The following is a 57,671-nucleotide window of genomic DNA, read 5'->3' as shown; positions in this document are numbered from 1 at the left end:
AACATTGAGTTTGTCTTAATTTCCGGTATAAAAGTATTTATCAAATCTATAATTATTTTAATTTTGTCAATATTACTTCCATTTGGGTTGGTTTGATATAAATGCACAGCTAAATTTAAAGACTTTCTGAGTAATTCAATTTTTGTATTAAACCCATCTTTTATATGGCTAAGTATATTAGATATTATTCCTGTTGGAATGGATAATAAACCTATTCCTTTATGGACAAACCCGATAATATCAAAAAGCACAGATGCTGCATTTAAAGATACTATTGCAATTTGGTATTTGCTTGCAATTTCTTCAGCTTCTAAAAGTTCGTCATATAATTTACTTGATTCTTGATTTGTTTTTTGAAATTGTTCAAATAATTGATTAAGAACTTTTGAAGTGCCTGGGTCTTCATTTATATATGTATTATAAGAAGTTAAAAGTTGTTTTGGAGTTTTATTTTCTTTAGGTTTCTTGATAGCATTCTTTATAATACTACTTTTAGTATATTTTACAAGTTTTGAATTATATTTATTAAGTAAATCAATATCGCTAAAAAAAGATTTCAAATTTAAATCAGGGTTTTTTGCAGCAATATTATCAATAACTTTAGTTATAAAGTTTAATTTTAAATTATTTGTTTTTTCATTAATTTTTGTTGATAATAGATTTTTTACATTATTTTGACTTTGTGTAGTTTCAAAAATTATTCTCATGATATCTTTAAATATCTTTATTTGTTTTGGATCTTGATTTAGATCTAAATCATTAAAATGCTCTTTATTTGGCATAATATTAGAATGAGAAATAGATGCTACATTAGCTAATTGAACTACATCTAAATTAGAAATAAAAGCTTTTTTAAATTTCATAATTTCATTCCTTTCTATCATTAATTAAATTCCAAGGAAGAATATTTAAAAAGTAATTTCAATCTTCCTTTGTTTTGAAGATGCTTTTATCACAGGATTGATAATTAGTATTAAACCTTAGTTTTAATTTCTTGTTGCCTTGGTTCATTACTAGCTTTATATTTTTGTCTTTAAAGTCATTTGTGCAATGGTTATAAATTAAGCCAAATTCTCTATCTCCAGGCAATCTATCATTAACTTCTTTCCACAAGGTTATCAGTTCCTTATAATAATTAGATTCAATAAAAAACTTATTATCACTCATTTTAAGTTGAATAAAAGCATTTATTATTAAAATCCCAACAATGGTAAATATTGAAATTAACCTTACTATATAAAACTGAGTAGATATTTCTGTGAAAAAAAGTGCACTAAAACCAGTTAAAATTACTATACATAATATAATTAAAACACTTACAAAAGCAACTTTTTCTTTTTTCTCTAAATAAACTTCATTAATAAATTTATTATACTTAATTAGTACTAACTCAAGATTATCAAAATAGTTTTCATTAAGTTTAATTCTTTTTTGAACAAAAAATTGCATAGTGTTTTTGTTCAAAATATTAAAAATATGTGCAAATGGTAATTTACTTTTTTTAATAGAATAATATTTAATTAAAATAAGACTAATTACTAATATAATTATTACAGTTGTTACGCTGATAATGATTGTATCTGAATATTCATTAAATACTAATTCAAAGAAACTATTACTTTTATCACTGCTATCTCGTTCGTATGGGCCTTTAATTTTTAAAATTGGTGTGTCCAAACTTCCTCCATATTTTACTTATTAAATTATATACTTTAATATATAAAATACCGCTATTTATATATTTATAATATAGTTTAAGATTGCAGATAATGGTAATGGATAGAGTAGTGTAAAATGTTATAAACATAATTAAGAAATTAGAAGTAAAAATACTGCGACAAAGGGGCTTTAAATGAGAAACTAAAAAGATTTTGAAATTAATGAAACAAATTATTTAAAACAACATTTTGGTGATTTAAAAACGGACAGAAAGCTAACATTTTCATATTAACTTTTCTGTCCGATATTAATCGTTTCGAGTTTTTTTATAAATTATTAACCCTGTTTAGATTTATTCAATTTAATATAACTATGTACAAAAGTATGGTCAGAAATCCTGAATGACATTTGCCCGTCTGTTATACCTTGGGTGGTGCTTAAATTCTTGTCTGTTTTATAAAGTTCAAGATATTTTTGTCGATCTAAATGATTCTGGAAAGCTTTAAGTAAGTCAAATTTAAAATCTTGTTCACTAGCTTGTTTAAATTCATTCTTAGGATCATATGCAATAAACTTATCATATGGGTTAGCGTATGCCTTTTCAGTCATTGAACTATTTTGTCATTCAAATGGGCGAGAATTATCACTATAACCAGTTTTATAGCCTAAATTAACGTAATAATTATTACTATTTACAGTATTTTCTTTTTTAATATTAGTATCACCATTAAAGATAACTAGATCTTCTAATTGTTTACTTGGGTAAAAGTTTTTTAGACTTTCAAAGGCATTATGAATGTCTAAAAATTCATTTACTTCTTGCGAACCTTGTCCTGATCATTTAACTCCTTTAATTGTCGGCGATAGTTCTTCTTCAACTCCTTTAGCAGTAGATTTACCTGGAGCATCTAAATGACCATTAATAATTCAAAACCTTGTATCTATATTTTTTATCTTCCAATACGAATATCATAATGGCCTAGTATACTTAACATCCTTACCATAAAATGCATTATGACCTTTAGTGTCTAAAGGTTCATATAAATCTGGATTATATAAAATAGCATAAGATTCTTTTGAATTAGGCCTTTCAGTTGAATAAAGGCCTAATGGACTTTTAGCTAAAGATAAGGTTTTATTGTATTTTTCCTTTAGAACTTCAATAACTCTTTCAACTGCAACTCAATCTTCATAACCAACTTCTTGTACTGATAGAAAATCCACTTTTTCTTTTGCAATTAACTCTGCAACTGCTTGAACTCTAAATCCTAATTTATTTGATGATTTCCCAAAATTAGCTATATTTCAGGAAGTTAATTTTAATTCATCATTTAGTGTATTTACATTTGTAGTAGAGTTTGAATTGCTTGATCCTGATCCTGGGTTTTCCTGTGAACCACTTGGTGGTTTTTGTGGTTGTTCAGGTTTTTTATTATCTTTATTGATAAATTCGTTGTATAAAAAATATCCAGCAACTCCGATTGCTCCGACTATCGCTGTTGAACCATTTATAATCCACATTGATTTTTTATTATTTTTAAATCATGAGTTTTTTTTCTTTTTTGACATTTTATTATTCCTCCAAAATTTTATATATAAATTATTATAAAACATATTGTATATTTAATACCAAAAATTATATAAATCTTATTTTGGGTGCTAAATATTATAGTTAACCATATATCGCGATTTAATTTATGTTAAAATTAATTTATTATATATTAAAGGGAGCATTATGAACAAAATTGAAAAATTAATTAAAGAATTGTGTCCAGGTAGTGTTGAGTATAAAAAACTTAGCGATGTGGCTAAGTGTGTTAAAGGTAAACAACTTAACAAGGACAAATTAGTTACAAGTGGATATCCAGTTATTAATGGCGGTGTAAATCCTACTGGTTATTGACATGAATATAATTTTAATGAAAATAAAATCACTATAGCTCAAGGTGGATCAGCTGGGTTTGTCCAATGACAAAACTCAAAGTTTTGAGCAGGTGCACATTTATACGTAATCCAAGAATGTAGTGATATTCTTAATTATAAATATTTATATTATGTAATTAAGAATAATCAAGATAAGTTAATGGAAGCAAAATATGGAACAACTATTCCATCCTTATCGATGGAAGTTGTCAATAATCTTATTATTCCTATCCCTCCCCGAGCAATCCAGGATGAAATTGTTAAAATTCTTGATAATTTTACAGAACTTACAACAGAACTTACAACAGAACTTACAACAGAACTTAAGTACCGTAAGCAACAATATGAATATTACAGAGATAAATTATTAACTTTTGATGATTCAAAAGTTAAGGTTGAGTACAAAAGAATTGATCAATTATTTAAATTAAGTAGAGGAATCATTATCTCTAAGAATTATATTAGAGATAACCCAGGAGAGTATCCAGTATATTCATCAAAAACTGAAAATAACGGTGAACTTGGTAAGATAAATACTTATCAATACGATGGAGAGTATATTACCTGGACCACAGACGGTTATGCTGGAACAGTATTTTATCGCACTGGTAAATTTAGTATCACAAATATTTGTGGCTTACTAACTCCACTATCTCATAACAATAACCTAAAGTTTATAGCTTATGTACTTCAAATAATTACAAAGAAATACGTTAGAAAAGGAGTGAATGCAAATGCAAAGCTCATGACAAATGTTATGGCTGGTATTCAAATTCCCCTGCCACCCCTTCCAGTCCAAAACCGCATTGCAGAAGTCATAGACAACTTTGAGAAAATTTGTCATGATCTCAAAATTGGCTTACCTTCTGAAATATCTTTAAGACAAAAACAATATGAATATTATAGAGATCTCTTATTATCATTTAATATTAATGATATTGAGAGAGAGAGAGAGAGAGAAGATAATCCGGGATTAACCAAATTATTTGAATATGTCTTTGGTTTTGAACTCGTTAGTTTTGGGTATGGGGTCAAATACCAAAAACTTAGTGATGTGGCTAAGTGTGTTAAAGGTAAACAACTTAACAAGGACAAATTAGTTACAAGTGGATATCCAGTTATTAATGGCGGTGTAAATCCTACTGGTTATTGACATGAATATAATTTTAATGAAAATAAAATCACTATAGCTCAAGGTGGATCAGCTGGGTTTGTCCAATGACAAAACTCAAAGTTTTGAGCAGGTGCACATTTATACGTAATCCAAGAATGTAGTGATATTCTTAATTATAAATATTTATATTATGTAATTAAGAATAATCAAGATAAGTTAATGGAAGCAAAATATGGAACAACTATTCCATCCTTATCGATGGAAGTTGTCAATAATCTTATTATTCCTATCCCTCCACTTCAAATTCAAAACAAAATAGTTGAAATCCTAGATAATTTCTCTGACTTAACAAACGATTTAACTAAGGGCTTACCAGCTGAAATAGCTTTAAGACAAAAACAATATGAATATTATAGGGATAGGTTATTAAGTTTTAAAGAAGCAAAATAGCAACAAACTAATTGTTGTTGCTATTTTTTTTAGTTTTATATAATGTGTTTTATATAAGTGTCTTTGAGAAACATTACGACAAACCTAAACTATGATATATTTGCATATCTACAATTTATTAATAAATTAATATTCTTCAACTCTATAAATAAAATGTTGAAGAATCAAGTTTATACAAAGGAATAAAATTAAACTATGGCTTCAAAAATGAGAAAATTAATAAAGTCCCACAAATGTTTTTAGGATCTACGTCATTAATAATCCTTATACCCTTATATACATGATATAAAGTGGAATATAATTAATTACAAAAGATAATAAAATGGGGGTATGTCCTAATGAACTGAAACTAAAAAGCTTTGAATAAGAAATAGGTTTACCTACCCTTATTCGCAAAAGATCTAGAAAGATTATTAAATAACCAAAGCAAATATAATTATTATGAACCATATAAATATAGTAATAAGCATATTAAACTAAATAAAAATAATGAATCTGTTCCTTTAATATATTTATCTAAGAATGTTAAAAACACTACATATATTTTTAAAAAAAACAAAGATTCTATAAACTTGTTTAGGCGTATTAGGACTTAAAATCACTTGTTCCAAAATGAAGAATTAATACTTAAAAATTTTAATGATTTATTAAATAAAATTATTTTTAAACACAAGACCTAATTTTATTAAATAATTATATACAGTCCATTCATGCCTACCCAAGGTGATCGCCATAAGATAGTTTAGATATTAAAAGATTGCTCATACAATGAAACAACAAAAACCATCAAATGAAATATAATTGAATAAAATAAAGATATGAAAAAAGTAATGTGCATTTTTGCATATTACTTTTTACTTGTTTATTTGCGCCTCTGGATAATGCTTGATAAATTCATTACTGTATCAATCATTTAGCACAACCCTAAAATTTTCTTCAGCTTTACCCCCTACATCACTTTGGAAATATTTTTTTAATACAAGCTCAACATTTTTAGGAATTATAAATACTTCTCATGCATGTGAATCTAATATTCAGGCAGGATAGTCATGTTGCAAGCTATCTATTATATTTAAAGTTACTTTATTATTCTCATAAAATGGAATTATGTAAATGCCACTTCAGTCATGAGTTTTATATTCATTATATTTTGTAATAAAAATATCACTGGTTTTCAAAACTTCATTTAGATCTTGTTTATTTAAATATAATTTCTCAAATAACTTTGTTATTTGAGAGTCTTGATTAAAATCATCAAAATTATGCAATTCTTTAAATCTATTAATAATTATTTCATTAAATTCGCTTATATTAGATATTTTTATAAAATGACCATCAATAGTCGGCAAGTCATCTGAAAAGAAAAATTCATTAAATGGAACTGCCGACCCATCTGAATTTTTTTGCACTCTTTTATATTTAACATACCCATTATTAGGTTTTAATCATTCATCAGGTATAAATGTTTTTATGGTTGTAAATTTCTGATAATGAGGAAGTATTAAATTAAGTAATTCTCCGGCACTTTTACGTTGAGGTATCTTTCGTTTTGTATTACTAGTAGTAATATGGTTATCACTTTCATTAAGTTTTGTAAGTTCTTGTTTTTTATCTTGTTGTTGTTTTTTGGAAGTATCATCTTTTAAAGGTTCAAAATTTATATAATGAGGGGAACACGAAACAATTACGAAAGGACTAAAAACAGTTATTAAACTAGCCAATAATTTCTTATTTATCTGCATTTCTTACCACGTGTGTTACAGCAACAATATCATCTACAAAAGTATTAAGATTAATTTTAGTCATATTTCCCCTTTATAAATATTTTGTATACTAATATTATAGTATAATTTTTTTGAAATGAGTTTATGAGAAACTACAAAAAACTGTTAAAATTAAAAGACAATTATTTTGTTAACATCTCGCAAGTGACTTTTCCAAAAAACACAAACACAAAAAAATAAAAAAAATATTTTGACTTTTATTTTTTTGTGTTATACTATTATCAGTGGTTAAAGCAAGAGGGATCACCTGATACCATTCCGAACTCAGTAGTTAAGCCTCTTTACGCCGACGATAGCCTAAAGGTGAAAATAGGAAGCCGCTGTTTTTTATATTTTTTTGGTAAAATTCAAAATATAAAACTATTTAAATAAATATAATTGAATTAAATTTAACAAACAAAAAACATATTACTCACTGTTTATATTCTAACCCAAACAGCGAGTAATATGTTTTCTTATTTAGAAAGTTACAAGGCAATGGATTTTAATTGTATATTTAGTATAATTACTTTGGTAAAGCTTCAAATTAACTTTACCAAAAGGAGCTGAAATTATGAAAAAAAGTTTTAAAAAGGCTTTTGCTTTGTTATCTACTTCATTAGTAGCACTGCCTATTATTGGATTAAGTACTAATACAAATCAAAGTAATGATACTGCATATTTTGATAGAACTGTTACAGAAAATGGTAAAAAATACCATGTAGTAAATGTTAGTTTTGCATTAAAAGATAATGAAATAAATGACCTTAAATCAATGTATTCATTTATTAGTTTTACATTAGAGCACCCTAATATAAGTGGTGGAGATAATGTAATGTATTTAGGATACACAAATAAAGTTGAAGAAGTTACAACTAGTTTTAAAGCAACTGGAGCTAGGCTTGAAAATGGAAAATTTAATGAAACTACAAAGACATATTCACTAGATGTTAAATTTGCGGGCGATTATGCTTGAACAGCAGCAAACTTTAAATTCGAAATTGGTCTTGGTGGTAGAGAAATTACCATTAAACCAACAAGCCGCCATGTTGTAAAACAAACTGCTTTAGACAAAATGAGCCACGAAGAATTATTAAAATTAGCAGCAAGTGTAGAAACTTATAAACCAGAAGTTAAAAAACCTTTTGAATCTGTCGTAAAAGATTTTGCTTTTATCCCATTAGATGAGAAAAAAGTAAATACTAGAAATGCTTCATATAAAGTTAATGTTAATCCATCCACTGGAAAGCCATATTTGCATATTTATGCAACCAATGAATATACTGAAGTATATCCATATGATAATGAACTATGATTAGTTCCAATTTACCAAGTAGTAATTCCAAATAATCATAAATTTGGAAAAAATGGTAATATGAAAATGTACTTAAATATGACAATTCAACAAGAAGGTCAAAGCACCGGAAATGTTTCATATGTAGTAGATGCTAATAAAGCTGAAGTCATTTCTAACCTAGGTTCTAATAGGGCAGATCTTAGCATTGTTGCAAATACCTATAAAGCTGATGATGAATTAGGATATATAACATTTCAATTGCGTTTAGGAACAAGGTGGGATCCATCTAAATCTCGTATCGTTATGTCATTTAATGGTTATAAAAATGGATCATACTTCAGAGTCGCGGGCAAAGATAGACAGTCTAATGATGTACAATTAACAAAATGACAACAAAACGAAATTTGAAGAAGAGGAACTTGAAATAAATATGTTTCTTTTGATAGTAATATCTTAAATTCAAATGGAACAGGACGGTCTTTTACAAATAATGTTCTTAATGGTAAAGAAGTAACAATTGAATTATCACACCCTGATACTCCTAAAACAACTATGAAATACACTATACAAGGCAATAAGTTAGTACCTGTTAATGGTTCAAAAAATCAAGTTAAATTTAATGCTTATGTTAAAAATGGTTCAAAGTTAATAAATGGTAATAAATTTGGATTTTATGTTGAATTTAGCAGTTTATTTGATCCAACTAAGGCTATTATAAAAGTAACATATGACGGAAAAACTCAAGAAGTTAAAATGCCTAATTTTTGGGGTTGATTCTAGGAAAAATCATGTTATTTTGTAAATCAAAATATTCGGAGCAATCCGAATATTTTTCTTATATTCTTTTTTATTTTTTATTAGCAATAAAATATGTTTTGTGCTAAAATAGATATCATGAATAATAAAAGAGATTATTATGAAGTTTTAGGACTCAATAAAAATGCAACAGACCAAGAAATAAAAACATCCTACCGTTCACTTGCTAAGAAATACCACCCTGATAAATTAAAAGATGGAACAAGTGATAAAAAAATGCAAGAGCTTAATGAAGCATATGAAGTATTATCAAACAGCGAAAAACGTAATTTATATGATAATTACGGACATGAAGCTGCCAACGGTTATAATGGAGCTGGAGCCCAAGGCTTTAATGCTTCAGGCTTTGGTGGTTTTAGTGATATATTTGAAAATATCTTTAGTGGCTTTACTGGCTCATCATCTAGACGTACCAGCTATGCTGAACGAGGTGCAGATATTAAAAGTGTTCAAAAAATATCATTTATGGAAGCAATAAATGGAATTGAAATTCAAAAAAATATTCCTAAATATAGCCTTTGTTTACATTGCAATGGATCAGGCGCTGAATCAAAAAACGACATTCATACATGTCAAACATGTAAAGGAGCTGGTTATACAACAAAACAAAGTCGTGGATTTTTCGGAATTACTACACAACAAATTGTATGTAATACTTGCCAAGGAGAAGGTAAAACAATTACTAAAAAATGTAGTAACTGCAAAGGTAATAAATACATAAAAACTAATAAAAATGTTAAAATTCCAATTGCTCCAGGAACTGAAGATGGGGCTGTTTTAAAACTCCAAGGATACGGTGAAGCAGGAACTAACGGAGGCCCTGCTGGAGATTTATATATTTATATTTCCGTTGATAAACATAAATATTTTGAACGTCGTGGCAATGATCTATATTTAGAATTTCCAGTTTCAATTATTGATATCATGCTTGAAAATAATGTTAAAGTGCCAACTCCATATGGCGAAGTAACCATTTCTCTTAAAAAATCATATGAATCAGGACAAGTTATTAAAGTTAGTGGTAAGGGTGTACAAAGCAAATACCGTGTGGGAGACCTTAAATTAATCTTAAAAGTAGTGCAACCTGAATTATCACGTTCACAAACTAAGGAATTACTTAAAGTTTTTCAAACAATGGAAGATTCCTCAAACCAAGATTTCATGCAAATGGTTAATAAAACACTTAAATAGTTATGTTATAAACATAACTATTTTTAATTAGTGTAGTATATTATTTGCTATAATATCTCCATGTATAAATCAAAATTAAACATTAAAGAAACACAAAAAGCAATTCAATCCTTGAAAAAGAATTTCCAAGCTTTGATCCAGGAGAAGTTGAATTTGACACGGGCAACTGCTCCACTATTCTTATTAAAAGAATCGGGATTAAATGATGGTTTAAACGGTGAAGCTCCTGTATCTTTCTCGCCTAAGGAGCAACCTAATATTCATTTAGAAATTGTTCATTCACTCGCTAAATGAAAAAGACATGCTTTAAAACAATATAATTATTTACCAGGAGAAGGTATATATACTGATATGAATGCGGTGCGCCGGGAAGAAGACCTTGATTTTACTCATTCATATTATGTTGATCAATGGGATTGAGAAGTTATTATAAATAAAAGTGATCGCAATACTGAGTTCTTGCATAATCTAGTAAAAAAAATCTATTCTGCCTTATACCAGACAAAGGAAAACTTAGTTAAAGAATTTTCGGTTCTTGAAAATAATTTACCAAAAGAAGTTTTTTTCATTAGTTCACAGGAATTAGAAGACTTATGTCCTGCAATGACCTTGGAAGAAAGAGAAGATGCTATTGTTCGTGAAAAAGGTGCTGTTTTTATATCTAAAATTGGTCATAAACTTAAATCAGGTTTAATTCATTCTCTTAGAGCTTTTGACTATGATGATTGAAACCTAAATGGTGATTTACTTGTTTATTCTAAAGTACATGATAAAGCTATTGAAATTTCATCAATGGGCATTAGAGTTGATCAAAATTCTATTGTAAGCCAAAGCAATAAAACACAAGAAGAAGTTAAAAACCTCTCACCATATCACAAAGCAATTATTGAAAATACACTACCTTTAACTATTGGTGGGGGTATTGGTCAAAGCCGTGTGAGTATGTTTTTATTAGAAAAAAAACATATCGGTGAAGTTCAAGCTAGTTTTTGACCTGAAAACTACCGTAATGAACTTAAAGAACAAGGAATTGAATTATTATAATTATTAATCTAAAAACTGGAGAGACAATCTCTCCAGTTTTCTTTATTGTTTCTTTTTACGTATTTTAAATCAGTATAGAGCAAAGAATCCAGTTGCTAATGTTGCAAACATGGCTAATACAAATCCTAAAGTAATTTTTCGGTTAATAGGGGTTATTGTTGTTTTATTAAAAGCAGTTTTTTCGCTATTATCAAGTTTTTCAAGTGCTTGATTTTTAGCTTGCTCAAATGATTCATAAGTATATGTTCGGTTAACATTATAACTTAATTCTTTTACTAAGTCTTGGTTTTTGTACTTAGCTAGTTGTTTTATAAATGCAGACTTTCCAGCCTCCAAGGGACGGTAGAAACTTGGTGTTATATAATTGCTAACTAATTGCAAGAATTGCAATACTTCTGGTTTACTAGAAATTTCGGTCATTTTTTCTTCAAAAGCACTTTTAACATCTTTATTTTCCACTGAATTCATAAGATAATTAAAGTAATCTTTGCTTACCTCTAGATTTAAACGAGCATTATTCATTGCCACAGTAGCATTCTCAACTTCTAACTCACCAGCTTTTTCATTTTCGTAAACAAGTTTTGCTTTAGAGTATTGACTTGCATATGCATCAGCTGTACTTTTAATAAAGAAGTGAGACATATTAATATATGGATCGTCAAGGTGCTTTTTTAATTTTTCACGTTTTGATGAAACAAGTAGTTTAAAATCATCAATAGCTTTTTCTAATAAAGTCACTGAATTTTTAACATTTGCATTGTTAGATGTGCTGAGCCCTGAATTTACTAAATCTGTTTCGGAAGATTCAATTTGATTTCTTAGTTCTTTGAGCGGATCATTTCAGCCTTCCTTGTAAGAATCTTCAAGTTTTTTGGCTTGTTTGATAAGTTCTTCTAAAGTTTTATATGATTGAATAACTTCATTATATTTTAGTTTATTAAAAGCATCAAATAAATTACTATTAACTAAAGAAAGTGTATCTAAATCCAGATCATCTATGTTATTTGCAGTAACTAAATGAGCATTAATTGAAACTAATTCATCGAGTGGAGCTAATGTTTCATTTGTATAATTTCTTCGATCTAGATCATTATATTTATTAATTAAAGTAAAAAATGTTGCTTTAGTATTAAATGAATGAGTTAGAGAAAGGCGAGCCTTAGTTATATCTTGGATAGCTTGGTTATAATTTACTTCATTTAGATTTGTTTTATTAGCTAATAAAATACGTGCATTTTCTAAAGCATGTAAATAAATATTATAAGAATCTTCAGTATATATTGAATACTTATTTGAATAAACTTGTGATGTTAGATAAGACAACTCAGATGTATCAAGTGCTGAAGCAGAATATTTGTTCAATAAATATGAAAGCTCGTTTTTGAATTCCACAATTGTTTCTTGACTAAGGTATTCATACTTAAGTGAACTGACAATGTTGGCCCTTAATGTATTGAACTGAGTTTTGTTTTCATCGCTTCAACTCTCAAATGAACCAGGGATATTTGCCATCAGTTGATTTAATTCATCAGTTGATTTTTGAGTATTAGTCGAATCTGTTAAATAAATGCTTTGTACAAGTGGATTTTCACCTTGCCAAGTAAAAATAACTTTCTGAATACTTAAATCAGCATCATTAGGTAATGTAAAATTCATTAAATTTAAAACTAATTCGCCAAGAATTATTTCACTGATTTGCCCTGTTGTTTTATTAATTACTTCTAATTTAACAAAGGTATTGGCAACTGGATTGTTAGTGAAAATTACTAAATTCTTATTTGTGAAGTTTGCATTATTTACACTAAAAACAACTTTCTTAACATCGTTTTTATCTGTGAATAATTGGGTTAAATTTTCAACTTTCTTATTTTTATCAATATCTAAGACTTCTGAACCAGTAAATTCATAACCCTCTGTTCTTACGTTGTTGTATTTTTGATTGTTTATCACAATTTCGCTAATTTCTAAATCCTTGTTTGTCGGATAATTAGCAAGAATATTTAGTCTAATAAATCGAGCTGATTTAATATTTAATTTATCATTACCTCAATATCTATGCTCAGGGTGTTTTTCATCAAATAATCCAAATATTGTATCACCTAAAACCTGTGTATTTGTGGTTGAATTTTTGTCATTAATTGCAAAAGCTGGGCGCCATTCTAATTTATCATTTGATAATTGTATTGATAAATTTCTTGGGTAGTGCTCTGTTTTATTAGAAGCATAAATTCTTAAGGATTCAATATCTATTTCTTTCCCAAGATCATAAATAATATATTGACCATTTTTAGGATTAACAAAAACATTTCCCTTATCAAAATCATTGTCAAACTCAAACTTTTCGTTTGCTTTATTTTTCATTGGTACTGTCGATGAATCTACTTTACCTATAGATTGCGAATCTTCTGTAACAACTTCCAAATTGCTAAAGGTAAACTCAGTTGGTTGTCCCGAAGAATTCTTAAATCCAAAATATTTCGCTTGCAAATTGTTATCTAAATTATTAATATCTGCAACTTCAATTCAGCGATAACCGTCATGTGAGTAGAAATATTTGATGTTTTCGTTGCTAATTTTTGAATTAACTTTAGTTATTATTAATGACTTTTTGAAATTTAAGCCCACTATTTCATTTGGTTGTAATGTTATACGAGAAGTAGTTTGACTTTTGTTGTTTAAGGTAAATTTTCCCGCTTCAAATTCTGCAATAAAATTATCTTGGTTTGTTTGGTTTGAAGTATATGTGTAATTAACATCGGAAACAATTTTATCAAATAAATATGCGGATTTTATACCCCATTCGCTATCACTATTTTGGGTGGCAATAATCCTTATTCCATTAAGCTTTCCAGTGCTTTGAGGAATGTTTATATTAATCACCTCATTATCAGAACTTAATTCAGTTCCCAAATCAGTATATTCGCCATTTACAATCTTTTGTATTTTAAAGTTTTTTAATAATAAACCAGGTTCTTGAACTAATCTCAATCTTGCATATTCTTTATAAATTGGAAATAATATATCTAATGAATCATTAGCACGTATATTTCCTCCGCCTTTATGTGTTAAACGAGCATATGTTGAACTATTATTATCAACAATATTTTCTAAATTATTACCCCCAAGTTCAGTAGATAAATCTAAATTAACAGTATGAGCAGTTAAACCTAAATCATTGAAAACTGAATTTTCTCCTGCCGCCAAAATAGTACCAATTCTCCAACTTGGATCAGCAACTTTATGGTTACGAACTCTAATTTTATCAGTATTAGGTGCTCAACCACCTACAACATAACGAGCTGCATTGCCTAAATGATGTGAACTAAATGCTTTTCATGAACTTGTTGAATAATCATAATATTCTATAGAAAAGTCTGTAAATCTTGTATTTGGGTGGTTAACGGCTTGTTCAATTAATACTGTTGTAATATTTCTCCTTGATGGATATTTCACAGCAAAAAATCAATCTACTGGGAAGTTAGGATCTGTTCCCGGCTTAATAACTCATTCAGAATTTGGGTCTGTGTCAAAAATATTTTGTCATCTTCCGCCTGTTGTGCTTAAATTACCTGTGTCAGCTTGAGTGAATTGACCATCTGTAAATCAAGTTCCACCACTTCCATTATTAGAAACAACAGGAGGTGTAGTTTGCATAGAAATATTTTGAAGTGCTTTTCCATATACTTTTGTTAATAATTCAATTGTTTTTGGTAAGAGTGTTTTAGTCGCTCCATTAATGGGCATCTCATTGACCTTAAAAGTATCTAATTTTTTATATAAATTAATTGCTTCATTTATAGAGTATTGTGTTCTTGAGGTTAAATTATCCTTAAAATATTCTAAAATCTCAGCTATTTTTAAATTAAGTTGTGAAATTAATAAAAGTTTTTCTAATCAAGGTTTAAGGTCTACAATTAATGAATTCTTGTTATTTAAAAGCAAGCCTATATCTTGTTTTAGTACTTCGAAATAATATTTAAAGTCATTAATTTCTAAATTACTAAAACTTTTATCATTATATTTAGAACTTAAGGCATCAAATAAATTCGCAGCATCAGAACTTTCGGATCAGTCCACTGATTTTGTACTATTATTTATTTTAGTATTAATAATATGTTTTGAAACATTATTAAAAGCATTTATAAGAACTACATTAGAAGAAGTAAAGGCATTTTTAATTGCATTAAGTTTAAATTGCTCTTTATTATCACTGTTTAAGTATCATAAACTTGCAAACTGGTTTAAATATAGTTTGTTTAATCCAGTTGATTTACCTAGTGCTACTGTGTAAGAACTTGATTGTGCTAAAGAGTTATTTGTAATGTTTAAATTATTCAGAACATCTAAATTTAATAAACCTTCATTATAACCACTTGCTCAATTTAAAACTATCCCGCTTTTTTTATTATTATTTGCATAATATTTCTCAATAAATTCATTATCAAAATCACCGTATTTAGTAGCGCCATAATTAACTAAGGTAACATGATCCTTAAGTGTTGCAAATGATGTATTAATACTATTTGATGCTATACTTGTAAAGTAATACAAATCTTTTTGTATTGGTTCTAAAAATTCACTAAGTTCATTAATAATCCGAGTTAATAAAGTATAGTTTACTCCGGCAGTATTTTTAACAACAACGGCAAAACCACTAACACCTAAATCAGTAAGTTGTTGTATTTTAGTTTTTAAAATATTAAAATCGAATTCATAATATTCACCATCCGTTATTGGTTGGTTGCTTAAAATATCAAGCGCATAAATAAAATCTAAATTATATTTTTTTGCTAATTCAACCTTGGTTTTAATTTCATTTAACTCAGTACTAGTATAGTCTTCACGTCAATTAGTCTCGCCAGGATTTAAATAAACATATTTATTGAATTTGTTACTTGCAGCATTTTTTAAATTATCTTCTAAATCTTCTAAACTAAAATTATTAGCATCATAAACAATACGGTTAGTAATATCAAAATAATTATGTAGTTTAAAATTTTTAAATGATTTGTTATCTAAATTAAGAAAAATACTTTTTAGATCATTCAAGGCATAAGCAGTCGCCTTTTGACCTTTAGTTTGTACAAAAAAGTGATTTTTCTCCGCTTCAATAAAGTATTCGTCGTTATATAAGTCATTGAATTCATTATTTATATCATAGCCTGCAAATAAATCATTATTTGAGCTAAGATTTAAGACAATATTAGTAACTTGTTTATCTAAGCGATTAGAAATCGAAACATTAAACCCTTGTTTTTCCAAAAAGTCTTTAAAGTCTAATAAAAAAGGATTTTGATCTAATTCACTAGAAACAATATTAATATCATTAAGAACAGTAAAATATTCTGTTTTATAAACAAATTCTTTAACTGGAAGGTATTTAATTAACTCGTTTTGTTTAAAAGATTGTTGTATATCGCTATGGTTTACTTCTGTGTTATTAGAAAAAGTAAATGGTATAACAAAAGCGGGACTTAATAAAAATGATTTTTTAAGTTGTTTTTTAACATTCATATTATTTCCCCTTTTGTTCAAGTGTTAAATTATAAGTTGAATAATCTCCTAGATCATTATAAACAACAATAAGATATTTTTTTAGATTTGTTTCTTCTTTAACTAAATGAATATCATATGACGCACCGTTAGTAGAAACTGCTATATCACCAGAAAAATCATTAACCTCCAGCACAGTATCTTTTTCTGGTTGATCAACTTCTTTGTCTTGATATTTTAGTTTATAAATATTTTTAGACTGATTAAAGATAAGAGACTCTTCAGATTTAGCGCCTTTAAAGAAAATGTTTGTGATACCCAAAATATAGTTTTGGCCTTTATCATTTTGAGAAGGATCTCAAGTAATACGAAGCCATTGGGTTTCAACTTCATCAAAATGAATATTTTTAGGTAATGCAGCATTTGACCAACCACTATTGTTATTTCGTTCCATTGGTCCAAAATCTACATCAGATGTCCTATCTTGATTTCTAACTTTTGTTCAATTTACACCATCATTTGAATGCCATATGTAAATATTTTTAGGTAATTTTCCTGCAGATCCTTCTTTGTTTGCCGCGATTCAAAATGAAATTTCAACTCTTGAAAGTTTAGTAAGCTTGTCTCAGTGAAAAACTAAGTTATTATCTTGTTCTTGTCCAAATGTTTTTCAATTGTCTCATCTTGAACCACTAGCCCCAAATTGGCCAGAACGATCAATTAGTTTTAGTAAATTTTGTTTTGCCTTGTTTACATTTGCATCCCCATCTTTAGTGCTCTTGTCTTGATCGACTTTTAGACCATCTTCACGAATTACATAATTACTATCATTTGCTAAAGATTTACGTTGTTGTAAAACAATAGCATTGACTTGCATATTTTTACCATCATGTAAAACAGTACCTTCAATTTTCATATCATTATAAACTGTTATTTCTTGTTCTAGTTGTCAATTAACTTTTCTAAATACAGCATTGTTATTTTGGTCAACTATTCTTACTTCTGATGGTAGTGAGTTTTTTGAAATTATTTCACCAGTTCAAACCTTAATTACCGGTGAAATTGGTACATTATATAATGAAATAGTTTCAGTTGATTGCAACTCAAATTGTGGGTTCTCTTTTTTAGTTACTTGTAATTTATTTGTAAAATCCGTGTTTTCTTTGTATTCGCCTGGTTTTGGGTTATTAATTTCAGGTTTTGGCTCCTTTGAACATGAAATTAAAGCAGGTGAAAGACCTACCAAAACTGTGCTACTTAAAATAATTTTTTTTATAATTTTTGCCATTTTTCCTCCTAGTTTTAAATTATTGAATCTAACTATAAAATGTATATAAATTATACTAAATAAAATACCAAAATATTATAGAAATATTAGGTTATTTTTGATCAATTTTCGAGTATAATAATATATACAAAATTATCACATTTTATATATCATACTTTTGACTAAAAAAGGAGCCATTATGAAGAAATTTAAAAAAATATCACTAGCATCTGCTGCACTTTCTTTATTACCAGCAATAGCAGTTGGATGTTCAAATGAAACTAATCCAAACGTTCCCAAAAAACCAAGGGAAGATGAGCGAGATATCACCAATCCTAATATTCAAAAAGTTCAAAATTTCCTTGCATCGATTAATAATACAAATGTAGATATACTTAAACAAAGTTTAGTAAACTACCCTAGTAATGATTTTTCAGCTTCTAAAGCTGATCTTTTAATCAACTTTGTTACTGAATATTTTAATATACTTAACACAAAAATAGAAAGTGTTTATTCAACAATTGAATTTAATCCAGAAAATCTAACTGCAATTCAAGCAAAACTTCAAGAATATGATAAAGTTATTAATACAACAAATAATAACTTTGACCAATTTACACCAGAATTACTTGCTCAAATTAAGCAAACAAGTAGCGATATTCAAGCATATAATTCAGAAGTAAGCAATAAAAATAAAGAACTAGATGAATTTGTCAAAGAAGCAATAAATATAAAAATATCCAACAATAATTTAAAAGATTTCATAAATACTGAAATATATAAATTATTTAAGATTAGATCACAAATTCAAAAACCTTTTGATTTAATTAAAAAAATAGATGATAATATTAAAAAACTTTATGATTTCTTTAATTTTGCAACAGAACTAAATAACACAGGATTAACAAACAAAATCAACGAAACAAAGTCATATATAAATGAAAATTTATCAGTTAATAACATAAATTCATATAATAACGAATTAGAAAATAAATTTAAATCTCTTACAAATTATATTGTCCAAAATAACATGACTTCAGATAATGTTAAAAATCTTAAACAAGAATTAACAGTTTTAGTAGAAAATGCTAATCTTAATAGTCAAATCAAAGAGCAATTAAGTAATGAAATTAAGAATGTTTACAACATTACTGGAATCTATGAATTGCAAGAAAAGCTAAATCATATAGAAACAAATGAATTAGTGGATCTAAGAAAATCATTGGTTACTCAAATTGAAAATTCTAAATTAACCAAAGATAATATAGACGATTTAAAAGATCTTCTTAATAGTTATTCACTAACTTCTTTAACTAGTTTTAAAGAACAATTTGATATATTCACGCAACTTTTAGAGCAAATTAATAGTAGATTAACAAGCATTGAAAAATATATAAATAATGAGTATACAGGTTCTCAAAAACAAGTATTAGAATATTACAAAGAAAAAAGTAAGTATATTAAATTATTTAATAAGGACTTGTTAGAAAAAATTTCTTTAGTTTCAATGGAAAATAATATTGAAACTTTTAAGGCACACTTAAAAGCTTTAGAAGAACAAGAACGCAAATTACTAGAAAATAAAGAACAAGATTCAAAAACATTATTAGATTACTTTAAAGAGGATGCTGGCGAGAAATTAAAATTTGAATATAATGAACTTGGTTTAAAATATGACCTAGAAAAATATTCATATTCTGCATCATATACCTTTGAAAATACTAAGTTGTTCTTTGATGTGCATGATAATGATTATGTAGATTACCAAATCACAAATCTAGAATTAGACAAAAAAAACTGAAATAACTTGTTAGTAACCGTTAAAGTAACTTTAAAATCTAACCCAGAAATAAATTACTCTTATAATTTCTCAAAAACATTTGATAAAAATGTATCTGAGTATGTAAATTTAATTCAGGTTGATACTTTAGACCAGAATTTTGAAGTTGCTTATGATGATTTAAAAGAAATGAAAATAACTGATTTTTTAGCATTGCCCCATTCCGAAAAATTAAAATATTTCAAACACAAGGGGACAAAAATTGCTAAATTCTTTAATTATGAATTCAGTGATGATTTTGAATATAAAAATAATAGATTATATGCAACAATAAAAGTCTTTTTCAATAACCAAATAATAAAAGAAGGTAAAATACCTACTATTAAACCAGTAGGATTTTGAAATAATGAAGGAAATTATCAAGATCATCTTGATCAAATTCATGAAGCAAAAATATTAAAAATAGTTAATGGAGATGCTGCAACATTTTTCAATTCATTGCAATTCAAACCTGAAACCAAAACCACTCATGAAATCTATCTTGCTTCTGATGCAATCAAAGCATTCAATGATTCATATATCATGCCTAAATTTGGTAAATATGAATTGTTTATTAAGGAAGTTAAAAACATTAATGATTGAGATGGTAGTGCAAACTTAGTTTTATGATATAAAAAAGATGGTGTTGAGATTCCAATTAAAAACCCTGCTCAAGTTTATAATAAAACAATTAGAGTCGGAAATTTCAAATTACTTAACTTCTTTCACTTAAAACCTAAAGGTGAAATCTTTACTGCAGAAGACTTTAAAGATGCAATAATGCCAGATCAAAATATTATTAATTTAATTAACTCAGTTAATGAATCAAACTTTACTCCAAGGCTTACTTCATCAACTAAAGTAGAACCTGATTTTAGACTTATCAATGTTCAAGATTTAATTGACCAAAAAGCATTTATTAATATGGAATATTTAATGTTAATAAATAACACAGGAACAGATAATAAAGGTGTAAATCACGATGATAAAGCATATGTTCCATTAGATAAGAAATATTATGACAAAGATATAGAGGTTAATGCAACAAATATAAGCACATTGCGGGGGGATTATTTCCCAGTTTGATATGATGTAAAACGTGTTGGTAAGCGTGGTATGTCATTTAAACTTGGATGAATTAAGAAAACTGATCAATCAATTAGATATACTAACGAGCAAGAATATACCTTAATTAATTTAGTTAACGATTACCAACAACACCACTACCCAGAAATCATGGTTAATAATATAAAACTAAGCGATTTAGATATTAATTATGAAGTCTTAAAAACTAAAACAGCAGATGAATGAGCAAGAGATTTAAATGGCCTTGAACAAGTAATCAAATTGAAAGTTAATGAAAATAATGAAATTCAATATAAAAACTTCTCTTTACCAGCTTCAATATTTAAAATAAATTCTATAAAACGTATTTCTGGTGACCAAGCATACATCAGCTTTAAGGTCCAAGATAAAAGCAATAAATGAATTCAAGGTAATACATGATACAAAATAAAAGGATTTGCTTTAAGTCAAACAAATAATTTATACGAAAGTTTTACATGAAGAAATTCAAATTTAAGAACAATTCAAGATTCGCTAAGTTCAATTACCCGTGATAGAGTAATTGAACCAATGTGAGATGATTTATTATGAGATATCAATACTCGTACTAATATTGCATCATGAACCTTTAAACGTAAGTATCTTGAGCAAACCTTACTTAAACCAAATGCTAGAAATAGAAATATTAAATTCAATATACATGCTAATTCATTAATTAATGATAACCAAAAAACTCAACGCATTAGAAATAACGATAATACTATAGCTTTAAATATAGATTTAGATAATTTAATTGCTTCTAAAACACTTAAATATATTAAAGAAGCTAAAACCAATACAGACAAGACTTTTAAATATATAGTAAGTCTCACCTGAAATGAAACTACGGGTATTGAGTTTAAAATCTATATGGAAGACAACTCATATAAAATAATTATTGATGAACCAGACACACAAATTAATTTCAAAGAAACATTTGAAAAACACAGGGCATTTTTAATATTACCTGCTGCCGTAAGTGCAAGCATTCAATATACAAATGATGAAGAATTAGAAGATTTTGGAATATATCAAAACCGTTTTGATTATAATCATATGGAATACAACCAATTCAACCAACCTATTACAATTTACTCTGATGGCGAATATTTAGCTAACCGTAATGTATATCAACCAAATCAAAATGTATCCTTCAAATTACATGAAGGATACAAAATTGATGCCGAACACATGCGCCTTGAAGAATGAAGAAACTGAGACGTTGTGGAAAATGCTTATTTAAGAGCAACCCAGGATGCCGCAGGAGGTGGAATTGGTACTGGTGGTTTCTTAGCGAAAACTAATAATGATCCAAATGATGCTACTTTCTATTACATAACAAACATGCACGTTGAAACTGGCGTTGCTACTAATTGAAGCCATGTTGTTGATGATTCGTTTCTAAAGGATAATACAGGTAGAAATTATAATTTGGCTTTCCAATTAAATGGTAATAATCTAGAACGAAACAGAAATAAAACTGCTACTCACAGATATGGCAATGTAACAGTTAAAGGAATATGACTAGCACACAGCGCTGTTTCTAGAGATGGTAGCAAAACTCGCGGGCCACATGATATGATCTTATTATCAATTGACTTAAATGATAAATTAAAAGATGCTCGCAATCGTGGTCTTATGGATTTAGTTTGAAAAACAGAAAAACTAATGAGCATGCCAAATATCGGTTTAGATGTACCATCTAAATTTAGAATAGTATCAGTTCCAATGATTTGAGAAGCAGCAACATTAGGTTTCCCAAAAGATAAAATCACTGGGTCAATTACCAGAAGGCCAAAATGAGTTTTAGATAATTCATTTGCGACAGGTTGAAGAAATTACTACTCACATATTTACTCAGGTGGTGGATCTTCAGGTAGTCCTGTATATGTTGAAAAAGATGGAAAACACAATTACTTTGGGATTCTTACAGCTGGATCAGGTGGATATATGGGTGGCGATGAATTCTCTTTATTCTATAGTTATGACATTCGTGAATATAATTTGCTTGGTCTTAACACAGATCACGAACACCCTCTTTCACTACATAACTATAGATCAGCAGCTTCTCAAATATTTAAAGCTCACCTACACAGCCCTGATGTCTATGATATGCCTTGATTCTTAAAAGAAACTATAGAAAATTAATAATTGAATTTTAATAAAACACATTTAAACAATTTTATTAATTTAAAAAAATAAAATATCTTACTTCTAATAAATAAAAATTTAATATAGATTTTTATTTATAACTTTAAAGATATTACAATTACAAAAAAATTTACTAATAATAAATTAAATAAAAATACTGGAGTTTTATGCAAAAAATTAAAAAATTCTCATTGGCTTTATCATCACTAACTGTCATTCCATTTGTTGCATTATCTTGTACAAATGATGAAAAACCAACACCAAAACCTATTGATAATGCTAATATTACCAAAGTTAATAACTTTCTAAATTCTGTTAATAATAGTTCTGTAGATGTTTTGAAACAAACTGTAACAAATTATCAAAATAATGATTTTGATGAAGCAAAAGCAAATTTATTAATTGATTTTGTAACTGAATATTTATCAATTTTAAACACCAAAATAGAAAGTTTATACTCAACTATTGATTACAAACCAGACAATTTTGAAAAAATTAAAACCAAACTAGATGAATATGATAAATTTATCAATACTACAAATAATAACTTTGATAAACTTACTCCTGAGTTTTTAACTCAAATTAAAACAACTAAACAAGAGCTTTCTTCATATAACGAAGCAATTTTATCAAAAAATAAAGAACTAGATGATTTTCTTTTAGAAGCTAAAAAAATTAAATTAAGTAATTCAAAAGTTAGTGATTTATTAAAAAATAATACTTCTAAGCTATTTAACCTAAAACAATCAATTAATAATCCACTAGAATTAGTTAAAACTATTGATAAAAATTTAACTAAGTTGGAAGATGTAATTGAATTTGCTACTCTAAATTCAAACCAAGAATTACAAACTAAAATTAACCAAGCAAAAGAGTATGTTAATACTAACTTATCTTTTGATAAATTAACAACCTTTAACCAAGGTTTTGATAGTCATTTTGTTTCAATTACAAACTATATTGTTGAGAACAATTTAGCTTCTGAGTATGTTAATAGTAAAAAGCAAGATTTCACTGCTTTAGTTGAAAGTTCTGATATTGATACTACAACTAAAGAAGAACTAAGAAATAGCATTAAACAAATATATTCACTCGCAGGTATTTACGAACTACAAGAAAAACTTAACTATTTAGAAACAAATGTTGTGGTAAATACAAAACAAAGATTAATTAGTAAAGTTAATGAAACAGATTTAAGTAATCAAAATAAACAAGATTTAACTGATTTAATTAATGCTTATGGACAAAATGCACTTACTACCTTTGAAACTGAGTTTACTAAATTCCTTGAATCATGAACCAACCTTAATAATAAGTTAAATTCAATTGAAAATTATATTACTAGTGAATATCAAAAATCACAAAAACAAGTTTTAGAATATTACAAAGAAAAAGGTAAATATTTAAAACTTTTTGATAAGGAATCTAAACTAGAGAAAATTTCTCTAGTTTCAATGTCTAACAATATTAGTACGTTTGAAGAATTATTAAAAACATTTGAGACACAAGAAACAAAACTTAAGAATAATACTGAAACAGATTCAAAAACTCTTTTAGATTACTTCAAAGCAGAAACAGATGGAAAACTTAAATTTGAATTTAATGAAATAGGTGCTAAATATGATTTAGAGAAATACTCATATTCTGCATCATACAACTTTGAAAATACTAAGTTATTCTTTGATGTCCACGACAATGAATATGTTGATTATCAAATAACTAATTTAGAATTGGATAAAACTAACTGGAATAATTTACTAGTTGAAGTTACAGTGTTTTTAAAATCAAAACCTGAAATTAGTTATAAATACAAATTTAATAAAGTATATGCAAAAGATGTAACACAATTTGTAAATGATATTAATATTAATGACTTAGATACAAACTTTGATGTAGATTATGAAGGTTTAAAAGAACTAAAATCACAAGATTTCTTATCTTATGAAAAAGATAAGAAATTAGAATATTTTAAAGCTAAATCTAAATTTATTTCAAAATTCTTCCGTTATGATTTTTCAGATGATTTTGAATTTAGAGATAATAAACTATATGTAACTTTAAAAGTATTGTTTAATAACCAAGTAATTAAAGAAGCTAAAATAGCAACTAATAAACCAGTAGAATTTTGAAATAACGAAGGTGATTATCAAGAATACGTTGATAAACTTCACGAAGCTAAAATCTTAAAAATAATTAATGGTAATGCTTCTGATTTCTTTAATTCCTTAAAGATTAATCATAAGAGTAAAAATTCTCATGAAGTTTACCTTGCTTCTGATGCAATTAAAGCCTTTAATGAATCATATATTTTGCCTAAGTTTGGTAAATATGAATTATTTATTAAAGAAGTTAGAGATATTAATGATTGAGAAGGTAATGCAAAATTAGTTTTATGATATAAAAAAGATGGTGTTGAAGTTGAAAAACCAGCTGCTACCAACAACAAAACTGTTTCAATTAATAATTTCAAATTACTTAACTTCTTTGATTTAAAACCTAAAGGTGAGGTATTTACTGCCGATGATTTTAAAAACTCAACAGCTCCAGCGCAAAATATTATTAGTATCATCAACTCAGTTAATGAATCAAACTTTACGCCAAGATTAACCTCATCAACTAATCCAACTCCAGATTTTAGAATGCTTAATGTGCAAGATATGATTGATCAAAAAGCATTTGTTAATATGGAATATTTAATGGTTTTTGGTAATGGTACAGACAATAAAGGTGAAAACCATGATAGTAAAGCATATGTTTCGTTAGATAAAAAATATTATGATAAAAATATTTCAGTTAACTCAACTGATACAAAACCTTTAACAGATGAGTACTTTGCTGTTTATTATGATGTTAAACGTACTGGTAAACGTGGTATGACATTTAAACTAGGTTGAATTAATAAGAAAAACCAAAGTATTAGATATACTAATGGTAAAGAATACACTTTAATTAACTTAGTTAATGATTATCAACAACACCACTACCCAGAAATCATGGTAAATAATATTAAAATAAGTGATTTAGAAATTAACTATGAAACATTAAAAACTAAAACAGCGGACCAGTGGGCAGCTGATTTAGAAAATTTAAATAATGTTATTAAATTAAAATCAGATTCACAAAAGTTGATTAATTATTTAAATTATTCATTACCAGTTACATTATTTAAAATAAATGCTATTAGACGTATTTCCGGTGATCAAGCTTATATTAGTTTTAAAGTAAAAGATCGTAATGATCAATGAATAAATGGTAATATTTGATACAAAATCCAAGGCTTTGCACCAAGTCAAACAAATAACATATATCAAAGTTTTGCATGAACTAATAACAATTTAAAAACTATCCAAGATTCTCCAACCTCAATTACTCGCGAAAGAGTAATTGAGCCTATGTGAGATGAATTGCTTTGGAATTTAAATCAAAGAACCAACATAGCTTCATGGACTTTTAAACGTAAGTATTTAGAACAAACTTTATTAAAACCAAATGCTAGAAATCGATCAATTAAATTCAAACTCCTTGCTAATGTTTTAATTAATGATACTAATAAAACTAATCGCCTTAGAGATTTAAGTAATGGTATTGATATAAATGTTGACTTTGATCAGTTAATTGCATCTAAGTCACATAAGTATGTTTACAGTGCAACTGTTTCAGAGCAAGAAAGTTTTAAATATATTGTAAGTTTAACATGAAATGAAAATACTGGTATTGAATTCAAAATCTTCATGGAAGATAATTCATATAAAATTATTATTGATGAACCAGAAGTTCAAGATCATTTCAAAACTGAGTTTGAAAAAGAAAGAGCATTTATTATTTTACCTGCTGCTGCAAACATCAGTGTAAAATATACTAATGATGAAGAAAAAGAAGACTTTAAGGTAAACCAAAACAGATTTGATTATAATAACATGGATTATAATCAATTTAATCAGCCTATTACTATTTTTTCAGATGCAAAATATTTAGCAAATCGAGACGTTTATCAACCTAACCAAAATGTACCATATGAACTGCATAATGGTTATAAATTAGATGCTGAATTTATGCGCCTTGAAGAATGAAGGGATTGAGATGTTGTTGATAATGCATACCTTCGTGCATTCCAATACTCTGCTTCCACTTCAGGTACAGGTGGTTTTTTGGCCAAAACAAATGATAATCCTAATGATGCTACTTTCTACTACATAACTAACATGCACGTAGAGACCCAAGCCGCAAAAAACTTTAATGATGTTATTGGTGATAGTTTCTTAAAAGATTATGTGGCTAAATATTACTTTTTAGCTTACCAGCTTATTAAAACTGATTTAGAAAGAAATAGAGAGTATACCTCAACCCATTATGTTGCTGGTAATGTACCTATTAAAGCATTGTGGTTAGCTCACTCTCAAGAATCAAAAGATGGTAAAAAAATACGTGATCCTCATGATATGATTTTATTATCAATTAATTTAAATCAACAATTGAAAAATGCTAGAAATTCTGGAAAAATGGATATAGTATCAAAAATTGAAAGAATAATGAAAATGTCAAATATTAGCATGGATGTTCCTTCTAAATTTAGAATAGTATCAGTTCCAATGATTTGGGAAGCAGCAACACTAGGTTTCCCACATAGGAAGCTTTCAGGTTCAATTACTCGTAGACCTAAAAATATTCAAGATAATTCATACCAAACCGGTTGAAGAGATTACTATTCACATATTTATGGTGGTCCTGGTTCTTCTGGTTCACCAGTATATGTAGAAAAAGATGGAAAGCATAGTTATTTTGGTCTAATGACTGCTGCTTCAAGTCATACGTTTGGAATTGGAAAAAATGAGTATAGTATATTTTATAGCTATGATCTTAGAGAGTATAACCTCCTAGGTATTAACCCAGATAATGAACACCCATTATCATTACAAAATTCCAAATCTGCAGCTTCACAAATTTTCAAGGCTCACTTACACAGCCCCGATGTATATGATATGCCTTGATTCTTAAAAGAAGTGAAAGAAGACTAACAAATAAATATTAAACAATGTCTTAATTATTAAGACATTGTTTTTTATAAGCATTAGTTAATTAATATAAAAAAATGCAGCAATAAACTGCATTTAATAAAATATTTTAGTAAGCATTATTTGCTTTTGTTTTGTTAACAAATTGATCTAAACGTGAGTGTTTTCTTGCGCCTTTATTAGCATGAAAAACTCCTTTAGCAACAGCTTTAGCAATTACGTGGTGTGCATTTGCTACTAATAAAGCTGCTTTTTCATCGTTAGCTAAAACAGCTTCTCTAGCTTTACGAATTGCTGTTTTAACTCTAGATTTCATAGCTGCATTTTTTACACGAGCTTGTTCCATCTTAACAATGCTTTTCATTTTAGATTTAATATTAGCCATATAAGACCTCCCTTTTTCTTTTAGTTTGAAAAATCCTATATATTATATAACAAAACTTAAAATATAAAAATTAATATGTGATTTTATAATCGCTTCTAACGATGGTTTTCTTTAGTTTAAACAATACTGGAATAATAATATTTAAAACTAAAATATAAATTGGCAAGGCAATTACTGACCTAAGAACAATCGGGGTCATAACAATTACATAACGATTTTGTAAGTTATAACTTCTTCCTAAATATCTATTAGCATATTGAATAAAGGCAATTGGACCTCAGATTCACCTTGCTAATACAATTGTAAAGATAACTAAAAAGATTGTTAAAGATAAGTATAAGTAGGTTTGTTTTTTACCTGGGGTTTTTGCTTTAAAATATCAATATACTGATAAATTAAATAATGCAAACATTCCTAAAGTTAATGCTAGTAAAGTGCCAAAAACTCCAACACTTAACCTACTAATTCCAAAAGTAGATGAAATTCTTAAACCTTTTGGATCATTGACATTTACTAAGAATGTATAAATTAATAATACAAAAGATAAAAGCATAAAGATTTCCATAAAAATAAAAACTTGTTTTTTATTTTTCTTAAAGATATCTAAGATAAAGCCAATTAGAAACGAAACTGCAATTGGCACAATTGCATAAGCTTCATGATATAAAGCAATTTGCCCTGAAAGTAGTAAACTAAAAAAGTCAGCCAAAAAAGAGAAAAAAGCCCCTTTATATTTACCAAAGAAAATGGTGAATATAATATAAAAGATATATTCAGTAGATAAAGAAATAATTTTTAGTGGAGTAAAATTCTTTAAAGCAGTAATAATAAAGAATAAAGACATTAAAATTGCACCAAGGGCAATATCATAAACTGAAAATTTCAAATTATTACGTTTTGAACCTTCTTTTCAATTACATATATAATAGTCTCCTTCTTTAAATAATGCAAATAAAAAGAAGTAACGGTATATATCTAATAACGGAATGAATAAGGATAATTTTAAGAAAGTAAAATTAAATACTCCATTACCTTCATATTTAATTTTATCTTTAATATGCTGCCACATTTGCCATTCAATTTTAAAATAATAAATTCTTGCAGCTAAAACACCAAGATATAAAGGGATTAATAATCCCCAGAAGATAATATTTTGATTTAATTGATTAGTTGATAAATGGATATTAAAAGGAATGTATGTTTTATTCAATATTAATATAATTAATATTAATAAAGTTAAACACAATGCTTTAAAAAATCCATGTATTAATGTTGTTTTTTTTAAATTATAATTCGTGTTATGTATGTATATTTCCATTCAATTATTATAACAGATAAGGAAAAATATATTTTCTAAAAGTTTCGTACTTATATTAATGTTTTTCTTTGATATAATTATGATGTGTTTAGATAAAAGGAGGATATTTTCAAACATTATTTATATTTTTTATAGTATAATAATCCCAATAATAATATTTAACAGAAATCAATTAATAAAAAAGGAGATATTTATGGCAAAGAAATTAAAATTTTTCTTTTTAAACTCAATCAGTTTAATGGGATTTGCAACTTTTACTACTTCAGCAGTAAAAAATGTGCTGTAACTCATTTGGTAAAAGGAATCCATGATTAAGAAAACATTAGTTGGTCTTAGCACGATATTAATCCCTTTTACAGCTTTTGCCTGCACTGTGAATAATGACGAGTTAGTTAATCCAAATTCTTTTAATGATATAGATGAGGAACAAAGGTTAAAAATTTCAAAAGAAATTCGTAAAATATATAATCTTATTATGCCTAAGTATAAAAATCTAGTTAAGTTAGCTACTTTTATCCCGCCAATATGGTTGGACAATAACGAAAGGATAAAACAAACTTATATCCAAAATCAAAGCGGTGGATTTAACACAGTATATTTTGATGAAAATGTTCCTAAAATAAAGGAAAGATTTATTGAGATATCTTCAAAAGAATTATTTAATTCCTTAATTATAAATAGATTTAAAGAATTGCATAATCATGATGACTTTAATGATGATATTCTAATCAAGGAATTATTTGAATTCATTTATTTGGATAATAAAGATGTTTATAATCTTTTGAAAGATAATAATATTTATATTTTTGCAAATTACGGTAATATCACTCAGCATAATTCAACTATTGATTATCTTGTCCCTTTTTATGATCATGATAAAATAACTCTAAATATTATAGTTAATGACCAAAACCGCCGCAGGCAAGATGTGGTGCCACAAAGTCATAGCTTTGGAGTTTTTGTATTGCCTAAATCAAAAGAGTTAAAATTTGAAATACTAGAAGATACAAGAACCACCAATGATAACCTTGCATATTATAAAACTCTGTACAATTGATATAATAATTCGTATTTAAAAGTATACAAAGATAAAAAAAGCAAAAAATAAACTTTTAACTAACAACCCCCATAAGTTTTACCAAATAAATCGCTAAAACTTATGGGGCTCTAGACAGGAAAGAAATATTCGGACAAAATCTGAATATTTCTTTCCTGTTTAAAAAATAGTTTTTCTCAAAAAACATTTAAAATAGTGTTATAATTTTTATATAAGGAAATAACAAAATTATTTTTAGTTTATAAGGTATTGCTTCACTATTTTTGAGTGAAAAAATCTATCAAAAAAAAGAAAAAAATGAATATTAGTTAGTTGAATAATTTATACTAATAATTATTAATGCTAACTAGGTTTTAAAGAGGTTTTATGTTTAAAAAAGTTAGAAATATATTTTTTGGTACTACTAGTGTGCTAACGATTTTACCGCTAGTGAGTGTAAGTTCAAACAAGCTGTTAATAGCGGAAAATAATAATAAAAAAATCCAATATATAAATTTAAATAGTGCATATGTTAAAGCACAGGCTGATGAATCTGATGAAGGTAGAACTATTAATTTGGGAGCTTATACTTATAAAACAACCCGCAAAAATGTTGAAGTGGCAATAACTTATGTTACACAAGACCAAGAAAAAAATATTAAAATATAGTCTATTAGGTTTTGGATTACTTGCCATTCCATTAACACTCATATCCATTTATTTTATTGAGCACGAAAAGATTAACAGATTATCACGTATTGGAGTACATACATATTGAAATACTAATAAAAAAGTTTGAACTAAGGAAGGTTATTCTCCAATTCTTTTTTGAGTAGATTTAGATAGAGTAACTGAAGAGGATAAGCAAAAATATCAGCAACATAAAGTTTTATATCCAGAGCATCAAGAAAGCAAATATTACGATACAACTGGAATTGCTTATAGTTATTTTAATTATATTGATTATTCAAACTATCCAAATTCAACTCCCAAATGAATTACTAAAAATATTACTAAAACAACATATTTAATTAAAAGCGAAGAAGATTTTATAAAATTATTACAAACTAAAAATCCTACTTACTACTCTGAAAAAACACAAATTACAAGTGAATTTAATGAACTTCTAGATAATATCGATTTTAATAAACAAGATTTATTAATTTTAAATAACTATAATTCTCAAATTTTTGCTAAGTCTGACAATAGAGAAAAGAAGTTAAATATAAATGATTTTATTTTTGATAAAAACTCAAAAAAATTAAAAATTTCATTTTCATATAATGACAAATATAATTTTTATATGTTTCATAATGATGCTATTTATGCTTCAAATACTGCAGTAGGTAGCGATAATTGATTTAAAACATACTTTTTAATTATTGATAAAAGCGATGCAACTAGCCCTGATGGCTTATATATGGATTTTGTATATAAATAATACTATCTTATATAAAAATTATAAATTATAAAATCATGTCTAAAATTTAAATAAACCCTCATAAGTTAAATAAATTGGTAAAACTTATGAGGGTTTATTATAATAAAGAATCTTGTATCTTTAGCGGGATCAAATACATAGCAATTTGTTTCATAGCATCTTTCTTATAATTAAAATAAAGTCAATACTTTTATACCATTGTTTGCAACACTTTTTTCTTGTAAACCTATAGATTCGATTGTTATCTTTATTTTCTTTAATTAACTCATAATTCGCATTTTAAAAGTAGAAAAATTATATATATTTCTAATGGGATGTTTGATTTTGTTTCTTTAAAAAAGTGTTATAAGTTGTATATAGTTAACCGTATCTTACAAAGGGGCTTCCTTGTTTAACAACTTCATTCCTCTTTATACCTGATCTCCTTTTAAATACACCTAAAGAACCAAGTGATATAAATACTCAATTTACAGGTAAGTTCTCATAATAATTTTTATGTGCAATAATAAATTGAACAAAACGATCATGCTACTTATCAAGAAGTCCACAACACTTTATGCAGTGGTTTTAATTTTAAATAAAAACAAATTAAATACACTAAACCTAAAGGATATAAAAAATGAATGGATTATTTAATCCATTCATTTTTTATATGTTAATTTTTTAAATTAATCTTTGGTCATTTTGAGCTTAATTTTGTTATAAAACTCTTTCATTATATAAAAAGAATATTCGTAAATGTCCGAATATTCTTTGCCTGCATATTTATTGTTCTTGTTGCCTATTCCTTAATTCTAAAATTTAAAACTTCTTTTCAAGGCGTTTTTAGTTCGTTTCAAACATCTTTAAATCTTTTACGTGATACTTTATTAGGCATATAGTATTTATTAAATTCAAAGTCAATACTTGACATAAACATATAAAAGATATAACCAAGGATATTGACTAATACACCAGCAAGCCCAAAGATGATTGGAGAAAATGGTCATTTAGATAGTTTGCCTAAAGTATTAATTCCTTTAGCACCTAAATAGAATCAATTAGATGTTCATTGGATCTGAACTCTATTATTAGAATTCTTAATTCTTTGGAACAACACGATATTGCCAATCAATACTAAAACTAACATACCAAGCATTAAGGCTGACCCTTGTACAAAATTTCTTAATTTTATTTTTGCTTTTGGACCATATACAATATGGGTAAATACTGGCATAATTAAAACAAATGAGTGAGCAAAAATAAAATCTCAAAATAGAACGTTGTCATAGCCTAAGTTAAAACCAGCATTGTTTCACTCTCTAGTTCCTTCTTTAAGATTATTATATTCTCTGTCAATTTGTGTTGCAACTGGATCTGCTCCTAAATCAGCAAATAAAAATCCAAATATCGCTCCAAAGACAGCTAAAATACTTACCATATTAATTTTATGACCTTTTTTAAATATATATAAAAGAGGGATTGTAAAGCTAAAAAAACCTACATAAATGCAATGGGAATAATTCCCATTTATAAGGATAATCGATTCCAATTAAAAAACCTAAGCGAATTAAATTATATATTGTGGTAAAAATACCAATTGCCACAAATAAATTTTCAAGTGATAGTGTTTTGAAAATAAATTTTTTGCCTTCTTGATTGAAATAGTTATATACCCTTTTGCGGTAAATGTATAAAAATAAGATTACAAATAAGCTGAGTACAAAAAATGATAAAAATAATGGCCTTGAACTGCTAAAATCTGCTATATTTCTGCGATAATGTCAAAAATTCATATTTCCCTTTCTTGATATTGAAAATTTCCTTTATTATACTATATAAATATCTTTTAAAGATAAATATAATTATAGTTTTTTAACAACTGTTTTACCATCAATATTTTTTATTATAAATTTATCAAAGTTAGAAACATTATGATTTGTGTTTCTTTGGTTTGTTACAGGCCGTTGAGTTGGCAAGGTTATTTGTGATGAATTTAGCTCATTTTCTGTAACCTTACCATCTTTATTTAGATCTGTTCAAAGGTATATTTCTGAGTTTTCTTTAACTTCTAAAAAGTCCTTGGTAATATAACTTAAATAAGTATTATATCCGATATTATTTGGGTATAATCTATTACTAATTTGTTTTTGACGATCCTGAGTAATTAATTTTTCTCCCTTATCATCTTCAGAATATAAACTAGCACCTTGATCAAAGTTTTGAAGACCAAAGAAGTTAAAATTGTTAGAATATTCCAATAAACTATGTTTATATTCACCATTAGCATCCTTTATAACTAAACCATCAACTTTATGATTTGCATCAATAAAGCCAGAAAATTTAAGCCTATCTGGTCAACCTACTACACCTGCGCCATATCCTGGTTGACCATCTGTTACATCTGAGCGATAAAATACTTGGCTAATAGTTTTGCCATATCCCATAGTATCTAAAAATAATTTATAAAATTCTTTTGATCGAGATCTAGTTTTTTCTGGTGCTAATTCACCTATTTCCCTTTCAGATCCTTCATTTTTAAATCTAAATTCATTTATTTCAAATACTGAATTAGGCATAATTGCAACATTATGTTTAGTTAGATTATCTAAGCCATTACCCAATTTATCAAACCAATATCTCGCAGTTAAAGAATCAAAATTATTTAAATATGTATGTGACCAATCCTCCGTATTATGACTTGGGTAAAAAAACACCATTCATTGATTATTTTGATTTTGAGTATAGTATCTAAGTCCAAATCAATTAACCGTGCTTTGCCTTGCATCATGCCTTTGTTCTGATTTATTAAGATCATTAATTGAAAAGTATGATTCATAAGCATACTTAGTATATTCTCTAGGAACTAATTCAGTCATGCTAAAAGTATATTTTAACCTGTTAATACTTGTAGTATACACCCCACTAGGTGACACACTTAAAGTTTGACTTTGAGATTTATTTTTTAAATGTTCTGGTGTATTTAATTCATTGGCTAAACGTCACATATCATTGATTGATAAGTTGTTGTACAATAAATTCTCTTTGTTTTTAATATTTAATTTATCTAAAACTTCATCACTTAGATAACCCTTTTGCGATACATCATAATTTAATAAATTGTAAAAATTACTTACAAAATAAGAATTTCAAAATTGCCTTTGGCCATGTGAATGTCCTTGATGACCAAAATTAGCTGTAGGATTATAATAAAGTTCAGTAGTTTTCATTTGGTTAATATCTTTTGCTTCTTGGTCTGTGACATTTAATTTATTGCCTTCAATTAATCCTGTTTCAGCATAGGACATGGCTCAATGGTGCATATATTCATGAAAGATTGTTTGCATTAAACTACCAACTATTTCATATAATGAAAAGCCTTTATTATTTAGGTTAGTTCCGTTAACATAAATCCTTTTTTCAAGTGGACGATATAAACCAAGAGATTGACTAGTTATTTCAGATACGTTATTAATAGTAATAGAATCCAAATCCTTTACTTCTTGCCCATATGGTATTTTACGCTTAAATTCGTGGGCTATAAGTAAAAGACCTTCTTTATTAAGTAATCATAAAGGGCCACTTTGGTTATAACCATAACTATATTCTTTAAAGATAATTCCAGTTATTTTATCTTTATATTCTAAATAAGATAAACCATTATAGGATTTTTGTTCAACTTTATTTATATCTTCATATAAGATATAGTTTAATTCGTTTAACTCTTTTTGCTTTTCTTGCGAGTTTAAAGAAGAAAAATATCTTTCACCTTCATTTATTGGAAGAAATTTATTTATTACTACTTTTTCTTGTTCAAGTGGTTTTTCTGGTTGGGTTGTTCCTGGATCTTCAACCGGTGTTTTTTCTTGGTCTTTTCCACCAGGTATTTGGGCACTATTATTTTGCTTATCTTTATCATTGCCCAAGTCTGGATCAGTTGTACTAGTGTCTTTGTTACCTGGAGGCTTTTGGGTTCCAGTATTTTCACCTGGTAAATTAGTTTGATTAGCTTGAGATTGCTTAATTTCTGCTATTTTAGCAAGCAAATCATCTAATAAACTTTTTTCAGCAGTAAGTAAATGTTTAACATTATCCTCTAATGAGGCAAAAGTACTTAAAGCAACATTTATGCTATTTTCATCTTCTAGGGTAATATTATCTTTATTTTTGCTTAAAACTACTGCATAAGCGGTTTTAAAATTATTTACTGCAATTTCAGATGGATCAGGCTGTGGCTGTGGAGCTGGTTGGTCTGGTTTTTGCGGTTTTTCAACACTCGCACACGATACAATTACAAATGATGAAATTGCTACTAAATTTGTAGATATAAGTAAGAATTTACTTCGTTTCATTTCATTATTCCTTTATTAAATTTTATATATTAATTATATAGATTAAATAGATATTAATAAAGGAATTTAAAATATTTTTCTAAGAAAACTTTATGTTGTCTAACTAATTAATAAAAAATATCTTGCAAAGCAAGATATTTTGATCCAAAGAATTAATCCTCGTCTTTAGATTGTAAGTTTCTTCTCTTAATAATTTCATCAGAAATGTTTTTAGGTGTTTTTTCGTAGTGATCAAATTGCATTTGGTAAGTTCCACGACCTGAAGTCATTGATCTAAGTTCTGTTGAATAACCAAACATTTCTGAAAGTGGAACCTGCGCTCTAACAACAACGGCTCCATCATTTCTTTGTTCTTGGTCATTAACAAGCCCTCTACGACGTGATAAATCACCAATTACATCTCCCATGTGATCTGATGGAACAACAACTGAAACATCCATAATTGGTTCAAGTAATACTGTTCCAATTTGGTCTTTAGCTTTAGTAAGAGCTTTAGAAGCTGCTATTTTATAAGCCATTTCTGAAGAGTCAACGTCGTGGTATGAACCATCAAATAAGGTAGCTTTAATATCAATCATTTGATATCCAGCTAAAATACCAACAGCCATTTTTTCTTCAAGACCTTTCTGAATTGATTTAATGTACTCTTTTGGAATTTTACCACCAACAATTTTATCAACGAATTCAAACCCACCATCTGGGTTAGGTTCAAATTTAAGTCATACGTGCCCGTATTGTCCTTTACCACCAGATTGTTTAATGTGTTTTCCTTCGACATCAGCTGTTTTAGTAATTGTTTCACGATATGAAACTTGTGGAGCTCCAACTTTAGCCTGAACACCAAATTCACGTTTTAGACGGTCGACAATAATGTCAAGGTGTAATTCACCCATACCAGCAATAATTGTTTGACCTGTTTCATCATCTGTATAAGTTCTAAAAGTTGGGTCTTCCGCTGCTAATTTTTGTAATCCTAATGAAAGTTTTTCAGTAGCAGCTTTTGATTCTGGTTCTAGAGCTTGTGAAATAACTGGCTCAGGGAAAACCATTTTTTCTAGTACAAGTTTTGGTGATTTTTCATCAATTAAAGTGTCACCAGTTGTTGTGTATTTAAGACCAACAGCTGCTGCAATATCTCCAGCACGACATTCATCAATTTCAACACGGCTGTTAGCATGCATTTGTAGCACACGTCCAATACGTTCTTTTTCACCCTTAGTTGAGTTAAATACGTAGCTTCCTTTGTTTAATACACCACGGTATACACGGAAGAAAGTTAATGAACCAACAAAAGGGTCGTTCATAACTTTAAATGCTAAAGCAGCAAAGTTTCCTTCATCGCTTGCTTCTACACTGACTTCATTTTCTCCTTCATGTGCTCTAATAGCAGGAATATCTAAAGGTGAAGGTAAATAATCAACAACCGCATCGATCATTTTCTTAACACCTTTGTTTTTAAATGAAGTTCCACAAACTACTGGGAAAAATTCAGAAGTTAAAGTTGCTTTTCTAATAGCAGCTTTAAAAGCATCAAGTTCTACTTCTTGTCCTTCTAAAACAGCCATCATTAATTCTTCATCAAAAGCAGCAACTGCTTCTAATAATTCTTGACGTTTAATTTCAACAATTTCTTCTAAGTCAGCAGGAATTGCTGTTGGGAATTCTTCTTCTTGAGGCTCCCCATTATATGTATAAGCTTGTCTTGTAACTAAATCAATAACCCCTTTAAAGTCTGATTCAGCTCCAATAGGTCATTGAATTGCTACTGCATTTCCACCTAATCTTTGTTTTACGGATGCAACAGAAGCAGCAAAATCAGCTCCTGCTTTATCCATTTTATTTACGTATACTATACGTGGAACTTTATAATTAGTTGCTTGCCTTCAAACTGTTTCAGTTTGAGGCTCAACACCTGATTGAGCATCTAAAACAGCAACTGCCCCATCTAAAACACGAAGTGAACGTTCAACTTCAACTGTGAAATCGACGTGTCCTGGGGTATCAATAATATTAATTCTTTTACCTTTTCAAAAAGCAGTGGTTGCTGCTGAGGTAATAGTAATACCTCTTTCTTTTTCTTGTTCCATTCAGTCCATTTGTGAAACACCATCATGTGTTTCACCAATTTTATGTATTTTACCTGTGTGGAACAAAATTCTTTCTGTTGTGGTAGTTTTACCTGCATCAATGTGGGCCATAATACCGATATTACGGTAATCTTTTAAATCATAATCTCTAGCCATAATATAAATTAATACTTAACTAAAAGACTATCATCTGAAGTGTGCAAATGCACGGTTAGCTTCAGCCATTTTATGGGTGTCTTCACGTTTTTTAATTGCTCCACCAGTTTTCTTTGATGCATCGATGATTTCATTTGCTAAACGAACGTCCATTGTTTTTTCGTTTCTTAATCTTGCATATTGCACTAATCATCTAAGTGCTAATGTTTGTTTTCTACGAGCAGGAACTTCGGTAGGCACTTGGTAGTTTGTTCCACCAATTCTTCTGGTACGAATTTCTAGTTGTGGAGTAATGTTTTCAACTGCTTCTAAAAACACTTCCATTGGTTCTCTACTTGTTTTTTCTTTAATTAATTCAAATGCTGAATATAAAATATCTTGAGCAATTGATTTTTTTCCGTCAAGCATAATTTGGTTAATTAATTTTGTAACTACTACTGAGTTAAAAACTGGATCTGCAAGTACTTCACGGATTGGTGCTGATTTTTTTCTTGACATTTTGTCCTCCTTAATTTTATATTAAATTAATTAATAATTACACTTATATTATTTTGCTTTTTTAGTACCGTATAAACTACGACCTTGGTTACGTTTTGCAACACCAGCTGCATCTTGGGTTCCACGCACAATGTGGTATCTAACCCCAGGTAAGTCTTTAACACGGCCACCACGAATAAGCACAACAGAGTGTTCTTGTAAGTTGTGTCCTTCTCCTGGAATGTAAGCTGTGACTTCCATTTGGTTTGATAATCTAACACGAGCATATTTACGTAAAGCTGAGTTAGGTTTTTTAGGTGTCATTGTTGCAACACGGGTACATACACCACGCTTAAATGGTGAAGCCATTTTTTTAGCTTTTTTAATTAATGAGTTATATGTTAATGATAAGGCAGGTGCATTTTGTTTCTTAGTTTTAGAAACACGGCCATGATTAACTAACTGATTTGTTGTTGACATTGTGATTCCTTTCTTTATATATTTTAGTTTGTTAATGTTGTCAATATAAATAAATATAATTTTACAAAGATAAAATTATGATTTTATTATACCATAACAACTGATCCTAGTGTATCATAAAAAAATTTTTTTATGACTACATAATATACATAAAAGTTATTAAGTGTTAATATTTTTACATTAAAACTAAACAAAAATTAACATAAATATTAAATTTATTACTAAAGTATATTAGGAAATTAAATTTTATTATTCAATTTTTTAAATGCAAATAAAAAGTTAACATGTAGTTAAAGCCGGACAGAAAAGTTAACATGTAAATGTTAGCTTTTCTGTTACCATTCGTTGGTACCAACGAAGAATTTTTTTGAAAAGATAAATTATGTCAAGACATTTAAAGAAAGAAGAATTTGCAAAAATATATGAAGAATATCAAAAATCAGGTTTACCAGGTGCTTTCCAAGCTATTTACCAAATATCACCAGAAACAAAAAACTTACAAAGAAATAGTGTAAAAGTTAGAATTAATAAAATAATTAAGTATTATAATTTAGGTATGGAAGACTTATTACAGACAAAGAAAGGGGAAAGCCGCAAAAAAGGAAGCGGCAAACCTAAGACGAAAAGAGAACCAAATTGAGATATTTTTGATCGTGATGATTTGTTACAAATAGCTAAAAGATATTATGAAATTACCAACGAATTACCTAAAAGTAAGAAAGTTATTGAATCTAAAAGTTTTAGTATAAGTTATGTTAAGCTTGCAGAAGTTTTTGGCATTTCTAGACAAACAATTTCTAAAACTCAAAATATTAAAATTGCACAAAAACTCCCTAAATATAGTGATGTAATCGAAAAATCGTTCGCAGAAACAAAGTCAAGATATGGAAGGTTAAAACTAAGTGTTTACATATCTAAAAAATACAAAATAGATATAAACGAACGTTCATTAGGGAGATATATGAACCTTTTAGGCCTAAAATGTAAGCTTAGACAAAAATCAAAACGAAAAGAAATTAAAAATCTATCTACTCAGATTGATAACTTCGTAAATCGTGATTATAATGATCAAAACAATCGAAATATTTATGCAACTGATGTTTCATATATAAAAGCGCCAAAAGATGTGTTAGAATCACACGTTTATTTGTCTGCAATTTTGTCTCATAAAACTAAACAAATTGTTGGTTTTAAATTATCAAAAAGTAATAATCTAGAACTAGTTTTAGACAATTTAAATTCATTAAAGCAATACAAATCCAAAAATTTTATCATTCACTCAGATCATGGCTTTCAATATACACATCATCAATATATTAAAGAAGTTAAAAATCTTGGTGGGATTATTTCGTTATCAAGAGTGGGAAATTCTCTTGATAATCGAGAAATTGAATATTGGTTTGGAATCATTAAAACTGAATTATTAAATGATTTAGATTATTCAAAAATAACATTTAATGAACTTAATGATATGATACAAGAATATGTAATTTGGTACAACAATGACCGAATTCAATCAAACTTAAACTGAAAAACTCCACAGCAATTTGCTATGGAATTATAAATAACTAAAATGTTAAATTTTGCTGTCCATGTTTAAGTAGTGTTAACTTTTTAGTATTATAAAATATTATATATTGCTATCTTTGGGGATATTAAAAGTAAAGTTATAATTATCTAAAGAATCTAACTTATTAATAACTATATAATGTATTGTTGATGTTGTGCTTAACGCTTGACTAGCTACACCCCTACCTGACCCTTTTGCTTGAATTTCTACTAATTTATATTCAAGGTTTATGTTTTTATCAAGGATATTAACTTTTTTAATTCAATATCCAGAACCTTTTACAACCTCATTAATGCTTCCAGTGTGATAGTTCAAGCCGTTAACAACAAAAATAGTATTTTTACTAAAATCGGTATTTTTAAAAATATCTTTAATATCTTTGTATTTATCGGAAGCTAACTCATGATTCGAATTAATTAAACTAAAAATCTTATTTTTATTTAATTTTATATTTTTTTCTTGTCATTTATCAATAACCTCTTTTCTGGCGTCTGATAACTTTGCCCTCTTTTCAGCACTATCTTTTTCATCATAATTCGTTATAGGTTTATGGTATTCATTATAAGCATCATTATGCTTTTTTATAACTTCGGCATGTTCATTTTTAAAAGCATCATCAAAAGATGAACTTTCGACTAATCTATCATAATTAACACTAGACCACAAAGCATTATCTATATGCACAGACCTGTTAGGATAATGAAATCTCACAAGTCTTTGTCCATCATCAGTTTTGGATTCAGAGGAGTAAGGATCGCTTGTTAAATTAGAACATGAAATAGCAGATAGTGGAATGAGAGTTAAAGAAGGAATAATTAAAGAATAAAATAATCTTTTAAATTTAGTTTTTTGATCTTTTAATTGCATAAGTAAATGCTAAATCCCTTTTTATATCATTGCTATCATATCTTAAAAGATTGAAATTATAATATCCACTTTTTTGAGCTGTAAATTCTACTGTTTCTGTGTTTCTCTCACCTAAAATAGAAGATGTTAATAAAGTATTACTTGGATCGAAAACTTTCAAATCAAAATCAACTATATTTTGCTTATTCCTTACTTCTGCTAATCATGAAATATTTGCTCTAATTGTATCTCCTTTATTTAAATAAATACTATGGTTTGTAGTAAATTTAGGTCCAGTTTTTTTATGGTATTTAAGATTTTTAACAGCTTGATCCACAAATTCAAACTGAGGTATTCCAAACCCTGTTTCATTAGTATAAACAGCATTTGTGTATCTTGGTTTTACAGATCCTGAAATTATTGCAGATTTAGCAATTATTGAATCATGTCCTAAATTAAATCAATATGGATTTCTTTGAATAACCATTGATGTTAAGGCAGTAATGACTGGAGTTGAAAAACTTGTACCGCTTCCTGAAAAGAAGTCATCATCCGTTCTAGTTGAAAAATTATAAGATCCACCAGATGTAACGGCGGTTATATAGTTTTTATCGCTACCTATTTGACTATAATTTGTTTTAGTTTGTAAATAGTCATTATTAATAGCACCAATAACTATACTATTTTTAGATAAAGCAATTCCTGCTAATGGCTTATAAGCCTCTATAAGTTTTCCATCTTTTTTTCAAGTTTCAAAATTATTACCAGCTGATATGAAATTAACAAGTTCTGGGTTTGACTTAATTAATTCATCAAAATAATGTGAATCATTATTATATACTTGACTTTCCTTATTATTTTTTGGATCAAATACGCCTCAACTGTTGTTTATTATTTTTACACCTTGTCCTAGGAAGAAATTCATTTCTCCAGCTAGTCCATTTCAACGTGTGTTTAATTCAACACTCCATAAAGTAGCAGTGGGATTTATCCCCTTTTGTCCAACTAAAATTTCACCCACATTATTAGCATGATTGCTATATGATTCTGTATAGAAAAATTCATTTCTCCAGTGAGCTCCATTTCCATATTTTTTGTTTCAGTAAAAAGGTGATAAATCATTATTAATTACACCTTCAGCCTCTAAAATACCAACTTTAATTGGGTTCTTATTTACATATTCTTTGAAATGTGAAAAAATTGTGTCTTTTGAAAGTCCGACTAAAGTATACAAATGATAGTTGTCAGAACCCCTGTAATCAAAAGCAACTCCTAAATTAAATCTTGGATTGTTATCAGTGTTTATAGATGTGGTTGTAACTACACTTTCTTTTTTATGTTTATTAATAAAATCTTCATGAGTATAATCGGTTTTAAAACCAAAAACACTTGAGACATCTTCATCTTCAGTTCCATATTTATTTAGTGCTTCTTTAAACTTATCATAGTCTTGCGAGCTAGTTATAGCTATAGAAATAGTTTTTAAAAAATCACCAATAATATAAACTAAATTTTCTTTCTTGGTTTTTAAATATTTTTCTGCTATAATTTTAAGCTTGTCTTTAAGATCTGAATATGTAGTACCTTTATAAATAATATCAAAGCGCTTAACTCCTACAGCTTTTTGAATACTCATTGTATCTTGAGAATTACTAATTATTGAGTTATTGGTAATTTCATAAAATTTTGAATTTTCATAAGTATTTAAATTGTTTATTTGAGTTTTGTTATTATGTCCCATAATAACCATAGTTGTAGCAGAACTCATGGCTAAAATAGAAAAGAATAAATATTTAATTTTTTTTCGCTTCATAGGCCTCCTTAATTTTTAATAAGATAAATTTAAATAATAATTTGGGAATTACTTACCGTAATAATATTAACATAAATTTATTTATACGTTAGCAAAAAAAATAAATTTTGCTAATAACTTTTTATATAGTATAATTATTATTAGACACTCTATTAAATAATGAGTGAATATACATAAACACAAGTAAAACTACTTGTGTTTTATAATTTTCAGTTTCATACTATACAAAAAATAACAAGATATTCAAAAATTATTTCTGCTAAATATTTATTAATATCTACTAATACCATATAAGTATTGAATGTCTATGAATCACATAATCCTAATGATGATTTCGATATGTACATTCAAAATTCTAATACTTATCATAAAAGTTTTTAAAATAAAACTATATGCATGTAAATTGCATATAGTTTTTATATTATTTATTAAATTCGTAGCCTGTTGGAATTTTATTAATAGATTCAGGCATTAAGTTTGTTTTCATATTTGAATTTGGATATAGTTTAACTAAAGCTTCACGATATGAATTACTTTGATCTTTCCCGCCACCATATACTAAATCATACTGTGGTAAGTTGTAAGTTCCATAAAGACCTTTATAATCAAATCCATTAGAACGAATTGCTACCCCTGCTGAAGTAGTTGAAAATTGGAATACTGTAGTTAAAATACCCATGATTTCATTATTTTGATTTCTAATTGCAGAGCCACTGGCTCCACCACCAACTTCAAAGTTTTTAAGTAGCATCCCAATACCGCTGCTTACATATTCTTTTTTATCATCGTGTGATTCTAAATATTTATCTCCCGATGAACGTGGTGCAACGATGAAGTTATCATATACACCGGGTTTATCTTTGAATTGTCTTAAGTTAAGCATATGAGATAATGTTCCACCTTTTTCAAGACGTTTAACGGTTCTTTCATCTGATTTATTAGGTGAAGATACGTCATATCAAGTAGATGAAGCATTAGTTCACATAGTATGAGTTGATTCAATTACTGCTTTTTGATCTATATCTGTATGATCATTTAAGTAAAAATCATAAAATCCTTGTTGTTTTGCTTTTGGATATGAAACAACGTATAAATTATCATATGCTTTAGTTGCTTCAGGTGATCCAGGTTTGGCAAGTAATGGTTGGTTAATTTTATCAAAATCATTTACATAATCGTATTTAGGAACTTTAAGTTTTAATTTATCATCTAAATTAGCATAATCATTAGTAAAGAATTTAGCAAAATCTTGTGGGGATTTTATTTCTTCACCAATTTTACGATCCTTATCTTCAAATTTTGTAAAGTCAATTTCAAAAACTGCAAAATCAATAAACTCCTCTTTATCTTTAACAGTATCATCTTTTGAAAGAGTATATGGACTAGTTTTTAAGACATTACGACCATCAAAAATATTTTTAAAGGCATTTTTGTTAACATCTATTTTATTGAATTTATCTTCGATGCTTAAAACTTTTATAGCATTAAAGATGTGTTTTTGGTCAGTTCGCCCAAGAATATCCATACGGATGCTATCAAGTGTTTTTTCATTTCACCCATTTATAACATGGTAATTAGTTGCAAAATACCATTTAGTTGGATATGAATTATCATCTTTTTTCTCATAGTCTAAAATTCATGCTGTTCCGGCATTACCAACTTTAGATTTAGCTCTATTTTTGTAATTTTTAAATGATTCATAATCACGAACTGTTCTTTCATTAATATCATTCTTTAAACGAGTTAAGATATCTGGTGAAAAAGTTTTTTTAGACTCTACAGCATCATAAAGTGTCTGCCAATGTTCTTTAATAAATGGAGTATATTTAGTTTCATACATTTTCTCAGTTTTAGCAGGATCACCCCCGCCTTCTGCTTCCAACTTTGTAATAATATCTTTAAATACTGCATCAATCACAGCTTCAGTATTCTTACCTGTTCTATTTGAAACCTTATCATCATCTAAACGCTTTTTAATTTCAGCAGCTGCAGTTTTATCATCTAATAAATCTGCCATTTTATAAATATCAAATTCTACTGCTTCTAGAGCTTGTTCAAGTTTAATTTGAATTGCTTCATCATTAGTAAATATTGGTGCTCTAAAACTTAGTAAATATGATTGTAATGCTGCTTCAGCATAATTATCATTAACTAATTTTCTCGGTAAACCTGTATTTCTTTGTGGACTTGGAGCAGAAGTCTTATAGTGATCATATCAATGTGTGGTACTTCTTGGTCCCCTGGTTGGAACATCTAGACCTGATACATTACCTGAAGCATCATATTTAGGAATAACAAATCCAAATTTTGATGCAGTATCATAATCAAGCATATTTAATTCTTTTGCTACTTTATTATATTTTTCTTTTGCTTCATTATTAGTTGTAAAACTTCTTTGGTAAGCATTAGAATCAAGTTCTCTTTGAATATTATTTAAATCATAATCATACTTTTGAACATTATTATATTCAACAGCATATTGAGTTTGAGTTGTTTCACGAGCTTTTTTCTCTTCTTCAGTTTCTAATCTACCTTGGCTATTATAACCATTTTCTTCTGCAAATCCAGTTAATTTATATTGTTTAGTTTCTCCATTCCCAAATTGTATAAAAGCAATTAATCCGCTTCTATCATCAGCTAGTCGAACATTTAGTAAAGTTGAAAGAATTCTTTCATCTTTTGGAGCAAACCCAGAACGAGCATTTAAAGCTTGCGACATAGAAAGTTGGGAAAAATCTGTTATTCGTTGGCTAAAGGTAAACCCATTTGAAGTTTGCTGTTCAACTTCAAAATATAGTGTTCCTAAATCACTTAATGATTTAGAATTTACTTGTTGGGTAATTTCTTCTCTCGATAATGGAGGTTGTTGAACAGGAGGGGTAGGATTTTGTTGTTTTAGTTCTACAATTTTAGAATTAAGTTGATCTAGTAATGTTTTTTCACTTGTTAAAGATGTTTTAATATTTGCATCTAAAGTATTATAAGCAGTTAACGCTGTTGTAACTTTTGGTTCATCAGCCACAACAACCGTTTCTTTAGTTTTGCTTAAAATGTCAGCATGGCTTTGCTTATAAGCAGCAACTGGATCAGAAGGGGTGGGTTTTGATTCTTGTCCACAACTTATAGCAAGTACTGGAAATAAAATTCCACCACTTGCTAAGCTTAGTATCAATCTTTTTTTCATTTGTTTTTCTCCTTTAATTATACAATTTCAAATTCATCTTCAGTGCTGGTGTATCTTACGTTATAACCTGCATTTTTCAAGGTGTTGTAAAGGGCAACGGCTCCATCGGTAACAATGATCTGAGTTTGTCTGTTAAATGTACCATCTGAATATTCAATTAAAGTTGCTAAGTGTCTTAATCCGTCACTATTTAAGTTTTGAACGTTTTGTGTTGGACGGATTCTAATACTTTTTGTATTTTTACCATTGCTAAATGTAATTTTAGGTCTTGGTTCCATAGGTGCAACTGGTTTTGCTAAGATATCATCAAATTGTGCTTCATTTAAATCAGTTGTATTAACTTCTCATACAGCACCATCATTGAATAGTTTAATTTTGTTTAGTTTACGTGTCGATTTTTGTTTGTTAGTAATATCATGAAATTCCATACCTCTTAAAGTTTTTATAGTTGGAATCCGTGAAAAATCAACACCCATAGGATATGAATTTCCATCACTGCTACGATCAGGTTTTAATCCTGGTCCTCAAGCTCCTTGGAAAATTCTTTCATTGTTTCTTGTTCAATAAGCCATTCTTAGTCCATTATTAATAATTGTTCAATCACCCAGCGTTTTGTAATCTTCTGCGTCAAATGCTAAATTATCAAAGGTAATCCGTGAGTAAAATGGAGGTTGGTTTGGATCAGTTGAGAATGTTGTGTTATAATCAGCCATATTAACTCATGCAACTTTATTTAAAGCTCATGGGTTAATTGATCAATCGTCAGCATTAACATTTAATCTATTATTTGATAATAATGAAAGTTCATCAATTTCCTTATCTTTAAGGTATTTTAAAGCAGATGTATTCTTAGACTCAAAGAATAGTTCTAATAATGGAAGTTTTTTAGGTAAAGCCGCAAAGATTTTATCCATGTTTTGATCAGCCCCTGATTTACCAATATTCATAATTCTATATCCGGTGATTTCTTTACCTTTGGCTTGTAAATCCGCAATTAATTTTTCAGCTTTTTTGTATGCATCTGGTTGTACAACATCAATTGTAACCACAACTGTTTTTTCACGGTCAGAACCTTCAACTTTTTCAATTCTAGTATATTCATTAATTGATATACCACGATCAGGAATATCTAAACCTTCTGACCTAAATTGTGCTGTAATATCACGTTTGTTTCAGTTATGGTATTTACCTAACAGCACATCTTCAGAACTTCTTCAATACCATGTGTTATTACCCATAACACGGTAAACTTGGTTGTTACGTTTATATTCAGCTTGAACAGTATTAACAACTGGTTCATGAGTTGATGATGTTCATTCACCATTTGCATTAACATAAACATCACCACCATATTCAGGAATAATGTAACCATTGGCTAAACTATCTTTTTCTGTTTGAGATAGTTTAGTAATTTTTTTAGGATCAATATGCATTAAGATTAACATCTTACCTAGTTCTCTGGTTTCTGTGCCGATGCTTCTAGGTCATGTTAATGTCTCTTTCATATTTCATCACTTATCTAATTGTTCATCTGTAACTGAATCTAAAAGATATTGTTTAACATTTTCTTTCGAAGTTAAAAGCATATGGTATCTAAACCATAAATTACCAAAGTGTTCAGATACATTGCCATCCTTTGCAATTTGGGCTTGTTTTGCTTCAATATCTCTATCATCTTGTAATGAACTAATATATGGAGTTGTATATGCTCCTATTTTTGCAGCCTTGCCTTGCGCAGCACCTGTACTCTTTGCAATATTTTCAGCAGTTAAGGCATTTTTTACATTAATAACATCAAAAGTAATTTCAGCATAATATGGAATCCGATTAGTAATTCCTTTTTCTACGTCTGATTGCTCATATTGACGTTTTGGAATTGTTTGAATATCTGCTTCAAATTCAATATCTTCAATTTTGATTTTGCGAGTTTCTCTAATAGGTTTTTCAGGTTCTGGTTCAGGAACAACTGTTGGAGGTATTTCCACATCTTTCTTTGGTGCATCTTCAATTGGATCAGATGCTGAAGGTGGTAAAACTTCTTGCTCCTTTTCTTTTTCTTTTTCTGGATCTTTAATAATTGGATTAAAAATAGTTTGTGGTGGTGTCTCTTCGACAGGTGGGGCCACTATTTTTTCTTCTTGTTTAGCTTTAGGTAAGTTATAATCAGTTGCACTAGTTTTTGAATTAGTTTGATCAACTTTTTCAGCTTGAAAATTTGGAGCGGCCTCCGTATCAATTCTAAATTTAAATGGCTCTGTTGTAGTTTGTGTTTGTGCAATAAGTGTTGTGGTAACACCAGTAAACACAAGTCCACTTGAACCAATCAATAAGAATAATTTTTGTTTACGTTTTAACATTATTTCTCCTTTATTACTTATTTATAAATCAAATATAATATAATTATATTATAAATTACAGATTTTTAGTTTTTTAATTACAAACATCTAAGGCTTTATAAATATCTTTTTAGTTACTTTTTTAATGGAACCAAACTGATTATAAAAAAATATGCGATAAATTTCGCATATTTTTGATTATAGTGAATTAAGTAAATCTGAGATTTTTTTAGCCGCAATTGCTCCGTCAGAAGCGGCAGTAACAATTTGGCGAATTTCTTTTTGACGAATGTCTCCGGCTGCAAAAATTCCTTTAACTTTAGTTTGCATGTTCTCGTCTGTAATAATAAAACCACGCTCATCTAAAATATCTAAATCTTTAACAAAGGTTGTTGTTGCTTCCATTCCAATATAAGGGAAAAATGATGCAATTTCAATAGTTTGCTCAGTTCCGTCAACCAAGCTTTTAATAACTGCTTTTTCTAAGGAATTAGTACCAGTTAATAAAGAAATTTGTGATTCCTTAAAAATAGTTATATTTGAAGCTTTATATAAATCTTCAACGAGTTTTTTTTCAGCTGTAAATTCTTTTTCACGAATTACAAAATAAACATGTGAAGCTATTTTTGTTAAATAGGTTCCTTCTTCCACAGCTGAATTTCCACCACCTAGAACTAATGTTGGAGCACCTTTAAATAAAGGACCATCGCAAATCGCGCAAAAACTAATTCCGCGGTGTAAAAATTCATGATACCCATTTATAAAACTTGGCTCTCTGTTTTTCATTCCAGTTGAAATTAAAATAGTTTTTCCATATATTGAAGAACTATCAGCTAATTTAACTTCCTTGTCAAAATCACCGTGATTTACAATTTCGACAACTTCCCCATATTTATATTGGGCACCAAAACTAGTAGCATGATCCATAAATTGAGTTGCTAATTCTCAACCATCAATAATTTCTGTGCCAATTCAATTTTCTACTTTATTGGTTTGTGATAGTTTACCTCCTGGAGCACCTTTTTCAATAAATGCTACTTTTAAATTTGCTCTTGAAGCGTATAAAGCCGCATTTAAACCTGCAGGTCCACCACCAATAATCACTAAATCAAATGTTGTTTTTGTTTCCATTAATACCTACTTAAATACTGTATATGTTAATACTTTTTTGAAAATATTACTAAATGAACTAATGTTTACATATGCGTAGTAATATTCAGGATTTTTATATTCATAATGTTTAAAAATTTTATATTTAACATTTGTGACGTATTTTACACGTGATCAGAAAGCAAAGTAAATGAAGATAAAACTTCCTGATAATGCGAATAATAATGCCACAATAGAATAGAATAAATATGATTCTTGTCTTAATGGTTCTAAGGCAAGCCGCACAACACCGTATCATAATAAATATAATCCGGCTGTTGCGCCTGGTTTAAATGTTCAAAATAAATTAAAAATTCATACAATGATTAAATACCCAACTAAGTTTGCTAAACCTTCATATAAGAATAATGGATATCTATAAGCCCCTTCAAGTCCTAAAGAATCAGTATAAGCATCGGCAATATACATATTATCCGCAAAACTTTTACCAAAAATTATAGAGCTAGCTCCAGTTCAGTCAATTTTTCCATAAACCTCATGGTTTCCATAGTTTCCAAACCGCCCAACAAACTGCCCAACTAAAATAGTTGGAATAATAATAGAAGTTGCTTTACGTATATCAACAAGATGCCTCTTAGTATAAGCATAAGTCATATCGGCTATAATAGTGAAGAAAACTCCACCTTGGATACTAAGGCCTCCATCTCATATGGCATACCAAGCGGACCCTTTAAAGGGTTCACTATCATATATAAGTTCCTCAAACACAAATCCAAGACGTGAACCAATAATCCCCATTGGTATGGTGATCAAGATAAGCCCGTATAAAACCTCAATATTCATTTTTTCCCTCCTTCAGAAGTAAAAAATGGTTAAGATAGCAGTTAAATATCCTAACATAATCATTAATGAATATGTATAGAATTGAAAAGAACCAATGGTAAATAAGATACTTGGGGTCCCTTCGCGAAATGCAACTTCAGGCACATAACTAGGTCCATTTAAATTATTCATTTTCTTTTAACCTCCTATTTTCTATTTCTTTAATTACATTTAAACCATCCCGCTTTGAAAGATAAAATCCAACAGCAGTTTCAATTAAAGATGCAGCTGAACCTCCTTCTTTTATTGGAATTTGAATTTTATGGATATATCTTCCAAAGATTGGATATTTTAAAAAATCTAAACCTAAGCGGTCAAATTCGTATTGTTTATCAGTTTTAATTAATTCAACAACTAAATCGATTACAGATGATTTGGCAACAGATTTAACTCCATAAATATGTTTTACATTAATCATCCCAATTCCGCGTACTTCAAGTAAGTGTTCAGTGATTCTGGGCGAGCGACCTATAAAGATATTACCTCCATCACCAATCAAAACAGAATCATCACTAATAAACACATGTCCTCGTTGAATAAGTTCTAATACCGCTTCTGATTTACCAACCCCGCTATTACCAATAATTAAAACACCAGTTCCCCCAATTAAGACTAAACAAGCATGCACTTGTGTTTCATCTAAAAAGTGGTTGTTAAGATATGACCCTACATTTGAAGTTAGTAATGAAGAACTCATTTTAACCTGACATACTGGTACTCCATATCTACTGGCAGATTCAATAATTCAATTTAAAGCTGGTTTGGCCACACCTCTTGATAAAATTACCAAAGGTGGTTGTAATTTAAAAACGTGATCAATAGCTCTAATTGATGCATTTTTTCCTATTTTTTGAAATCATAAAGATTCGCTAGTCCCCCAAGAAATAACATTATTTTTCAAGCGATCATAAGCTAAAAATGCAGCTAATTCCAAACCAACACGTTTAATAGCTGGTTGATAAATATAATTATAATTAATTTTAGTTGCAGGATCATTTAAAACCTTTCAACCAAAAAATTTAATTAATTCAGCAACGCTCACTTTCTTTTTCTTATTCATTTGACCTCGATTTTTACAATATGTTATTATTATACAAGTTATTAATATTTATTTTTGATTTCGTGAAAATATTTTTTCAAGGAATTGACCGGTAAAACTATGAATATTTTTGGCCACCTGTTCAGGCGTTCCAGTAGCAACTATTTTACCACCATGAATTCCACCACCGGGGCCTAAATCAATTAAATGATCGCAAGATTTAATCACATCTAAATTATGTTCAATAACAACTACTGTGTCTCCGTTATCCACAATATGATTGAAAATTTCGATTAATTTTTTAATATCATGACTATGTAATCCAGTAGTTGGTTCATCTAAAACATAAATTGTTTTTCCAGTAGGTTTACGTTGTAAATGAGTTGCTAATTTAACCCTTTGCGCTTCCCCTCCAGATAATGTTGTTGAGATTTGCCCTAATTTAATATATCCTAAACCAACATTTTGTAAAAACATTAATTTTTCAATAATTTTAATTTTAGAATCAAAGAAAACTATTGCTTCATCCACGCTCATTTCTAAAACATCATTAATATTCTTTTCTTGATATTTAATTTCTAAGGTTTCTTTATCGTAACGTTTACTATCACATTGATCACATGTAATATATACGTTAGGTAAAAAATGCATTTCAATCACTAAAAAACCATCTCCACTACATTTTTCACATCGTCCACCTGGAGTATTGAAACTAAATCTCCCTTTTGTGTAACCTCTTATTCGTGATTCTTCAACATTAGCAAAAATTACACGAATATCATCAAAAACACCAGTATATGTTGCTGGATTACTGCGCGGAGTTCTTCCAATTGGGCTTTGGTTTACTTGCACAATTTTATCAACATTGATTAATCCATCAATGTTTTTGAAATCAGCCTTTTTATGGCTTAATCCTTCAGCAATACCTTGCATTTGTTTATATCCATTAACTAAAATATCATTAATTAATGTGCTTTTGCCACTTCCAGACACACCAGTTACACCAACTAATTTTCCTAAAGGTATTGTAATATCAATGTTTTTTAAATTATTTTCTTTAGCTCCTTTAATAGTAATTGTTTTACCATTACCAGAACGTCTTGAAACAGGAATTGGTATTTCTCATTCACCAGATAAATATTTCCCTGTAATTGATCTTTCGCTAGAAATAATATCTTCAATACTTCCTTGACCAACTACTTCACCTCCTGATTCGCCAGCATGAGGGCCTATATCAATAATATGATCTGCGGCAAAAATAGTATCTTCATCATGTTCAACTACAATTAAAGTATTTCCTAAATCAACCATCTTTTTCATAGTTTCAATTAATCGTAAATTATCACGCTGGTGCAAGCCAATCGAAGGTTCATCAAGCACATATAAAACACCACTTAAATTTGCACCAATTTGGGTTGCTAATCTAATGCGTTGTGCTTCTCCACCTGATAAAGTTTCAGCACTTCGATTTAAACTTAAATAATCCAAACCAACATTATTTAAAAAAGTTAGGCGATTAATAATTTCAGTTGTAATGATATTTGAGATTGTTTTACTATATTCATCAAGCTTATTAACTAAATTTTCAAAAGTAATTAAAGCATCTGAAATTGATAATTTAGTCATTTGATAAATATTTTTATTATCAACTTTAACGCTTAAAGCAGCTTGATTTAACCTTGCTCCTTTACATACATTGCAAGTAACTGAACTCATATATTTTTTAAGATAGTCACGGCGGTGTTCAGAAGCAGTTTCAAAATACAATCTTTCAATTTTAGTTAATATTCCTTCGATAAATTGCTTTTTACGATATTTATTATTAGATGAAGAAACTAACATATATTCGATTTCTACATCTGAACCATAAAGAATATATCTTAGTTTACCTTGTGGAATTTCATCAATTGGTGTATCTAGTGAAATTTCATAATGGTCTAATAAAGCTTTAAATTCTTGTCATTCTAAATTAGGAGTATTGATAAAGTTTTCAAAATATTTAATAGCTCCATTTCCAATAGTTTTTCATGATTCAGGAATTAAAGCATCAACAGATGCTCTTGTTTCAAAACCAAGACCCTTACAATTATCACACATCCCAAAAGGTGCATTAAATGAAAATAATCTTGTATCAATTTTAGAAATTGAGAAATCTTTGTGAATGCATGAATGTAATTTAGAAAAATGGAAAATTTCTTTAGTTTCAACATTTTCAATTTTTATAATACCCTCACTTTTTTCAGTTGCTATATTTATAGCTTCTGAAATACGGTTGTAATTTGCTTCATTTAAAACTACACGATCAATAACTAAGTCAATTGTATGTTTATGGTTTTTATCAAGTTCAATTTTGTCCCTTAAACTTAAAATTTCTCCATTAACCTTTGCCCTTAAATAACCTTCATTCTTTAATTTTTCAAGCAAATTAATATGGGTTCCTTTTTCGCTATCCACTAAAGGAGCATAAATAATTAACTTAGTTTCTTCTCCTAATTTATAAATTGAATTTAAAATATCTTTAGTAGTTTGAGATGTAATTTCTAAATTATGTTTAGGGCAATATGCTTTCCCAATACGTGCATATAAAAGTCTAAAGTAATCATAAATTTCTGTAACAGTACCAACTGTTGAACGAGGATTATTATGAACTGTTTTTTGTTCAATAGCAATCGATGGATTTAAACCATCAATTTTTTCAACATTTGGTTTCTTGGTTCCGCCTAAAAAAGTTCTCGAATAAGAACTTAGAGAATCAACATATCTACGCTTACCTTCTTCATAAATTGTGTTAAAAGCTAATGAACTTTTGCCACTACCACTTAAACCAGTGAATACCACTAGTTTGTTTTTTGGAATTTCTAAAGAAATATTTTTTAAATTATTTTCTCTAGCACCAGCAATTATTATTTTGTCATTTGTTATACTCATTTATACTCCATATAAAATACTTTTATATATTTTAACTTGTTTTTTAAAATTTAAAAATTACATGTTTAAATATCTTAGTTTCTTTTGTTATAATTAATGTATTATGAATCTTAGTAATACAGGACATTTAGCTTTTGCTATGTTTTTTATAGCATTAACAACATCATTAGGTATTTCAGTTACTAAATATCGTCTTTGGACTTTTAACGAAAGTGTTTATAAAGCAAACCAAAAAAATATGTTAAAAACATTGGCTTTTGCCACTATTTTACTGCTAATTGCTCTTGCATACACTATTTTAATCCAACTAGAAATAATTACAGTAGGCGAATATTTAACAAACGATAAAGGAATTAGAATTGACAGTGCCGGCAGTGAATATAATGTAATAACAAGTAGTGAATCAATTACTAGTTATATACTAGTTGTTGCTTGTTTAATAACAATTGGTTTAATAATTTATTATTTAACTCAAATTAAAGCAAAAGATGAAATTCGACCAGAAGAATTAATAGAATTTGCACAACAAGTAGTTATTGATTTTGATCAAGCCGAAAAAAGTTATTATGTCTTAAAGCAATCCCTTAGACGATATGGACCTGATAAAATCATTAATTTTGACAATTATATTTCAAATAGTACATTTATGCTTAGTTTTGGCAAGAAATTATTTTTCAAAACCCTTATCAAAAGAACTATTTATTTTGGTTTATCATTACCAAGTAAAATACCAACCTTTGATCAGCCCCAAACCCCTAAAAACATAATTATGGTTTACTTAATCTCTTCAGTAAAAGTAATTAATAAAACCAATAAAATACAAATAACAGTAAAGGATCTTACTGATCATTTAAAGGGATTAACATTTTAAAAAAGTTATAATTTATAGACAGGGAAAAAATATTCGGACAAAATCCGAATATTTTTAATATAAAGAAAAAGAGGTAGTTATGAGACATTTAAAGACTAAAGAATGAATCAAAATTTTTGACTTATACGATAAATATTTGAACCTGGGAATAACGAAGGCAGAATTTGATAATTTCTGTTTTGATATCAGAAAAGTATACTGAAATAAAGAATCAATGAGAAATATGTTAAAGAAAAGAAAACTGTATAATTTAAATATGAACATAGAATCACAAAGCGGTAAATCACCTAAGAAAGATAAAGGTGTTGGGAGAAAGAAAAAGAAAGTTCTCGATTATACATGAATTGATACTCTTAAAGATGATGAAAAAGATGCAGTTATAAAATACTACTATCGAATTTTTAATGAAAATAATATTGATGCAGATATCTCAAAGATAAAGAAAATCAAGAATCTTTCACATACTAAAAAATCTAAAATGATATGTGTTTCAAGATCTACATATTACGAGAAATTGAAAGATAACAACAAGACTAAAGAACTAAAGGTTAAACACAAAGAAATAATTTTTCAAAGTTTTGTCGAAAATAAAGAAAGGTATGGACGAAGGAGACTTGCTAAATATATTTTCCAAGAATATAATATTCAAATAAATCCTAGAACCCTAGGAAATTATATGAAAAAACTGAATTTGAAAACATTTGTTAGACAAAAACATAAAACTAAAGAATCTAAAAATACTAGTGTTAAAGTACCTGATTTAGTAAAAAGAGATTATAATTCAAGCAACAATAATATATATGCAACAGACGTGACCTATATACCAGCACCAAAAGATATTGAACAGAATCATATTTATTTATCTGCAATTATTGATCATAAAACTAAGTTTGTGACCTATGAATTATCACTTAGAAATGATACTGAACTAATTTTGAATAATATCACCAATACAAAATTCAAAAATAATTTTATTTTACATTCTGACCATGGATCTGCTTATTCTTCGCTTGAATATACTAAGAAAATAAAATCACTAAAAGGTAAAATATCAATGTCAAGAATTGGTAATAGTCTTGATAATCGTGAAATTGAATATTTCTTTTCAATTCTTAAAAGTGAAATTTTCCCAAATTTTGATCAAACCTGTAAAAGACTTACTTTTATTGAATTATCACAAAAAATCAAAGAATTTATAAACTGATATAATTATAAAAGAATAAGATAAAAAACCTTCCCAAAGCATTCCGTTTGGCTAAGCCAAATGGTATGGTTGGG

Annotated in this window: 33 protein-coding genes and 1 rRNA gene (1 of these 34 only partly in view); 13 read left to right on the top strand and 21 right to left on the bottom strand. The window is 28.1% G+C overall.

Features of this window, described 5'->3' with window-relative positions:
• The 3 genes from AC0B4S_RS00445 to AC0B4S_RS00435 all read right to left on the bottom strand — a co-directional run.
• Positions 1-863, bottom strand: partial view of a hypothetical protein gene (locus AC0B4S_RS00445; protein ID WP_465101174.1) — the 5' portion only. The gene continues 460 nt to the left of window position 1, outside the view; the window shows 863 of its 1,323 coding nt (coding positions 1-863); it begins with the start codon at positions 861-863; its stop codon lies off the left edge, out of view.
• Positions 853-1,677, bottom strand: coding sequence for a hypothetical protein (locus AC0B4S_RS00440; protein ID WP_465101173.1), 825 nt, complete (start codon positions 1,675-1,677; stop codon positions 853-855). The genes AC0B4S_RS00445 and AC0B4S_RS00440 overlap by 11 nt, the downstream gene beginning before the upstream one ends.
• Before the next feature lie 318 nt (positions 1,678-1,995).
• A complete protein-coding gene (locus AC0B4S_RS00435; RefSeq protein WP_465101172.1) occupies positions 1,996-3,228 on the bottom strand; it encodes an MnuA family membrane nuclease in 1,233 nt (410 codons plus the stop codon).
• Between the two features lie 166 nt (positions 3,229-3,394).
• On the opposite strand from AC0B4S_RS00435, the gene AC0B4S_RS00430 reads away from it, so the two are divergent.
• The gene (locus tag AC0B4S_RS00430; protein WP_465101171.1) at positions 3,395-5,146 is read left to right on the top strand and encodes a restriction endonuclease subunit S; all 1,752 of its coding nucleotides are present in this window, start codon (positions 3,395-3,397) and stop codon (positions 5,144-5,146) included.
• Positions 5,147-6,000: 854 nt separating this feature from the next.
• Here the strand turns inward: AC0B4S_RS00430 and AC0B4S_RS00425 are convergent.
• Positions 6,001-6,888, bottom strand: a complete 888-nt coding sequence (locus AC0B4S_RS00425; RefSeq protein WP_465101170.1) for a hypothetical protein — start codon at positions 6,886-6,888, stop codon at positions 6,001-6,003.
• 262 nt (positions 6,889-7,150) lie between these two features.
• Between AC0B4S_RS00425 and rrf the strand changes: the two genes are divergently transcribed.
• The 4 genes from rrf to asnA all read left to right on the top strand — a co-directional run bounded on the left by rrf (position 7,151) and on the right by asnA (position 11,257).
• Positions 7,151-7,256: ribosomal RNA gene (gene rrf / locus AC0B4S_RS00420) — 5S ribosomal RNA — on the top strand.
• Positions 7,257-7,483: 227 nt separating this feature from the next.
• Positions 7,484-8,986 (top strand): hypothetical protein, encoded by a 1,503-nt coding sequence (locus tag AC0B4S_RS00415; protein ID WP_465101169.1) that lies wholly within the window; start codon positions 7,484-7,486, stop codon positions 8,984-8,986.
• Between the two features lie 114 nt (positions 8,987-9,100).
• A complete protein-coding gene (locus AC0B4S_RS00410; RefSeq protein ID WP_465101168.1) occupies positions 9,101-10,213 on the top strand; it encodes a J domain-containing protein in 1,113 nt (370 codons plus the stop codon).
• 60 nt (positions 10,214-10,273) lie between these two features.
• On the top strand, positions 10,274-11,257 hold the full coding sequence (gene asnA, locus AC0B4S_RS00405; RefSeq protein WP_465101167.1) for an aspartate--ammonia ligase: 984 nt from the start codon (positions 10,274-10,276) through the stop codon (positions 11,255-11,257).
• Positions 11,258-11,299: 42 nt separating this feature from the next.
• On the opposite strand, the gene AC0B4S_RS00400 is transcribed toward asnA, so the two are convergent.
• Both AC0B4S_RS00400 and AC0B4S_RS00395 read right to left on the bottom strand, forming a co-directional pair.
• Positions 11,300-16,771 carry a beta-N-acetylglucosaminidase domain-containing protein gene (locus AC0B4S_RS00400; protein WP_465101166.1) on the bottom strand — a complete coding sequence of 1,824 codons (5,472 nt, stop codon included), beginning with the start codon at positions 16,769-16,771 and terminating at the stop codon, positions 11,300-11,302.
• A gap of 1 nt (position 16,772) precedes the next feature.
• Positions 16,773-18,038: a fibronectin type III domain-containing protein gene (locus AC0B4S_RS00395; RefSeq protein WP_465101165.1), complete on the bottom strand. Its 1,266-nt coding sequence runs from the start codon at positions 18,036-18,038 to the stop codon at positions 16,773-16,775.
• Positions 18,039-18,216: 178 nt separating this feature from the next.
• Between AC0B4S_RS00395 and AC0B4S_RS00390 the strand changes: the two genes are divergently transcribed.
• Both AC0B4S_RS00390 and AC0B4S_RS00385 read left to right on the top strand, forming a co-directional pair.
• Complete coding sequence (locus AC0B4S_RS00390; protein WP_465101164.1) at positions 18,217-23,088, top strand: MGA_1079 family surface serine endopeptidase; 4,872 nt, start codon at positions 18,217-18,219, stop codon at positions 23,086-23,088.
• Positions 23,089-23,258: 170 nt separating this feature from the next.
• Positions 23,259-28,106, top strand: a complete 4,848-nt coding sequence (locus AC0B4S_RS00385; protein ID WP_465101163.1) for an MGA_1079 family surface serine endopeptidase — start codon at positions 23,259-23,261, stop codon at positions 28,104-28,106.
• 106 nt (positions 28,107-28,212) lie between these two features.
• On the opposite strand, the gene rpsT is transcribed toward AC0B4S_RS00385, so the two are convergent.
• Complete coding sequence (gene rpsT, locus AC0B4S_RS00380) at positions 28,213-28,488, bottom strand: 30S ribosomal protein S20 (protein WP_465101162.1); 276 nt, start codon at positions 28,486-28,488, stop codon at positions 28,213-28,215.
• A 70-nt stretch (positions 28,489-28,558) separates the two neighbouring features.
• A complete protein-coding gene (locus AC0B4S_RS00375; protein ID WP_465101161.1) occupies positions 28,559-29,698 on the bottom strand; it encodes a hypothetical protein in 1,140 nt (379 codons plus the stop codon).
• Between the two features lie 415 nt (positions 29,699-30,113).
• Between AC0B4S_RS00375 and AC0B4S_RS00370 the strand changes: the two genes are divergently transcribed.
• From AC0B4S_RS00370 to AC0B4S_RS00360, 3 genes are all read left to right on the top strand, one after another.
• Positions 30,114-30,914, top strand: coding sequence for a hypothetical protein (locus AC0B4S_RS00370; protein WP_465101160.1), 801 nt, complete (start codon positions 30,114-30,116; stop codon positions 30,912-30,914).
• Positions 30,915-31,229: 315 nt separating this feature from the next.
• Complete coding sequence (locus AC0B4S_RS00365; RefSeq protein ID WP_465101159.1) at positions 31,230-31,511, top strand: hypothetical protein; 282 nt, start codon at positions 31,230-31,232, stop codon at positions 31,509-31,511.
• Positions 31,474-32,283, top strand: coding sequence for a hypothetical protein (locus AC0B4S_RS00360; RefSeq protein ID WP_465101158.1), 810 nt, complete (start codon positions 31,474-31,476; stop codon positions 32,281-32,283). The genes AC0B4S_RS00365 and AC0B4S_RS00360 overlap by 38 nt, the downstream gene beginning before the upstream one ends.
• A gap of 781 nt (positions 32,284-33,064) precedes the next feature.
• Here the strand turns inward: AC0B4S_RS00360 and AC0B4S_RS00355 are convergent.
• The 5 genes from AC0B4S_RS00355 to rpsL form a co-directional block, all read right to left on the bottom strand.
• Positions 33,065-33,703 (bottom strand): TMEM164 family acyltransferase, encoded by a 639-nt coding sequence (locus tag AC0B4S_RS00355; protein WP_465101157.1) that lies wholly within the window; start codon positions 33,701-33,703, stop codon positions 33,065-33,067.
• 424 nt (positions 33,704-34,127) lie between these two features.
• On the bottom strand, positions 34,128-36,614 hold the full coding sequence (locus AC0B4S_RS00350; protein ID WP_465101156.1) for an MYPU_1760 family metalloprotease: 2,487 nt from the start codon (positions 36,612-36,614) through the stop codon (positions 34,128-34,130).
• Between the two features lie 152 nt (positions 36,615-36,766).
• Positions 36,767-38,857 carry an elongation factor G gene (gene fusA / locus AC0B4S_RS00345; RefSeq protein ID WP_465101155.1) on the bottom strand — a complete coding sequence of 697 codons (2,091 nt, stop codon included), beginning with the start codon at positions 38,855-38,857 and terminating at the stop codon, positions 36,767-36,769.
• Positions 38,858-38,884: 27 nt separating this feature from the next.
• Positions 38,885-39,355, bottom strand: a complete 471-nt coding sequence (gene rpsG / locus AC0B4S_RS00340; protein WP_099309118.1) for a 30S ribosomal protein S7 — start codon at positions 39,353-39,355, stop codon at positions 38,885-38,887.
• A gap of 48 nt (positions 39,356-39,403) precedes the next feature.
• Complete coding sequence (rpsL, locus tag AC0B4S_RS00335; protein ID WP_099309117.1) at positions 39,404-39,814, bottom strand: 30S ribosomal protein S12; 411 nt, start codon at positions 39,812-39,814, stop codon at positions 39,404-39,406.
• Between the two features lie 382 nt (positions 39,815-40,196).
• On the opposite strand from rpsL, the gene AC0B4S_RS00330 reads away from it, so the two are divergent.
• Complete coding sequence (locus tag AC0B4S_RS00330; protein WP_465101154.1) at positions 40,197-41,378, top strand: IS3 family transposase; 1,182 nt, start codon at positions 40,197-40,199, stop codon at positions 41,376-41,378.
• Between the two features lie 66 nt (positions 41,379-41,444).
• Here AC0B4S_RS00330 and AC0B4S_RS00325 read toward each other — a convergent pair whose 3' ends face one another.
• From AC0B4S_RS00325 to uvrA, 8 genes are all read right to left on the bottom strand, one after another.
• Positions 41,445-42,251 carry a hypothetical protein gene (locus tag AC0B4S_RS00325; RefSeq protein ID WP_465101153.1) on the bottom strand — a complete coding sequence of 269 codons (807 nt, stop codon included), beginning with the start codon at positions 42,249-42,251 and terminating at the stop codon, positions 41,445-41,447.
• On the bottom strand, positions 42,226-44,043 hold the full coding sequence (locus AC0B4S_RS00320; RefSeq protein WP_465101152.1) for a S8 family serine peptidase: 1,818 nt from the start codon (positions 44,041-44,043) through the stop codon (positions 42,226-42,228). The genes AC0B4S_RS00325 and AC0B4S_RS00320 overlap by 26 nt, the downstream gene beginning before the upstream one ends.
• A gap of 421 nt (positions 44,044-44,464) precedes the next feature.
• Positions 44,465-47,227: an Ig-specific serine endopeptidase MIP gene (gene mip, locus AC0B4S_RS00315; protein WP_465101151.1), complete on the bottom strand. Its 2,763-nt coding sequence runs from the start codon at positions 47,225-47,227 to the stop codon at positions 44,465-44,467.
• 17 nt (positions 47,228-47,244) lie between these two features.
• Positions 47,245-49,584, bottom strand: coding sequence for a putative immunoglobulin-blocking virulence protein (locus AC0B4S_RS00310; RefSeq protein ID WP_465101150.1), 2,340 nt, complete (start codon positions 49,582-49,584; stop codon positions 47,245-47,247).
• Positions 49,585-49,761: 177 nt separating this feature from the next.
• Positions 49,762-50,694: an NAD(P)/FAD-dependent oxidoreductase gene (locus AC0B4S_RS00305; RefSeq protein ID WP_465101149.1), complete on the bottom strand. Its 933-nt coding sequence runs from the start codon at positions 50,692-50,694 to the stop codon at positions 49,762-49,764.
• Between the two features lie 6 nt (positions 50,695-50,700).
• On the bottom strand, positions 50,701-51,687 hold the full coding sequence (gene lgt / locus AC0B4S_RS00300; RefSeq protein ID WP_465101148.1) for a prolipoprotein diacylglyceryl transferase: 987 nt from the start codon (positions 51,685-51,687) through the stop codon (positions 50,701-50,703).
• Positions 51,680-52,615 (bottom strand): HPr(Ser) kinase/phosphatase, encoded by a 936-nt coding sequence (gene hprK, locus AC0B4S_RS00295; RefSeq protein ID WP_465101147.1) that lies wholly within the window; start codon positions 52,613-52,615, stop codon positions 51,680-51,682. Before hprK ends, lgt begins: the two co-directional genes overlap by 8 nt.
• A 48-nt stretch (positions 52,616-52,663) precedes the next feature.
• Entirely contained in the window at positions 52,664-55,522 is a 2,859-nt protein-coding gene (gene uvrA, locus AC0B4S_RS00290) for an excinuclease ABC subunit UvrA (protein ID WP_465101146.1), read from the bottom strand.
• A 103-nt stretch (positions 55,523-55,625) separates the two neighbouring features.
• On the opposite strand from uvrA, the gene AC0B4S_RS00285 reads away from it, so the two are divergent.
• Positions 55,626-56,393, top strand: coding sequence for a hypothetical protein (locus AC0B4S_RS00285; protein WP_465101145.1), 768 nt, complete (start codon positions 55,626-55,628; stop codon positions 56,391-56,393).
• Between the two features lie 79 nt (positions 56,394-56,472).
• Complete coding sequence (locus AC0B4S_RS00280) at positions 56,473-57,621, top strand: IS3 family transposase (protein ID WP_465101144.1); 1,149 nt, start codon at positions 56,473-56,475, stop codon at positions 57,619-57,621.
• Positions 57,622-57,671: the final 50 nt, after the last annotated feature.

This window comes from Mycoplasma sp. 6934 (assembly GCF_055523595.1).
Note: the sequence above shows the minus strand (reverse complement) of the source record. Positions and strands in the feature narration are given on the sequence as shown.